The sequence below is a fragment of the Longimicrobium sp. genome (assembly GCF_036399255.1).
Taxonomy (GTDB): Bacteria; Gemmatimonadota; Gemmatimonadetes; order Longimicrobiales; family Longimicrobiaceae; genus Longimicrobium.
On the sequence record NZ_DASWNM010000153.1, the window covers coordinates 1 to 54,956 of the forward strand.

The following is a 54,956-nucleotide window of genomic DNA, read 5'->3' on the forward strand; positions in this document are numbered from 1 at the left end:
TCGCGGCTGGGAAAACGCGATGTCCGCCTTCGCGGACGAGTGTTTCGCGATCGTCTGCGCTGTTGAAGCCCCGCGCAGTTTGCGGGGCTTTCCGCGGTGGTTGCGGCGAGTTCACTCGCTCCCGCCGAGTCGCGGCGCGGAAAGGCGTGGAGCCGGAGCGCCGGCCGCCGGGCGAATGAATTCGCGGCTGGGAAAACGCGATATCCGCCTTCGCGGACGAGTGTTTCGCGATCATCTGCGCTGTTGAAGCCCCGCGCAGTCTGGCGGGGCTTTCCGTCGTTTTGCGGCGAATTCACAGGGCAATGTGCGGTGTGAATGCGGCGGCACCGGGCTTGCCCCGCGGCGCGGGGTTCAGTATCCGGATTCCGGCAACGATCGAGAGGCTCAATTGGAGATCGAGGTACTTCCGGGGCGGCGTTCCCCCCTGGGCGCAACGTGGGACGGCGAGGGGGTGAACTTCGCGGTGTTCAGCGAGAACGCCACGGACGTGGAGGTGTGCCTGTTCGACGCGGACAACCCCACCGTGGAGACGGCGCGGGCGCGGCTGCGCGAGGTGACGGCGCACGTGTGGCACGGCTATGTCCCCGGGCTGCAGCCGGGCCAGCTGTACGGCTACCGGCTGAACGGGCCGTACCAGCCGGCGCAGGGGCTGCGCTTCAACCCGTTCAAGCTGATGCTGGACCCGTACGCGCGCGCCGTGGCCGGCAAGGTGGACTGGAGCCAGCCCGTCTTCGCGTATCCGCTGGGCGGGCCGGCCGAAGACCTGGACATGGATGAGCGCGACAGCGCCGCGGGGATGCCCAAGGGCGTGGTCATCGACGGCACCTACGACTGGGAAGGCGACCGGCCGCTGCGCACGCCCTGGCACCGCACGGTGATCTACGAAGCGCACGTCAAGGGGCTCACCGCCCGGCACCCCGACGTGCCGCCGGAGCTGCGCGGCACCTACGCCGGCGTGGCGCACCCCGCCATCATCCAGCACCTGCAGTCCATCGGCGTGACGGCGCTGGAGCTGCTGCCGGTGCACGACTTCGTGGACGACAACCGCCTGCTGGAAATGGGGCTGAAGAACTACTGGGGATACAACACCCTCAACTTCTTCAGCCCCGACGCGCGCTACAGCGGCAGCGGCGACCGGGGCGGCCAGGTGCGCGAGTTTCGCGACATGGTGAAGGCGCTGCACCGGGCGGGGATCGAGGTGATCCTGGACGTGGTCTACAACCACACGGCCGAGGGCAACCACCTGGGGCCGTCGCTCTCGCTGAAGGGAATCGACAACCCCACCTACTACCGGCTGGTGGATGACGATCCCCGGTTCTACATGGACCATACGGGAACGGGGCACTCGCTGGATACGCGCCACCCCCAGGTGCTGAAGCTGGTGAACGACTCCCTGCGCTACTGGGTGCAGGAGATGCACGTGGACGGATTCCGCTTCGACCTGGCGGCCACGCTGGCGCGCGAGGAGCACGGGATGTCGCGGCTGTCGTCGTTCTTCGACGTCATTCACCAGGACCCGGTGCTCAGCGAGGTAAAGCTGATCGCCGAGCCGTGGGACATCGGCGAGTACCAGGTGGGCAACTTTCCCGTGCTGTGGACGGAGTGGAACGGCAAGTACCGCGACGACGTGCGCAGCTACTGGCGGGGCGACCCGGGGACGGTGAACGAGCTGGCCTACCGCCTTACCGGCAGCAGCGACCTGTACGGCGACGACGGGCGCAAGGCGTACGCGAGCATCAACTTCGTCACCGCGCACGACGGGTTCACGCTGAACGACCTGGCCACGTACAACGAAAAGCACAACGAGGCCAACGGCGAGAACAACAACGACGGCGAGTCGCACAACCGCTCGCACAACTTCGGCGTCGAAGGGCCCAGCGACGATCCCGGCATCACCTACCAGCGCGAGAAGCAGCGGCGCAACCTGCTGGCGACGCTGCTGCTTTCGCAGGGCGTGCCCATGGTCCTGGGCGGCGACGAGATGGGGCGCACGCAGCAGGGCAACAACAACGCGTACTGCCAGGACAACGAGATCTCGTGGTTCGATTGGGAGCTGGACGAGAGCCGCCAGGACCTGCTGGAGTTCACCCGTCAGGTGGCGGCGCTGCGCCGCGAGCACCCCATCTTCCGGCGCCGCAAGTTCTTTCAGGGGCAGAAGATCCGCGGATCGGAGCTGGAGGACATCCGCTGGGTGCGCCCCGACGGGGAGGAGATGGACGACGACGATTGGGAGACGAACTTCGTCCGCAGCTTCGGGATGCTGCTGGGCGGTGACGCCATGATGGAGTGGGACGACCACGGCAACCGCGTCTACGACGACACCTTCCTGCTGCTGTTCAACGGGGCGGACGACGCGGTGACGTTCACCCTCCCCGCCACGCCGCGCCCGGCGCACTGGGAGGCGGTGCTGGACACGGCGAAGCGCGCGTCGGAGCAGGAGGGCGGCATGCACGCGCCGGGCGCCGCGGTGGAGCTCGCCGGCCGCTCCATGCTGGTGCTGCGGCGCGTGGCGCAGGACGGCGAACGGCCGGAGGTGACGGGCGAATCGGCGGGCGCGGACAAGACGACGGCCGAGTCGTACTGAAGGGCAAACAGCGTCGCGCTTCGCGCGGACCCCTCACCCCCGGCCCCTCTCCCGCAAACTGCGCGGGAGAGGGGTGACGCGCCTGGACATCCCACGATGTTATTCCGAGGGAGCGCCGCACTTAACCTTCCGCGTGCGCCAAACCATTGCGCGACCGAGGAATCCAGCGTCGGCATCCTCGTAACTTGTCGCAACGCTTCAGGCCCGCGGCCACGAGTCCGCGCAGGCGGACTTTGCGCCTTTCCAGCGGCGAATTCATTCGCTCATGGAGGCGGGCTGCGCGCATCTACCGAGGAATCGCGCCGCAGGCAGGCCTTCCCTCGAGGATCCATGCTGGCGGGCGCTCCTTCTCTCGCGGATCAATGATGGAAGACGCGCATCCTCCTCGCGGAACACGACGCGCGCGAATCCTCCCCAACAACGCACGGACCGGATACGAAACACCCTCTCCACGATGTCGCGGAAGAGGGTGTTTCACATCAACGAGGCGATTGAGAGGTTTCTTCCTCAGCCTCAGTGCCGCGCGCGCTTGCGCTTGTGGCCGCCCTTCCGGCCTCCTCCACCGCCGCCACGTCCTCCGCCGCCGTCACGGCCTCCACGCCCCCCGCCGCGTCCGCCTTCGCCGCGTCCGCCTTCGCCGCGGGTGCCGCCGCGCGCGCCGCCCTTGCGCTGTCCGCTGCGGCGTCCGCGTCCGCCTTCGCCGCGCGGGGGGCGGCCTTCTTCCTGGTCGCGGGCGCGGTTGCGCGTGGCGGACGAGGTGTCGCGCACCAGCACGCGCGCCTCGGCCAGCGTCTCGGCGCGCACCGCCTCGTGCTTGCCGCGCGTGACCGTCCAGTGCAGCGGGCGGTCCAGCTCCGGCAGTTCGCCCTCGTCCACCTCGTTGAGCGTCTTGGCGGGGATGCGCGCCCGCACCACCGCCGTGTCGCCCTCCAGCACGTAGTCCAGCGGATACTGCCGGTCGCCGATCCAGATGGTGTCCGGCAGCGCCATCCACCGCGCCCGCTCGTCCGCCGGCACCAGCTCGTCCGGGTCCACGCGCAGCGGCGTCTCCATGAACTCGGCGTACGAGCGGATCTCCGCCAGCTTGCCCAGCAGGTGGTCCTTCAGGACCTTTTCATCCACCGGCGCCGTCGTCCCGGCGGAGCGGCGGAACACCTCGCGCAACTCCCGCAGCGTCTCGCGCACGCCGGGGATGTCGGGGTGGTACGCTTGGCCGGACGCCACCGCTTCGGCCAGCACGCGGCGGCACTCGTCCTCCATCCCCTCCGGAAAGCGGTTGATCCCCTCGTCCTCCGCCTCCAGCACGAAGCCGTGGAACTCCTTGGTGCGCCGCAGCCGCAGCGGCGCGCGGCGGTGCGCGGAATCGTACACGACCTCCGCCTCGCCGGGCCGGGAATACTCCCAGACCATCTCGTCGGGGATGCTGGTGCCGCTGATGGAGCCGCGCGCGCGCCCCATCTTGTCGGCGAAGTAGACGATCTCGCCCGCGACGGCGCCCCAGTTGTGGGCCACGCTGGTCTTGCTGACGCTGACGTGCTCGCCCCAGCTGGTCTCTTCGTCGATCACCAGGCTGAACGGCATCACCCGCGCGACCAGGGCGCGCCACTCGCGGTCCAGCTTGCCGTTCAGCCGCGGCAGGTGGGCCGGCAGCTCCAGCCCCAGCCCGCGGTAGATTGAGGCGATGGCAAGGGCGGCGTCCTCGATGGAGCGCATCATCACCCCGCGCGCCTCGCACCACGTTTCCAGCGCCTCGGCGTCGAACACGTGGCGCGGCAGGCCGTACACGCTCCCCAGGCGGCCCGTGGTCTGCAGCGCGTCCTGGTAGATGTTGTACGAGGTAAGGTTGTCGCTTCCCTTGACCACGTACTGGCCGATGTCGTTGTCCTGCTGGCGCAGCATGCGGTGCAGCGACTCGATGGACGCGCACACCGCCACGATGGGCACCAGGTGCGCATCGGCCTGCACCAGCAGCTCGCCCCAGGCGCGGTCCACCGGCAGCACTTCGACTTCCCGCCCGTACCGCGTCAGCCGGCCGTTGGCGATGATGCCGCGCGTGGTCAGCAGGTCCACCGAGCGGCGGTAGGCGATGCGATCCAGCGGCACGGGGAGGTCCAGCTCGTCGGCGCGGACGCCCATGTCGGCGCAGGTCATGGCCACGCGCTCGGGATCGCCCGCCAGCTGAAAGTGCGGCTCGGTGGGCTTCAGCGCGCCGAACTCGATGTCGCGCTCGGAAAGGATCCACACCTCGCCCCCGGCCACGCGGCCGTGCACGCGCCCCGCCATCTGCAGGATCTCGTTCGATCCCAGCGGCATGCGCGTGAGCACGCTCTTGCCCTTTTTGACCAGCGTGGTGAACTGCGCGTCCTCGATCACCACCGTGTCCAGCCCGCGGATGTTCAGCGCGCTCTGCCCCGCGGCCGTCATCGACAGCACGAACGGGTGCGGCGCGCCGTCCTCTTCCAGGAACGGGCGCAGCTTGGCCACCGGCTCGCCGCCGTGGTAGAACTCCGTCAGCACGTCGCGGTACCGCTCGTCCACCGCCTTGGCCACCTGCTCCGTCCCCGCGCGGGTGGGGACGAACACCGCCACGCCGCGCTTTTCCTTCTGCACGTGGCGCATGAAGCGCTCGGCCAGGAACGACACGGGGTCGGTGGTGTTGCTGACGCGCACCGTGGCCGCCTTGTCGGGATCGAACGCGGACGATTCGATGACGGCGGCGCTGTCCAGGTACTGCCGGTAGAACGAGGGATCGACGGTGGCGCTGAGCCAGATGAAGCGGCAGCCGGCGCGCTTGGCCAGCGCCAGGCACAGCTCCAGCTCGGCGCTGGTCTGGTGGATCTCGTCGACGATGACCACGTCCGACGCGTCGATCATGTCGTCCTGCAGCCACCGCCGCGCGATGCCCGTGGTGACGATGACCACGTTCCAGGTGGGCGTCTCGGGCGTGGCCTCGCGCTCGCGGTTCACGACGCCCACGCGCAGTTCCTGCGTACCCAGGATCTCCTGCGCGATGGGCCGGATCGCCAGCGTCTTGCCGGTGCCCGTGCCCGCCATGATGCCGAAGCCGCGGCCCGCCCGCGCCAGCTCGCGGATCTCTTCGCCGTGCTCGCGCTGGATGACGGTTTCCACGCCGGTAAGCTGCACGCCCAGCTCGATGGTCTCGCACGCCGCGCGCGTGGGGGCGATGACGACCACGCGCCCCTCGGGCGGGCGGCCGGGATAGCGTTCGCTGGGAGGTGTGCTGGGTACCTCGACCATGCGGCTCCGTTTCTGTGCTGGTGTGGCGTGTGGGCCCGGTTTCTCACGGCAGCAAACCGCCCGCCGCGCAATCTACGCGGCGGGCGGAAGGGCAGGAAGCAGGCCAAGGACTGAGGTGCTGCTGGCCAAGTAGAACTACATCTTGCCTATGATAAGGCTCTTGCGCTCAGATGGTCTCGGAGTCGGCACGACAACTCCCGGGCAGAGTTGGACGGCTTCGACGACGTCCGCACCGTTCATGGGGCTTAGTTCTGGATTAGCGCGACACGGCCGTTTCTGAAGGTCACCCAGGAGCTGTATCCGTAGAACCACGTTTCAGTTCTTCCGCTCGCGGTCGTTGTAGTTGAAACACGCGACGGCTCACCCCAAGACTCACGTACCATTGCTGGAGTCCACCCAATAGCGATCCGCTCCGCAATGATCATCTCCACCGTGGCCGAATTGTATCGGCCGAGAAGGCGCTGGCGGCGTTCGCGCCCGGCTCGCGCCTGCGCTGCCGCGGCCTCGCGCACTTCCTGCTGGCGCGTCCGTTCGGCGTTCTCTCTTGCGAGGCGCACAGAGTCCCGCTGGACAGCATCAATGCTGTCCCACTGACTGCCGGAGCGGACTGCCAAGTCGGGGACGCGGCGCATCAGTGCCGTGTACGTCCCGTCTGCGTCGCGGGCGCGAGCGAGGGTGTGTTCCGCATTCGCCCAGCTTGACCGGAGGATCATCCAGAACCCGTCCCGCTCGAGTAGCACCTCCGTAATTGGTCCAAAGCGCAAGCAACTGATCTCGTGGACTCGCACGGCCAGCGTGTCCGGTCGTGTGGGGGGGCGGATCGGAGTGACAGCGGGGAAAGGGTTTATGCCTTGGAAAACGACCCTCCAGATCTGGTCTGCGGGAGAAAATCGAGGCGCCACGAGCCAAAGCGAATCAGGGAACTCCTCAGCGACGCTGTCCGGGCAGATGATGGACGAATTGCGCGGGAATGTGGCCGACCCTACGGCTGCTCGTGGCTCCCCGACGCGTAAAAGCGCGGCCCACCCGCCGGGTTGTTGGCCGTGTGCAGGCCCACTGGCGATGGAGAGCCATGCCGTTCCGACGAGTACAACAAGGAGGATGCGAGATGTCATAGCCTGCTGAGTCGTCTTTGTTTTCCGGCGCGCCCCATTCCTATCCGCATCGGAAACCGTGAAGAGTGCACAGTGTGGCGCTTCGTTCTTCAGCCGGTGAGCTGCACGCCCAGCTCCATGGTCTCGCACGCCGCGCGGGTGGGGGCGATGACGACCACGCGCCCCGCGGGCGGGCGGCCGGGATAGCGTTCGCTGGGAGGTGTGCTGGGTACCTCGACCATGCGGCTCCGTTTCTGTGCTGGTGTGGCGTGTGGGACCCGGATGTGCGGACAACAAACCGCCCGCCGCGCAATCTACGCGGCGGGCGGAAGGGCAGGAAGCCAGGCCAAGAAAGGACGGCCTAGGAAGTTCTGGCTCACGGACGCGTGGCGTCCGGATTGGCTCCGAGTACCACCCACGATAACAAACTCGCAAGAATCTAGGTCGAGTGCTCCTCAAAAGAGTGGTAATTTTTCTGCCGCTTGGCCTTTTGATTCCGACCGAATTTAGTCTTGTCTATCCGATTTTGTAGGAAAGCCACAAGGCGTTCGAACGCATTCTGGTTGATGAACTGCCACTTGCACCCAAACTCACGACCAATCGCGTTATAGATCGCCATGTACTTGAAGTCACCCGTCTTTTCTCTATCAGCCTTCTGAAATTTTTGATACCGCTTGATTAGATAATCCACATACGCTGACATAGCGACATTCTGGCCAACGGAACCCTCAGGTGAGGAAATCATGACCTTCGGTTGCTTCGCAGATTTGAGAGTAAGGGAGTTTGCCTGGATAGCCCCAGGACTAGCAATCGCGATCTGTCCCGCATTGTTGTGAATGCGAACAGAGACGAGATTTTCGAGTAGCGATTTCGCAATTCGCTCCGTGTTGGGGCTAATGCTATCGACCGACCCTTGCTCGTGCTGTCTCTTAAACTGCTGGAGCAATGCCGGTGGATACAGGTCAGGTTCAGAATCAACAATCGTGTGATGCCTGCTGCACAAGAGAATGAGATTGTTGAATCCATGACGTTCCACTTCGCTCTGTAGTAGATCGAATCTGGGCCCCTGTGGACTGCCTCCATGTATATGGCATATCTCTCCAGTTACAGTCCCTGAGTCTTCCACCAGCGGCAGATCGCACCCGGGAAACGCACACTGGTTGCCCGATTGCGCGAAGAGTCGCTTGATAACAGGTAAGCTAGGCATGGCCATGGTGTGATCTGAACAAAAAGACAGACGAGTTGTCAAAGATGGATCTCTCATCCCCGTCCCGCATTCCTCTTCTGCGCCAAATCATTCGACGACAATGATCGGGGGATCCGAGGTGATGCGCTCATAAAGGGCTTGAATCTCACGCTGGTACCAACGACCATACTCCTCCGCGCGATCCGGAACGTACGTGTCAACGTATAATTTAAATAGCTTGAGAGTCATTCCAAGAGCTAGACTCATCAGCTGCTGCGCCTCGGCAGGATTTCGGAGACCAATCAGCTCAACTCCAGTAGGCCCGACGGTAACGTGCCCTCCGAACAAATCTGTCCCGTGAACCATCCCAGACCACTGCCGGTAGCACACCTCATAAAAATTTGTAAATCCAGTCTGAGCAGCTACTTGTTCGATCGTCGCCGGACCGCCAAAGAAGCTGTGCCATGACGGGTTTTTCTTACCAGCAGCACGAAGTCGTTGGTATTCGGCTTCGACCTCTTTATAGAGTGGCTTGTTCAACACAGACAATAGTGCTTGACGTCCCCCAAGTAGATCATGTCCATCAGGAAGATCCAGGCCAATTCTCTTCGCGAAGTCACTACCCTGCGGCAGGTCCTTGTCGAGTTTTTCTAGGACTTTATACCTATGGTGAATGTACCACGCCATAAAACTGAGTGCACGGCGATCCGTATCCGCCTGCAACATGTATGTTACGCCTAAGAGCACCTCCAGAAATGCCCGCAACAGCACCTTGCAAGGTTCAACGCTTGACTGGCGAATGAGGATCGAAACAGCGTCCAGAAGTTCAAGCGCATGACGCAGCGACAGAATGAGTGGGGCAACCTCGTCCGTTCTGCCCTTGACCGCATTGTTGCACCAGCTAAAGATGTGGGTACCTAAATTCACGATCTCGTCAAGCAAGTCTCCGAAACGATCTAAGATCGAAGCAAGCTCAGGGTTCTCGCCTCGAATGCGTCGCGGTAGGATTTCCGAAACGGCCTGCGTCGGCATTTCAATATCCCCGTTGCTCCATGTGTCGACGGAAGGGCAGCGGTTGCCGTGGAACGTCCGAGTTCAAATCACTTCCTCGGCCACAAAGTGAAATACAGACCGATGACGGAAGCAACACCTGCAAGAAACGCGAAGAGAACAAACGTCCAGTGCTCCTTAATTACCTCCCCAAGGGCGGCTGGAGAAACGCCGTACTTGTGGTACCATCGTGAATTAGTCTTCAGCGTACCATCCGCCGCGCGCTCTAGAATACTGGCTAGAACGTCAGCCTTCCGCAGTGTAGACTGGTGAAGGCGCACGTAGTCGCCTGAATCAAATGCATCTGCCTCCTCTTTACCCGGGAGGAAATTCAGTGTGGTGATCTTGTTCTTCTCAAGCAGGGACTCTAGTCGGGGATGTCCAATGTACTGGACTCCGTAACGTCCCACTAACAACCGGGATAGATCATACTTCCGAGAATCGTCGATAGACAAAGGATCGCCGCCAAGTACTCGGTACCGATGCTCAATCGCCAAAAATCCATAGTTGATGTCACGCATATTCCAGTGTACCCACTTGTAGCCTTGGTGGGTACGGACGAATTCGAAGTACTCGTCCAGCATAGCGCGCTCAAGACGATCATATTCCTGTGTGATCGCGCTCGAAGGCGTGCGTGACAGTTCAGCGACCTTGTGAATGGAGAAAGATTCGGTTTGTCCGTTCCCCATATTCCGAACCGCAATCGATGTCACTCTCGGAGTGCGCCCATCCTCACGATCGTAAAAACTTTCGCACGAATAGTGGATAATCAAGACATTATTCTGCTGTTCCATAAGCGACTCGAGAGTTTTCTTCGCCTCGCGTACGCGTCGGATCTTTGAAGTTGCGGGACCCACTGTAGCTCCGTTGGTCGGTGACTCTCAGCAGTGCGCTGCAAGAGCGTCTACTTGTTTGTAAGTTCCTCCTCAAGCCTCAACAACTCTCGCGCTCGCTCCCCTGCCAAGCGCGCCACGACTACTTCCCATCCTTGGGGTGGGCGGCGGTATGAGGGCGATGCCCTGTCCATCCGCGCCTGACGTATCAGCCCGTAGGAAGCGCCCAAGTCCCGGGCGACATCCGCAAGGCTCACGCCCTTCGTTAGCCTGTCCGTAGCCTCGACGAAATCCATTGTTCCGCTAACATCAGTGTTGACAGAACGGCTGCCGCTAACTACATTGTTAGCAGCAGGGAGAAAAAAAAGCAAGGTTGGCCGCTCCTCCGCCAAGAAGACACGGCCAGCCTCACACACGGAACGACCCGAAGGCCGCCCGCTCGCCAAAGCTACCCCTGCTGCGCGGCCAGGGTCAAGAGGATTGGAGATCGCCATGCGCACACCCCGCACATCCGCAGGCTCCGCTCCCACCCTCCACGCGCGGAAGGAGGCTCGCGCATGATGCTGACCAGCCATGCCGGCGTCCCCGCCTCGCCCATGCGGCTGCTGGAGATGCTGACGGACCGCTTCGGCATCTTCGAGGCGCTGGCACACTCCACCATCAAGCTCAACCGCTACACCAGCGCCGACGAGCTCTCGATGGACCCGCAGGTCGCCGAAGCCGTGCTGGAGTTTGCCGACGACCTGCGCACCGCCCGCGCCGCCTCCGGCGCCTGGGCCGAAACCAAGGGCTTGGTCCACCACCGGGAGTCGGCGGACAGCGAGGATGCCGCCTGAGAGCGAGCAGGGGGCGAGGAAGCAAACAGCCGCGGGCCAGAGTTGGCCGCGGCTGTCGTGTTTCCCCCCCGTGATCGCGTGTGCCTAGCCGCCTGCCGTCGCTTCGCGCGCGAGGTCGTGCGTCGGCTGAGCTTGATCAGCGCCTGCCCAAGAGCAGCAGCCGCCGACGAGATAGACCGCGACTGGCGTCGGTTGACTCGTCTTAGGGGAAGTAGCGGTAGATGTCCTTGCGCGGAAGAACGCGGACGAAAGTGACCACTTCATCACCGAGAAGTAATCCGATGCGGTGGTCACCCACACGGATTCGGTAGTACGCTCCGCCGCCACTCAATTTCTTCAGGTGGGGCACAGAACGCAGATCCGGCGCGGCTTCGACGACGAGGATGGCGTCGCGGACCTGCTCCCGGATGGCGTCATCCGAGAGCTTCCGCACGTCGCGAAGAAAGGAGTTGAGGAAGGTGGTCTTCACGTGCCTGCTTCAAGGGCGCGAAAGACCTCGTCCCGCGAAACCACTTCGCTGGGTTCACCCTCCTGGATCGCGCGTACGAGCGCCACGTCTTCCATCACTTCGGCGAGGACGTCGCGCAAAAGGTCGGAACGCTCTTCCAGCACCTCGATGAGCGCCGCCTTGAGCACATCCTTCAACTGCGTTTCACTGAGCGATGCTGCAACCATGCTTGCTCCCTTGGGATCGAGCGCGGGTAATGTAGCGCACGAAACATCGCCAGATCCGGCGATACGAGCAAGGCGAATCGCACCACTGGTTGTACGTGTGCGACTCCGCGTACCGAAGGAGGCTCGCGTATGATGCTGGCGACCCATGCCGGCGTCCCCGCCTCGCCCATGCGGCTGCTGGAGATGCTGACGGACCGCTTCGGCGTCTTCGAGGCGCTGGCACACTCCACCATCAAGCTCAACCGCTGCACCGGCGCCGATGAACTCGCGATGGACCCGCAGGTCGCCGAAGCCGTGCTGGAGTTTGCCGACGACCTGCGCACCGCCCGCGCCGCCTCCAGCGCCTGGGCCGAGATAAAGGGTTTGGTCCAGCACTGATATGAGAACCCGCAGACAGCAAAGATGCCGCCTGAACCGCGGGCAGGGAGTTGAGGAATCAAACAGCCGCGGGCCAGAGCTGGCCGCGACTGTCGTGATCACACGGGCGAGCGTGTAGATGATCGGGCGTGCCTGCTTATAACCTAGCAAGCACCGGCCGGGCAGGTTCCACCACACGAGAAGTACAATGTGTAGCATTCTTCACCGCACCACGTGTCGCCGGGCCGCGAACGGAAGTTCGCCTCCACCGTACCCCTCTCGTCGGGAACGTTCGCCGTCGGGAACGACTCCACCTCGATACGGTCCAGGTTCAGCCGGATCTTCGTCATGGGTTCTCCTGTGGAAGTCAGTGCGTCGCCGCACGGTAATCCGCCGATCTCACGCACAATAATTCTAAAAGCGCGATCCCGAAAGGAATTCATGCATCGTAGTCTGGATGTGTGTGAACGCACGCGCGCTCCGCCTTCCGATCTCATAGAGGGCCCGACTGCCCGTCTGCTCCCTGCTGTGCGCGGCCAAGGTCAACAGGGCTGGAGATCGCCATGCATGCACCCCGCACATCCCAGGCTCCGCTCCCACCCTCCGCCCGCGGAAGGAGGCTCGCGCATGATGCCGACGAGCCATGCCGGCGTCCCCGCCCCGCCCATGCGGCTGCTGGAGATGCTGACGGACCGCTTCGGCGTCTTCGAGGCGCTGGCCCACTCCACCATCAAGCTCAACCGCTGCACCAGCGCCGACGAGCTCTCGATGGATCCGCAGGTCGCCGAAGCCGTGCTGGAGTTTGCCGACGACCTGCGCACCGCCCGCGCCGCCTCCGGCGCCTGGGCCGAGACAAAGGGCCTGGTCCAGCACTGGAAACTCGCGGACAGCGAGGATGACGCCTGAGAGCGAGCCGGGAGCCAAAGATCAAACAGCCGCGGGCCAGAGTTGGCTGCGGCTGTCGTGTTTACAGGCGAGCGCGTGTGCCTGATCGTCTACCGCTGCGGCGCGCGTGCGAGGTGGTGCGCCGGCTAAGCCGGGTGCTGGCGTGAGGCGAGAACGGCAACCGCGGATGGGATGGTCGCGACTGCCGTTCCTCTTTCTTCACGCCGAACCGATCAGCAGGCGTAGCGGGGAATGCTGCAGTCCCCGCACGTGTCCTCAAAGCAGGTCATGCACCAAGTGTCACCCGGGTGTGACGCTATATGTGCATCGACACCGCCCTCCGTGTTGGCGCCCCTGGACGTTGCAAACGACTCCACTGTGATAGCGTCGATATCCAGACGAATCTTCTTCATGGCGATTCTCCCTGTGGAAGTCACTGCGCCTCGGCGGCAACCCGCTGAGTCACAAAATAGGGTAACCTATAACGAGCGCAACCGAAAGGGATTTCTATAGCAGAGGCTGGATGCTCCGAAAACCGCACGCCGCTCCCACCCTCCACGCACGGAAGGAGGCTCGCGCATGATGCTTACGAGCCATGCCGGCGTCCCCGCTTCGCCCATGCGGCTGCTGGAGATGCTGGCGGACCGCTTCGGCGTTTTCGAGGCGCTGGCCCACTCCACCATCAAGCTCAACCGCTGCACCAGCGCCGACGAGCTCTCGATGGACCCGCAGGTCGCCGAAGCCGTGCTGGAGTTTGCCGAGGACCTGCGCACCGCCCGCGCCGCCTCCGGCGCTTGGGCAGAGACCAACGACCTAGCCCACTATTGGGAGCCGGCGGACAGCGAGGATGACACCTGAGCGCGGGCAGGGAGCAGAGGAAGAACAGCCGCGGACCAGAGTGGCCGCGGCTGTAGTGTCACACAAACAGCGGTGAGTTGCATATCCAACTCGATCGTCTCACACGCCGCACTCACTCAGTCTGCAGGAGTTCCTCGGGATTTTGACCCTGCCAGTAGGCCTTATTGACCATATACCAATTCGCATGGGCTGATAGGCCGTCGAGGTCGGGAAACAAGGTTTCACGGTTTAGCCCGTAATGGGACAGCTCGAAAAGTAATTCACGCCGATATTCCGCACGAATAATGATCTTCTCCAACTGGTGATCCTTGCCAAGGTGTTCATCCAGAGCGGCGGAGGGGGGACCGTGTACTGTAAACAACCCGCCTTGTCTCGTGATTCTCTGGGCGATCCCCCGGGGGCGAAACCGAACCACGCCCTTAGTATTGAAAGGCTTTGTTTTACTCGGGTCAGTTGTGTGTGCATTATAGTATGCATATACGACTGCATCGCACTCCTGATCTGGCTCAACAGCAAAATAGGTCGCTACAAGCGGATTGTAGGACCAATCCAACAGGCGAGTTGCCAATCCATGATGCTGCGCTAGTGCTAGCCAGTCCCAATCGCTCGACAATGGTGTGTTCACATGCTCAATAGCACGGCGCTTCCACGCCTCAAAGAAACGTTCATCGTTTGATGCTGAATACGGCTCACGCCCAGCTTTGGGTTTCAACTCCCATTCAGAACTACTATGCCCCCGAAACCACCAGATGTTGTTCTTTCGGTAGCGGGAAAATGCGTTGTGTAGCTCAGTAAACGAGGAAATAGGGATCTCTAGCATATCACGGATCCGCAGAGAATGCTCTCAAGCAAGGAAATCCACCGCCCACGACGCACATTGCTTTTCATCTCGCAGACGCTGGTAAAACAAGGCTGGCCGCTCCTCCGCCAAGAAAGCACGGCCAGCCTCACACACGGACGACCAGAAGGCCGCCTGCTCGCCAAAGCTACCCCTGCTGCGCGGCCAGGGTCAAGAGGATTGGAGATCGCCATGCACGCAACCCGCACATCCGCAGGCTCCGCTCCCACCCTCCACGCGCGGAAGGAGGCTCGCGCATGATGCCGACGAGCCATGCCGGCCTCCCCGCCTCGCCCATGCGGCTGCTGGAGATGCTGACGGACCGCTTCGGCGTCTTCGAGGCGCTGGGCCACTCCACCATCAAGCTCAACCGCTGCACCAGCGCCGACGAGCTCTCGGATGACCCGCAGGTCGCCGAAGCCGTGCTGGAGTTTGCCGACGACCTGCGCACCGCCCGCGCCGCCTCCGGCGCCTGGGCCGAAGGCAAGGGCTTGGTCCAGCACTGGGAACTCGCGGACAGCGAGGACGACGCCTGAGAGCGAGCAGGGACCCCAAGAATAAAACAGCCGCGGGCCAGAGTTGGCTGCGGCTGTCGTGTTTACATCCTGATGCGCGGCTGAGCTTGGCCGCAGTTGCCGCTCTTATGCGGCTTGCGGCGCGAAGACAGCGACCTCCTCTTCCAGACGCGCACCCAACCGGTCCCGCTCCACCTCCAGATCATAGCGCGACTGCAGGTTGAGCCAGAACTGCTCGCTGGTCCCGAAATAGCGCGCCAGCCGCAGCGCCGTATCCGCCGTGATCGCGCGCTTGCCGTGGACGATCTCGTTGATGCGGCGCGGAGGAACGCTGAGGTCCTGCGCGAGCCGATACTGCGACAGGCCGAGCGGAACCAGGAAGTCCTCCATCAGGACCTCGCCCGGATGGATGGGCGCCATCTTGGCGTTTGTTGGCATGGCTGGTTCTCCCCGCGATTCAGTGATAATCGACAATCTCCACCTCGTACGCGTCTCCATCGTCCCACCGGAAGCAAACGCGCCACTGGTCATTGACGCGAATGCTGTGCTGGCCCTTTCGGTCGCGCTTCAGCGCCTCCAGACGGTTTCCCGGCGGGATGCGCAAATCGTCCAGGCGGTCGGCCGCGTCGAGTTGAAGAAGCTTACGCAGCATCACCCGGTGAAGCTCGGGCGGAAATCGCCGACCGGGCGTGCGGGCGAAGAGACGCTCTGTCTCACGGTCAGCAAAACTCCGGATCATGACCAACCATAACGCAACGCGTTATTAAACTCAAGTGCGTGGGATGCCGCTGGTGTGAGGTGCATAACGCACGGGCGAACTGGTGCTCCTGACCTGTCCACCGCCGCGGCGCGCGCGAGGTGGTGCGCCGGCTGAGCCTTGCCATGGGCGGGAGAGTGAACGCAGGGACGGCGGGAATGGAAAGCGCGACACTGCGTCTCCCCCGTTGGCTAAAGATCCAGGCGCATCGCGCAGCGCCGGGCGCTCGCCGGCATGCGCCTGCGCTCGTCGGCCAGCTTGGTGGCCAAGCCGGGCGACAACTCGGCTTCATCCAGGACACGGAAGCCGAGTCGCTCATACAGCGGGCGGTTCCACTCGATTATCTCGTCCGTCGTCAGGGTGACTCCCCGGTGCGTGACCGCCCGGGCGTGGGCGGTGGCCGCCTCGATCAGCCGGCGGCCGAGCCCACGACCCTGATCGTCGCGGCGAACCGACATCTCGCGAATGTACAGGGCATCATCAAGCGGACAGGCGAGCAGAAAGCCGGCGGGGGTACCGGCATCGTCGTCAGCGATCCAGAGTTCGCCGCGCGCGAGCGCCGTCCTGAACTCATCGAGGCCGGTCGGCGGTGCCTCGGCCGCCCAGTCCATGTGGGTGCCCCGAAAGCGTTCGCCAGCGGAACGCTCGATTGCCGCGACGTGCGACAGGTCCTCGGCTCTCGCGCGCCTGACTCCCATCAACTCGGCAGCGTCGTCGCGGGGTCGCGAATGGCAAGCGCCTGCGCATCGGCAACCGTGTTCGCGCGATTTTCCCCGCAGGCGATCACACCGGGGAGGTCCGGCACCTCAGCGATCCAGCGGCCGTCCGCTTCACGCTCGGCCTCAATGTTGACATGCATCAGCGGATCTCTCCGATACTTCGTCTGGGTGACTTCACGACCCCGAAAGCATCGTAAGAAGCGGCCGTGGGAGCAAGGCTATCAAGTGAAGCGCCGCTGCTGGAAGGTGCGCGACGCCGTGGGCGCGGATCGCTCGGGAAAGAGCTCACCAATCGAACAACTCCTCTTTTGCACGACCATTTCCGGATGTAACTTTCACTGAAACGCTCGCCGAATCGCTTACCATGAGCGGAGATGCCGATAATGAAGTGCAAGGCCGTACGCGCCGCCATCCTGGGATTCCTGCTGACCCTGGCCGCCGGGGTGCCGCTCGGCGCGCAGGCGGGCGTGGAGCCGGGGCTGGACTGGACGCGCGTCACGGAGCGCGACCTGAACGTTGCGTCCGTGTTCCTGACGGCGCGCGACCGGGGGCCGCGCGCGGCGCTGGACAGCCTGGAGCGGCTCGCCGCGCAGGACCCATGGATCCGCGCCAAGGGGCACCCGCTAGCGCACGCCATCGGCCGGTACACCATGGAGCAGCGAAAGGACCTGGGCGTGATCGGGGAGTGCACGCCGCGGTTCCAGTCGGGGTGCTTTCACGGCGTGCTGGAAGGATACTTTCTGCAGGGCGGAACCATCGACCGCGCGTCGGTGGGGAGCATCTGTGCGGGGCAGGTCCGCGGCTTCGAGCGGATGGAGTGCTGGCACGGCCTGGGACACGGCCTGATGGTGCACCACGCGGGCGACTTCCGACAGGCCCTCACCCTCTGCGATGCGCTGCAGGCGGACCAGCCCCGGCGCGAGTGCCAGGACGGCATCTTCATGGAGCGCGCCATCCGCGCCATCGGGGCAGAATCCATCAACGTGGGCGACGGGCCGGGCATCGGCGGCCACGCGCACGGGGCGGAGGGGCACGAGGGCCACGCCACCGCGCGCAGCCTGGCCGCGGGCGCGCGGGAGGGGGCCGCCGCGCGGGTCATGGCCAAGGTGGCCGCCCGCACGGAGCGCCAGCAGCTGTGCAGCGGGGTGGATTCGGGCCACCAGCGCTCGTGCTGGGCGTACCAGTCGATGGTGCTGATGTCGCTGAACTGGCCCCACTACCCCCGCGCGCTCCGCGGCTGCGACGCGGCACCCGCCCAGGCTGTGCGCGACTGCTACCAGGGGTTCGGAAAGCAGATGCTGGGCGTGAGCAGCGGCGACGTGCCACGCATGCTGGAGGCGTGCCGGCAGGGCGACCCCGCCCACGCCACGGACTGCCTGATGGGGGGCGTGGAGTACTTCACGGACCTGGACTGGCGCATCGAGCCGGGCATCGCCTTCTGCCGCCAGGTGCCGGGCGAGGCCAAGGCGCGCTGCTACGAGATGATCGGCGCGCGGCTCACGCTGGCCCACACGGATCCGGAGCCGGTGCGCGCCGCCTGCCGGCGGGTGGAGCCCGCCTACGTCCGCGCCTGCCTGGCCGGCGCGGGGATGCGGGAAAGCTGATACAGATCCGCAAAACCAAACATCGAGGGGTACAGAGGAACAGAGCACAACCAGAGGAACAGAGAACAGAAACGGGAACGATCTCTCTGTTCCTCTCTGTTCCTCTCTGTTCCTCTGTACTCCAACCGTTTTTCAGGATTGGCATGAGCGCCGGCCGTAGAATGGGTGCAAAACGAGCAGCCCCTCCGGGATGACGCCGGCGGGGCTCGAGCATTTGCATCCGGCCTGGATCAGGCGCCAGCCGCGGACGTGAATCGCCCGCGTTGGGTGCGCAGGTCACGCACCGCGGTGGCTGCGGCGCTCGACTTCCTCCGGCGTCGGGTCTTCGAGCGCGAAGGAGCCGTACGGGATGGCGCCGGCCGGCTGGTAGGTGGCGATGATCACGCCGGTCGTAGCGACGGTGGAGCTGACGAGCTTCAGGCCCCCCGGCGCGATGCCATCGCCAAAGAGCCGCTTGCCGCCGCCGAGCAGGACGGGGAATGTCCACACGCGCAGCTCGTCGATCAGCTGGTGCTTCAGCAGCGTCTGCAGCAGGTCGGCGCTCCCGTGCACCTGGATCTCCACGCCATCCCCAGCTTTGAGCTTCTCAACCTCGCCGGGCACGTCGCGGATCAGCGTCGCGGGACCCCAGGAAGTCTGCTGCAGCGAGCGGGATGCGACGTACTTGTGCGCGGCGTTCAGCGACGCAGCCGCAGGCTCTTCGGTGGAGTACGGCCAGTGCGCGGCGAATATCTGGTACGTCCTGCGGCCCAGCAGCAGGTCGTAGGGCGTCGCCATCGCCTCTTCCATCACCTGGCCCATCACGTCGTCCCAGTAATTGAAGGACCAGCCGCCGTGCGGGAATCCGCCGGTCGGGTCCTCCTGCGGATCGCCGGGTGCCTGCATCACGCCGTCCAGGCTGATGAAGGTGTTTACGACAAGCTTGCGCATGGGATCTCTCCGGGTCGATGTCGGGTTCGCGTGGGTTGGCCTTCTCATCCATGCGTCGGATGAGCACAGCGAAAATCGACACCGCCGAGGCGCTCGCTCATCCGGCATAATCGTGGTGAGCCACGACCGCGCACAGCGGCGCACGCCGCGCTTCGTAGCCATCCGCATCACACGCACCGTCATCCGGGTTTGACGGCGGTGGATGGCCGGGCGCAGAATACTCGCGCGTCGCCCCTCATCCAACGAACGCCGGATCAGACCCGATGACCGTCCTGCCCCGCTCCGCCGTCTTCATCAACGCCGCCGAAGTCGCGGTGTGCACCGGGCCCCCGCGCGCGTCGGAGGATGCCGATCCCGCGGGCGTGCTGCACGGCGCGGCCGTCGCGGTGGTGAACGGCGTGGTAGAGGCGCTGGGGCCGCAGGACGACGTGCTGGCCGAGCATCCGCACCTGGAGCGGGTGAACTGCGCGGGACGGGTGATCACGCCGGGGTTCGTGGACAGCCACACGCACGCCGTCTTTGGCCGCTACCGCGTGGAGGAGTACGCGCTGCGCTGCACCGGCGTGCCGTACATGGAGATCGCGCGGCGGGGCGGCGGCATCAACGCCAGCGTGCGCGACCTGCGCGCCCGCGGCGAGGACGAGCTGGTGGAGATGGCGCTGCCGCGGCTGGACGAGATGCTGCGCGGCGGCACCACGACGGCGGAGGTCAAGAGCGGATATGGCCTGTCGACGGAATCGGAGCTCAAGACGCTGCGCGCCATCCGCCGCCTGAACGACATGCAGCCCATCGAGCTGATCCCCACCTTCCTGGGCGGCCACGAGGTGCCGCCGGAGTACCGCGAAAACCGCGCGGCGTACGTAAACCTGCTGGTGGAGGAGATGATCCCCGCCGTGGCGGAAGCCGGGCTGGCGCGCTTCTGCGACGTGTTCATGGAGCCCGGCGTGTTCGGGCGCGACGAGACGGAGCGCATCCTGCGCGCGGGGCTGGCGCACGGGCTGCGCCCCAAGCTGCACGCCGACGAGCTGGAGGGGAGCGGCGGGGCGGAGCTGGCGGCGGAGCTGGGCGCCGCGTCCGCCGACCACCTGGGCGACATCAGCGAGGCCGGCATCGCCGCGCTGGCGGCGTCACGCACCGTGGCCACGCTGCTGCCGGCGACGCTCTTCTTTCTGGGCCGGCCGCGCTGGGCGCCCGGCCGCGCGCTGCTGGACGCCGGCGCCACCGTGGCGCTGGCCACGGACTTCAACCCCGGCAGCTCGCCCACTCCGTCCATGCACTTCATCCTGACGGCCGGCTGCAGCCGCATGGGAATGAGCCCCGCCGAGTCGCTGCGCGCCGCCACCGCCGGCGGCGCCGCCGCGCTGGAGCTGGCGGACGGCCGCGGCACCCTGGCCCCCGGCGCCCCCGGCGACCTGGTCCTCTGGCGCGCCTCCTCCGCCGCCGAGATCCCCTACCGCCTCGCCGCGCCCATCATCGAGGGCGTGTGGAAGGCGGGGGAGCGGGTGGTGTGAAGTGAGCATTTCGTTCGATCGGATCTTATAAATTCTGGAGAGGTGCCCGATGGACCACAAAGCCGCGATCCACAGTAACCTGAGGGAAATCGCTCACACGATGCTCGACTTCATCAAGCATTCTGGGCCCTTGTATCACGAGGGATGGGTTCCTGCGACTTACATCAAACGCGAGCTTAATCTCCAAGTGCTGTGTTATCCAAAAGACAACGAGAAACAACATGGGAAGCAGGGGTGGCTCTTTTCGATCCTAGCCCGGCTGCTTGAGGACGAAGGGCTACTTGAGTACCGTTTCGACGGGAAACACGCCTACTACCGCGCAGTTGAGATCTGAGCCTTCGTCCCCGCCTCGCCGATCATCGAGGGCGTGTGGAAGGCAAGCGAGCGGGTGGTCTGAACCGCGGGGAGAGGACGAGCAAGTGGCGGATCAGATCGTCAATACGTTGTTCACGATGTCGCCGTGTATCCCGGTAATCCCGACGGTGGAGCCGGTGATGTTGTCGATCATGACCTTTTGATCGATGTTGAAGGTGGTGTTGCTCGCCTTCTCCAGTTCGATGACCGCGTACAATTGCAGCGCGATTGCCTTCAGAAATCGTTCGTCGTTGTTCAGCACTGTGGTCGTACCGCCACTGTTCATGTGGATGGCAAGCGCGAAGTCGGCCGCGCTCCTCGACTTCCAGTTCAGGTAGATGAGGTAGCAGGCCGCCGCGATCAGGAGGATTCCCACGCCCGCACCGATCACCGTCAGCAGACACACAATCCCTGCCCCCAGCATGACCCAGACGTAAGTGGGTACCGGCTTGCGCAGATCCCAAAGGGAAACCCGGGAGATGTTGGAAATCGAGAAGATCGAATTGCCGATCACCAGCGTATTTTCCCGGATCCGGAGCAGCCCGTGGTCGTACTGGTTCTTCTCGGACTGCGACTCGGGTTGGGCGATCCGCTGTACGGCAGTGGCAAGGGTGCTCATGGAACGTCCTCCGGCATGATGCGTGGGCCTTCTCGATTCCGCTCGGCTACGGAGTTCCGCACCGCGCCGGCGGCCTGTTGAATCCAACACGGCCATTGGTCGGACGCGGCAGGAGAGAATTCTCATCACACCAATCCCGGCAAGCGATTCTCAGGCAGGGAGCGGGGTCGTTCTCTGCCCCCGCCGCCTGAGAACAGGTCTTTCCGGCATCTTCCATCGAGCACAAACGGCAGCCACGGGCGATGTCGCCCATGGCTGCCGTTCTCGTGCTTCGGAGTATCGCGCGGACAGTGCTTACGGGTTCTGCGAGCCCAGGTACTCCGGCGGGATCGGATTGGCGGCGGATTCCATGTCGAACACCGCGTTCGTAATCCACCAGCGCCCCTCGTGGCGCAGCATCTGGACGCTGTTGATGCCGCGTTGCGCCACGGCCCCGTCCGGCCCGGACCGGCGCGTCTCGTACGCGGAGAACACGTGGGCGATCGTCCCGAACTGATTCACCCGCTGGCCGATGTCGCGCTCCCAGAACCCGCCCTGGGTGCGGTACCCCGGCGACGCGGCCCGGATGAACTCGTCCACCGTCACGTTGATCAGCCGCGCCTGCCCCGACGGCGTCTCAAGGACAAAGGCGAGGCGTGCGTCCGGCAGAAAGAGGGTCCGATAGCGGTCCCAGTCGCGTTCCTGCGTGGCCGGACCGGAAATCACCTCGTAGATGGCGGCTACGACCGCTTGGGGCGAGGCAACGTCCCGCGGGTCCGCGGCACGAGAGGGCGCTGCGGGCGTGTCCGCGGGAGGGGAGAGCGGCGCGGGCGCGGCCGTCTGCTGCACCGCGGGCGCGCACGCCGCCAGCATCGCAAGCGCCGCCAGCCGGAGGGGGTAGAGCCACCTCTTCATCTTCATCTCCATGGGGATGGTCTGGAACGGGACGCGGCTTCCCTCTACCGCTCGTTTACGTACTCGGGCGGGATGGGGTTCTCGGGGCTCTCCGCGTCGAAGACCAGGTTGGTGATCCACCAGCGGTCCTGGTAGCGGATCAGCTGCACGCTGTTGATGCCACGGTCGTCCACGGGGCCGTCCGGCGCCGTAAGGCGCGTCTCGTACGCGGTGAACACGTGGGCGATGCTCCCGAACCGGTCAATGCGGTGTCCGATCTCGCGCTCCCAGAACCCGGCGCCCTGCTGATAGCCCGGCCCCGCGATGCGGATGAACTCTTCCACGTTGGCCGAAAAGAGCCGCGTCCCGCCCGCCCGCAGCGGCTGCACGAACGCCAGCCGCGCATCCGCCAGAAAGAGGGTCCGCATGCGGTTCCAGTCGCGCTGCTGGCTGGCGGGGCCGGTGATGACCTCGTACAGCGCCGTCACGATGGCCTCGGGCGAGGCCACGTCCGACGGGTTTGCGGCGGGGGCCGCCGCCGCCGCGGGAGCCGGGGGCGTGCCCGTCTGCTGCGCGGCGACGGGCGCGCATGCCACCGCAATCGCAAGCACGGCCAGCCGGCCCGTGTGGAGCCACGTGTGCATCACAAACCTCCGCTTGGGTCGAGAGTAGACGCGAAACGTACCTGCGCGAGCAAGGACTGAGCCGGTCGTTCGCGGCTCGCCCCACGCGCGGCGGTGTGCCAATCCCCTGCGATTTCGACCATCGGCCGAATCCAGCCAATCCCGGTAAATCGCGGATCGTCCGAGTGCCCCGCCCGCATCGAATCGCCAGGTTCCCACAGCATGACACGGCGACGCCCGCCGTGCAAGGAACACGTCGGGCTTGACGTATTCCCATATCGACATATATACTGTTTCCATGGCTCGCACACCGACGACATCCGATGCGTTCAACGCGGTCGCCGAGGCGAGCCGACGCGACCTTCTCGATGCGCTGGGCACCGGGGAGGCGACGGTCGGCGAGCTGGTGGACCGGCTGGGCCTTACGCAGCCGCAGGTGTCCAAGCACCTGGGCGTGCTGCGGGCGGTGGGCCTGGTGCTGGTTCGCGCGGACGGGCGGCACCGCTGGTACCGGGTAAACGGGCCGGCGCTCAAGCCCATCCACGACTGGGTGCGCACCTTCGAGCGCACCTGGAACGCACGGCTGGACCGGCTTGACGACCTGCTGGCCGAACTTCAAACCGAGGAGAACACGCCATGACCACCACCGCCCTGCGCAACCGCCACGGATCCGCCGTCATCACCCTGCCGTCGGACACGGAGTACCTCATCACGCGCGCCTTCGATGCCCCGGCCGCGCTGATCTTCAGGGCCCACACCACCCCGGAGCTGGTCAAGCGCTGGTGGGGCTTCGCGACGTCGGAGTGGATGGTGTGCGAGATCGACCTGCGCGTGGGCGGCCAGTGGCGCTACGTGATCCGCGAGCAGGGCGCGGAGGTGGGCTTTCACGGGGAGTACCGCGAGATCGAGGGGCCGCACCGGCTGGTGTACACGGAGATGTTCGAAGGCGTCCCCGATCCGGGCCCCGACGCGTATCCGCTCAACATCATGACCCTCGAGGAGTCCGGCGGCGTCACGACGATGAAGGTGCTGGTGCAGCACCCCAGCCAGGAGGTCCGCGACATGATCCTGGCCAGCGGGATGGAGAGCGGCATGCAGGTTTCCTACGACCGCCTGGAGGACCTGGTCCGGCAGGACGCGTAGGTCACGATCAAAGTCGGCGACGATGACGTCCATAGGCTGACTTCCTGAGCCTGATATGAGAGGGTGTTGCTAAACCCCCAAAATCACAAAGAAGCGCTGACTTCCTGAGGGAGCGCATCACGTCCAACCAGAAGTCACACCGCAGATTGCGCGCGACCGAAGGACCTCTTCTCGGCGGCGCAGGGCCAGCTCAGGGCACGGGACCCGCCCCGTCGTTCTGCTGGCGAGGTCCTTCAGTCGGCGCCAGGGTGCAGTGTACACGCGAGCTGCGGAGCGGCGCCTCCCTCAGGAAGTCAATCACGCTGGGAGGTTTGGCAACACCCTCTCAGGCGGAATCCGGGAAAGCACCCGTCATTCCCAGGAAGCGCCCACCTCGGGACGGCGGAAATCCGCGGAGCCAGTGGCGCGGCCGAAGAACCTTCCGCCCCTCGCGCGGAACCCCTTATCCGGGCAACGCCCGGGAACCCCGCGTGACGGAAAGGTCCCGCCCCCCAGGTGGAGGTTCTTCGGCCGGCGCCACGCTCCCGGGCCTACGGACCGCACCACGCGGCGCCTCACCCAGAATGACAGTTTGCCGGATGAGCGGGGCAGGATGATCCGCGTCACGATCCCAGCGCGCGGATCACGCGGCAGGGGTTGCCGGCGGCGAACACGTCCGCGGGCACGTCCCGCGTCACCACGCTCCCCGCGCCGATCACCGACCGCGCGCCGATCGTCACGCCGGGAAGGAGGATGGCGCCGCCGCCCACCCACACGTCCGAGCCGATGGTGACCGGCTTCGCGCTCTCCAGCCCCGCGCGGCGCACCTCGGCCTCCATGGGGTGCGTGGCCGTGTAGATCTGCACCGCCGGCCCGAACAGCACGTCGCTGCCGACGACGACCTCCGCGCAGTCCAGCACCACGCAGTTGAAGTTGAAGTACACCCGGTCGCCCAGGCGGATGTTGCCGCCGTAGTCGCAGAAGAAGGGTGGCTCGATCCACACCTCCTCGCCCATTCCCCCGAACAGCTCGCGGAGGATGGAGAGACGCAGTTCCTTCTCCGCGTCGCGCGTCTCGTTCAGCGCGTGCGTCAGGTCGCGCGCGCGCCGCCGCTCCTCCACCAGCCGCGGGTCCGTGGCATCGTACGGCTCGCCGGCCAGCATCTTTTCCTTCTCCGTCATCGCTCGAACCTGATCCCCGGAAACCGAGGCTACGCAGAGATGCGGAGCCGCAGAGGAATGGAGCCCTTCCTCTGCGGCTCTGCGTTTCTGCTGCTCTGCGTGCCCGTAGTTGCTGATGCTGCCGAATGGCTACCGGCCGTGGAAGCGCCGCAGGAAGGCGGCGGCGAAGGGTGAGCGCTCCACCTGCGCCGCGTCCAGCGGGTTGCTCCACCACGCGCCCTCGCTGTTGGCCAGCAGGATCAGCGTAAGCCCCTCGTCCGGCAGCTTCAGGTACAGCGCGGAGTACGCCTGCTCCCACCAGCCGGAGTGCCACACCGCCCGCCGCCCGTCCACCTGCTGCACGAACCAGCCGATCCCGTACGGCAGCACCGCCCCGGACGGAGAGCGCCCCGCGCGCCACATCTCCTCCTTCGACGCCTCCGAGATCAGCCGCCCCTCGTCCAGCGCGACGTCGAAGCGCGCCAGGTCCACCACCGTGCTGATCACCCCGCCCGCCGCGCCGTCGCCCTGCGGCCCCGGCCCCTCCGACCGGCGGAGCACGCCGGCGGAATCCACGTGGTACGGCAGGGCCATCGCCGCCTCCAGGTCGGCCCGCAGCGGCAGGTTGCGGTGCCTGCGCGCCGACTCCGTCATCCCCGCCGGCGCGAACACCTCTTCGGCCACCAGGTCGCTGAACGCGCGCCCCGTGATCTGCATGATGGGCCGCGACGCCCACGAAAAGGAGACGGGGTTGTAGTAGAAGCGCTCGCCCGCCGCCGTGCCGTTCATCTGCATCGACAGCACGTGGCGCAGCGTCACGCGCGGCGAGCAGTCGTAGTCCGCGAAAAAGATGCGCGGGCCGTCCGCGCGCGCCTCCGCGCAGAACTCCGCCCAGTCGGTGAAGCTGGACATCGGCCGGTCCAGATCTAGCACGCCGCGCTCCACCAGCCGCATCGCCAGCACGCCGGAGATGGGCTTGGTCACCGAGGCGATGGTATACGGCGTGTGCTCCGTGGCCGGGCGGCGCGCCTCCACGTCCGCCCAGCCAAAGCCGCGGGCCAGCACCACGCGCCCGTCGCGCACCACGGCCACGGAAAGCCCGGGGATGCGCAGCGCCTGCCGCAGCGAGTCCACCTCGGCCGCGAACGCCTGCACGTCCGCCTCCTGCGCGTTCACGGGTGAGCCGACGCCCGCCGCAACCGCGGCGATCACGAGCGTGGCACGACGGAGAGATGCGATGCATGTCATGGGCGTGCCGTACGCGGAAAACCGCACCGCGGTTTCCGCACGCCCGGTTTCGTTCGCACCACCGCGCCACCCGTCCACGTCCACGTCCATGTCCATGTCCACGTCCCGGGCTGAAGCCCGGGGCTAGAACGGCCATAAGCCCCGCCCTGGGCTCGCGGAGCTCGCCCGGCGGGGCTTCAACACCACGGGCGCTCCGCGCAAACGGCGGAATCGCGCAGGGCGTGGCCCACGCGAGCAGGTGAAGCCCCGTTTTGTGAGGAACGAGCAAAGACGGGGCTTATGGCATTTCTAGCCGCGGGCTTTAGCCTGTGGCGTCAACCCGTGGCGCACGGGATCGTGGCGCCGGGGGTCGTGGCGCCTTGGATCCCCCTCATTCGCCCGCCCCACACACGACAAAGCCCCCGCCCGGCGAACCGGGCGGGGGCTTTCGTTGCATCCGCAGGTGCGGAACGGCTTACGCCTGGCCGCCGGCGGCCGGGGCGCCGGTCGCCGCGCTGCCGCTGGCGCCGTCGGTCGCGCCGCCCGCCATCTCGGCCAGCGCCGCCTTGCGGGACAGGCGCAGGCGGCCCTTCTCGTCGATGGAGAGAAGCTTCACCTGCACCACGTCGCCCTTCTTGACCACGTCCTCCGTCTTTTCGACGCGGCCCGCCTGCAGCTCGGAGATGTGCAGCAGCCCCTCGGTGCCGGGCATGATCTCCACGAACGCGCCGAACGTCGTGGTGCTCTTCACCTGGCCCTCGTAGATCTTGCCCACCTCGGCCTCTTCGGTCATCCCCGCGATGATGCGGCGGGCGCGCTCGCCGCCCTCGCCGCTCACCGACGCGATGGTCACCGTGCCGTCGTCGTCGATGTTGATCGTGGCGCCCGTGGCCTCCTGGATGCCGCGGATCGTCTTGCCCTTGGGCCCGATGATCTCGCCGATCTTGGCCGGGTCCACCTTGATGGTGATGATGCGCGGCGCGTACACCGACAGCTCGGCGCGCGGGCCGGAGAGCGCCTTCTCCATCTCGCCCAGGATGTGCATCCGCGCGCGGTTGGCCTTCTGCAGCGCCTCACGCATCAGCTCCAGCGACAGCCCCTCGATCTTGATGTCCATCTGGATGGAGGTCACGCCCTCGCGGGTGCCCGCCACCTTGAAGTCCATGTCGCCCAGGGCGTCTTCGCTCCCCAGGATGTCGGTGAGCACCGCCACCCGGTCGCCTTCCTTGATGAGCCCCATCGCCACGCCGGCCACGGCCGCCCGCATGGGCACGCCCGCGTCCATCAGCGACAGCGACCCCGCGCACACCGTTGCCATCGACGACGAGCCGTTGCTCTCGAGCACGTCGCTGACGACGCGCACCGTGTACGGGAACTCGTCGAACGGCGGCAGCATGGCCTCGAGCGCCCGCTCGGCCAGCGCGCCGTGCCCGATCTCGCGGCGGCTGGTGCCGCGCATGGGCTTTACCTCGCCCGTGCTGAACGGGGGGAAGTTGTAGTGCAGCATGAACGACTTCTTCTGCTGCGTGGGAAAGTCGATGGTGTCGTACGCCTGCTCGTCGCCCTGCGTGCCCAGCGTGGTCACGCCCAGCGCCTGCGTCTGCCCGCGGGTGAACAGCGCCGAGCCGTGCGCGCGCGGCAGCACGCCCACGTCGATGCTGATGGGGCGCACCTCGTCGAGCCCGCGGCCGTCGGAGCGGGTGCCGGTGGACAGGATCATCTCGCGCGTCTCGCGCTTCTCCAGGTCCTTGACCACGCTTCCCACGTCCTTGTCGCTCTCCGGAAACTCCTCGGCCAGCGACGCGGCGATCTCGGTGCGGATGGCCTTCAGGGCGTCGGCGCGCTCGTGCTTGCCGGGCACCTTCAGCGCCTCGGACACGCGGCCGCCGGCGGCGCTCTCGACGCGCTCACGGATGGTGGCGTCCACCGCGCGCGGCGTCCACTCCATCTTGGCGGGCACGTCCAGCTGCGCCAGCATCTCCTTCTGCAGGCCGATGAGCTCCTTGATGCCCACGTGGGCCACCGTCAGCCCCTCGGCGATCTCTTCCTCCGGCACCTCCAGCGCGCCGCCCTCCACCATCATGATGGCGTCCTCGGAACCGGCCACGATGATGTCGAGGTCGCTGTACTCCAGCTGCTGGAAGGTGGGGTTCAGCACCCACTGCCCCTGGATGCGCCCGATGCGCACCGCCGCCACCGGCTCGGCAAAGGGAATGCGGCTCATGTTGAGCGCCAGCGAGGCGCCCGTGAGCGCCACCACGTCCGCGTCGTTCTCCTGGTCCGCCGAGATCACGTAGACGAAGACCTGCGTCTCGTTGTAGAACCCGTCGGGGAACAGCGGGCGCAGCGGGCGGTCGATGAGGCGCGCCGACAGGATCTCCTTGTCGCTGGGGCGCCCCTCGCGCTTGATGAAGCCGCCCGGGATCTTGCCGGCCGCGTAGGTGCGCTCGCGGTACTCGATGGTCAGGGGAAAGAACGGAAGGTGGGTCGGGTTGTCCTGGGCGACCGCGGTGCACAGCACCATCGTTTCGCCGAACTGCACCGTGCACGATCCGTCCGCCTGCCGGGCCATCTTCCCCGCCTCGAGAATCAGGGGGCGCCCCGCGAACTGTCTCTCCAGCTTTGCCATGTAGGTCTTTCCTTGTGATTGCTCGGGAGATGCCGCACTCCGGGCAGCGCTCCCCCGCAGGCGGAGCCCGGTCGCTTTGATGTCCACTTCGTCGCCGCTGTGCAAAAACGCACGCCGGCCGCAGGGTTCATCCCCGTGCGGCCGGCGTGTTTCCTTCTAGTCCTGCCCGCCGTTGCGGGGACGCGCGGCCCGGGGAAGGAGCCCAGTGGCCCGCGTCCCCGGTACTTCGCGCCCGCCCGACGGGGTGCCGATCAGTGGCGCAGCCCCAGGTCGGCGATGAGCGCGCGGTAGCCCTCGAGGTCGTTGCGGCGCAGGTAGTCCAGCAGGCTGCGGCGCTGACCCACCATCTTCAGCAGCCCGCGGCGGCTGTGATGGTCCTTCTTGTGCGCGCGAAAGTGCCCGGTCAGGTCGTTGATGCGCGCGGTGAGAAGCGCGATCTGCACCTTGGTGCTGCCGCGGTCGTTCTCGTGGATCTGGTACTTCTTGACGATGTCGTCGCGGTTTTCGGCCGTGAGCGCCATGATCGGAGCCTCCTGAAGAGTCTGTGCTGGTCGGGAAGTCAGCCGATCCAATCGAACAAAGATTTGCCGAGCGGATCAACAACAAGCCATAGAAGGTAATGCAGCATGCTCCTGCTGGCAACCCGGCGGCGGCGTTCCCAATCGCGGATACCGCGAGTCGACGGACAGGGGTTGCAGGGACTGGATCGATCAGGTTATCGTAATACGAACCCCGCATCGAGGAGAGCAGATGGAGAAAGCGACGATCTCACCCAAGTTCCAGGTCGTGATCCCACGGTCTGTGCGTGAAAGGCTGAACCTGAGGCCGGGGCAGCAGGTGCAGGTGATCCCCTACGACGGCCGCATCGAGTTCATCCCCCTCCGGCCACCGCAGGAAATGCGCGGGTTTCTGGCGGGCATGTCGACGGAGTTCGAGCGCGACCCGGACCGCGTGTGATTCACCCCGCCACCGCACCGGTGCGCAACGTGGTCGACACGTCCGGATGGCTGGAGTACATGACCAACGGGCCGAACTCGAACCTGTTCGCACCCGCAATCGAAGATACGGACACCCTGGTGGTACCCACCGTAAGCGTGCTGGAGGTCTTTCGCTGGGTACTGCGCGAGCGAGGGGAGAGTGACGCCCTGCAGGCGACCGCGATGATGCAGCAGGGCATCGTCGTCGATCTGGACGCGGCGCTCGCGCTGAAGGCGGCGAAGCTTGGCCATACCCACAAGCTCCCGCTGGCGGACAGCGTAATCTACGCTACCGCGCGAGAATATAATGCCGTGCTCTGGACCCAGGACGGGCACTTCGCAGGGTTGGCGGACGTGGAGTACCATCCGAAGCACCAGCCATCGTCGGGAACCACATAGCGCCGGCTGAATCCAAAACTCACCCCACCCCCAGCATCCGCCGGCCTTCGCGCTCGTCGCCGCGGATGGCTTCGATGAGGGCGTCGACGCTGGGGAAGGGGCGGATGTCGCGGATGCGGTCCACCACCTCCACGCGCACGTGGTCGCCGTAGATGTCGCCGCTCCAGTCCAGCAGGTGCAGCTCGATGGTGGGCGAAAAGCCGGGGAAGGTGGGGCGCGGCCCCAGGTGCAGCAGGCCGGGGATGCGCTCGCCGCGCACGCGGCCGTACGCCGCGTAGACGCCTTCCTTCGGCAGCATCTTCTCCGGGTCGCCTACCTCGATGTTGGCGGTGGGAAAGCCCAGCTCGCGCCCCTTCTGCTCCCCGCGCACCACCACGCCCTCCAGCCGGTACGGCCGCCCCAGCAGCCGCGCCGCGCCCGCCGCGTCGCCCTCGGAAAGCAGGCGGCGGATGCGGCTGGACGACACCGGCTCGCCCTCGGCGTGGAACGCCTCCACGACGTCCACGTCGAACCCCATCTCGCGCCCAACCTGCCGCAGCGTCTCCACGCTTCCCTCGCGGTCCTTGCCGAACCCGTGGTCGTAGCCGATCACCAGCTCGTCCATCCCGATGCGGCCGCGCAGGACCTCTTCCACGAAGCGCCGCGCGGGATAGTGCTGCAGCGTGCGCGTGAAGGGGAGGAAGACGACGTACTCCAGCCCCGACTCGGCCAGCACCTCGCGCTTTTCGGCCACCGTGGTGAGCAGGGGCGGCGCGTGCTCGGGGCGAACCACGCGCAGGGGATGGGGATGGAAGGTCACCAGGATGCTGCGGCCGCCGGTGGCGCGGGCGCGCCGGCAGATCTCCTGCAGCACCTCCCAGTGCCCGCGGTGCACCCCGTCGAAGGTGCCCACGGTGACGATGGACCGGCGCCCGTCGCGCGGGATGGCCGCCGGCAGCGCCGGGTCGACGGCGAACGGCGCCACCTCTTCGGACCGCGCCATCACGCGCCCCCCGCGAACACCTTGCGCGGCCGGACCGCTCCGTCCGCCGCCTCGCCCACCGCCAGCAGCTCGCCGCCGCCGGAGACGACCGCCACCGGCCCGTCCGCCGCGAAGCCCTCCGGCGCCTGCACCGCGCGCCCGTGCCGCAGGTCCGCCTCTCCCCGCTCGTCCGCCACCACGCGCGGCAGGTGCATGACGGCCTCCGCGGGCGCGAGCATCGCCGCGCGCACCAGGTCCTCCTCGCCCAGCCGGTCCATCGGCACGGCGCGGGCAACGTCGTGCGGGCCGATGCGCGTGCGCCGCAGCTCGCGCAGGTGGCCGCCCACCCCCAGCGCCTCGCCCGCGTCGCGCGCGATGGCGCGGATGTAGGTCCCGCTGGCGCACTCCACCTCGAACGCGACGTCGGGCAGCTCCATCGACAGCACGCGGATGGCGTGGATCGTTACCGTCACCGGCGTGCGCACCACCTCCCCGCCCCGCCGCGCCACGGCGTACATCCGCTCGCCATCCACCTTCTTGGCGGAGTACGCCGGCGGCAGCTGCTGGATGGTCCCCACCTGCGCCGCCAGCGCCGCCTCCACCTGCTCGCGCGTTACGTCTCGCCAGGCGTCGGAAGAGGCGATCGTCTCACCGGTGTGGTCGTCCGTGTCCGTCGCCTGGCCCAGGCGCATGGTGGCGGCGTAGGTCTTGGGCAGCGGCGCAAAGTACTCCGCCAGGCGCGTCGCGGGGCCCACGCAGACCAGGAGGAGGCCCGAGGCGAACGGGTCCAGCGTACCCGTGTGCCCCACCTGCCGCGTCTTCAGCGCGCGCCGCACCACCGCCACCGCGTCGTGCGACGTGGGGCCGACAGGCTTGTCCACCGGGAGGACGCCCAGGGGGAGCGGGGAGTTCGCGCTCACGGGCGGCCTTCCGGGTGGAAGTGCGTGAGTGCGTGAGTGCGTGAGTGCGTCAGTGGGCGTGCGTCCGAAGGAACCGCGCGCCGGCCGCCCCGGGGAGCGAATGAATTCGCCGCTGGAAAAACGCGAAGTCCGCCTGCGAGAGCGAATGAATTCGCCGCTGGGAAAACGCAAAGTCCGCCTTCGCGGACTGTGGCCGCGGGCATCCGGATGCTACGACGACTCACGAGGAGGCCGACAGTAGATTCCTCGGTCGCGCGCGGGGTTCGCGGCGAGGGCGAGGCTCCGGGGGTGCGCTCCCTCGGAATGACAGATTGGCCCGTGCGTATGACGGATTCGGGCGCGCGCCCGGGTGCGGACGCGCAGGTGCCCGGGACGCCGCACACGGCCGGGCCGCCGAGTCCGCGCAGGCGGACTTTGCGCATTTCCAGCGGCGAATTCATTCGCTCCTGGAGGCGGACTGCGACGGGCGATCCGTATCGTCATCGGAGTCCGCCGCATCATCGGCATCCTCCAGATCATCCGTCTCGTCCGGATCATCGGCGGCGTCCGGATCCTCCGCGTCGTCCAGATCATCGGCATCGGCCGAAGGGTCGGCCTCGTCCGCGTCGAGGGGCTGGTTGCGCAGCTCGGGGGGGAGCGCCTGGCGCAGCAGCTCCTCGATGCGGCTGGCCTCGGCCAGGACGCGGTCGGCTTCGAAGTGAAGCTCGGGGACGCGGCGCATGTGCAGGCGGCCGCTGAGCTGCTTGCGGATGAACGCCGCGGCGCTGCGCAGCCCCTCGATGATCCCCTCGCGCTCCTTTTCGTCGCCCAGCGACGTCACGTACACGCGCGCGTGGTCCAGCTCGGGCGAGGTGATCACCGCGGTGATGGTGGCCAGCCCCACGCGGGGATCACGCACCTCGTCGCGGACGATGAGGGAGATCTCCTGCTTGAGCTGCTCGTTGATGCGGTCGGTGCGTCGGAACCTGGGCATGTGCGTCTCGCCGGTGAAGGACAGGGGACAGGTTACAGGGGACAGGGGACAGCCGGCAACCACGCCGCCCGCCCCGCCCGTGCCGCATCCACCCGCCGTCGATCTCGTGAAGAAAAAACGAGGGGACAGGGAGCGAGGCCCGGCCCAGCCCACGCGGCAGACTGCCTCGCCGGCTGTAACCTGTCCCCTGTCCCCTGTCCCCTCGCCGCCCTAGTAGAACGTCGTGTACGAATCGATGATCCGCGCCCGGCCCTCTTCGGCCACCAGCCCGTCGGCGGACGAGAGCACCGACTGCGCGTGGCGCCGGTCCTCCGACACCACGCACACCGCGATCTCGGCCCGCTGCAGCAGGTCCTGATGCGCCGTCTCCGCCGCGGAGACGTTGAACCGGGCGTGCAGCCGGTCCCGGAGCCCCTTCACCACCGAGCGCTTCTCCTTGAGGGAGGCGCACCCGGGAATGTGAAGGTCCCACACCACCAGTCCCACCGTCATCGCGCGGCCCTCGCGTCAGGCGCTCGCCGCCCGCTCCTGCTCGGCGGCGATGCCGGCCAGTGTGCGGGCGATCTCCTCGACCCGGTAGCACTCCAGGACGTCGCCGATCTTGACGTCGTTGAAGTTCTTGATGTTCAGGCCGCACTCGAAGCCCTCGCGCACCTCGCGCGCATCGTCCTTGAAGCGCTTGAGGCTTTCGAGCTCGCCCTCGTACACCTGCACCGCGTCGCGCACCACGCGGATCTTGCCGCGCCGGTCCAGCACGCCGCTGGTGACCATGCAGCCGGCCACCGTCCCCACGCGCGGCACCTTGAACAGCTGGCGGACCTCCGCCGTGCCCAGCATGACCTCGCGCTCCTCGGGGGTGAGCAGGCCTTCCATCGCCGCCCGGACCTCGGCCACCGCCTCGTAGATGATGTTGTACAGGCGGATGTCCACGTCCTCGCGCTCGGCCACGCTCCGCGCCTCGCCCGTGGGGCGCACGTGGAAGCCCACCACGATGGCGCCCGAGGTGGACGCCAGCAGCACGTCGCTCTCGTTGATGGCGCCCACGCCGCGGTGAATGACCTGCACCCGCACCTCGGCCGTGGACAGCTGCTCCAGCGAGTCGGACAGCGCCTGCACCGAGCCGTCCACGTCGCCCTTGATGACCAGGTTGAGCTGCGCCTGCTCGCCCTTGGCCAGCATCCGCGACAGGTCCGTCAGCTTTACGCCGCGGCTCTTGATGCGCATGCGCTTTTCGCGCTCCAGCCGCTGGCGGGTCTGCGCGATGTCGGCCGCGCGGTCCGCCTCCATGGCGATCAGCTGGTCGCCCGCGCCGGGCACGCCCTGCAGACCCAGGATCTGTACCGGGTGGGCCGGGCCGGCCGAGGCGACCGGCCGGTTGCGCTCGTCGAGCATGGCGCGGATGCGGCCGCTGTACATGCCGCACACCACGTGGTCGCCCACGCGCAGGGTGCCGTTGGTCACCAGGACGGTGGCCACGGGACCCTTGCCCACGTCCAGCTGCGCCTCGATCACCGTCCCCACCGCCTCGCGGTCGGGGTTGGCCGTGAGCTCCTGGATGTCGGAGAGCAGGAGCACCTTCTCCAGCAGCTCGTCCATCCCCAGCCCCTTCTTGGCGCTGACCTCGGCGCTCATCACGTCGCCGCCGAAGTCCTCGAGCACCACCCCGTGCTGCAGAAGGTCCTGCTTGACCTTCATGGGGTTGGCGTCGGGAAGGTCCACCTTGTTCACCGCCACGATCAGCGGCACGCCGGCGTTGCGGGCGTGGCTGATGGCCTCGATGGTCTGCGGCATCACCGAGTCGTCGGCCGCGACGACCAGGATCACCACGTCCGTGACTTCGGCGCCGCGGGCGCGCATGGCGGTGAACGCGGCGTGGCCGGGGGTGTCCAGGAAGCTGATGGCGCGCCCGTCGGGCAGCTGCACGTGGTACGCGCCGATGTGCTGCGTAATGCCGCCGGCCTCGCCCGCGATGACGTTGGTCTTGCGGATGTAGTCCAGCAGCGAGGTCTTGCCGTGGTCCACGTGGCCCATGACGGTGACCACCGGGGGGCGCGCCTGCAGGTCCTCGGGCGCGTCCTCCTCCACCGCCTCCTCCATCTCGGCCCCGTACTCCTCTTCACGGACCGCCAGGAAGCCGAACTCGTCCAGCAGCAGCTCGATCTGGTCGAAGTCGAGCCGCTGGTTGATGGTGACCATCAGCCCCAGGTTCTTGAACGCGGAGCCGATGAGCTGGTTGGCCGGCACGTCGATGAGCTCGGCCAGCTCCGCCACCGTCAGGAACTCGTTGACGCGGACGGTGGTGGCCTCCTCGGTGCGCCGGCGCAGGATCTCCTCTTCGCGGCGCTCGGTCTGCGACGGGCCCTGGTCGCGCTGGCCGCGGCGCTTCTTGCGCCCGCCGCCCGACTCCATGGCCGCCATCGTCTTCTTGAAGTTGTCGTCCACGGCCGTCTGGTCGACGGTCCCGCGGCCCTTCTTTCCCTTCTTGCGGTCCTTCTTCTTGGCGCCGGCGCCGGCGGCGTTGTTGTTGCCACCGCCGCCGCCCGTGGGCGTGGTGCCCGCGGTGTCACCCGGGCGCCCGCCGAACGACTGGGTGCGCGCGGGCGGCATGGGCGGCGCCATGCTGCGCGCCGAGCGCGGGACGAACTCCGGGCGCGGCGGGGCGCCGGCACCGGCGCCGCTGGCCGGCTGTCCTTCGGGACGCGCCGGGCGGGGGCCCGACGGGCCGCCGGGACGCACCGAGGGCGGCGGGGACGGACGGCGGTCGCCGCCCGGGCCGCCGGGGCCCGCCGGACGGGGCGGGCCGCCCGCGGGACGCGGGGGCGCGCCGCCGGGCTGGCCGGGACGGACCGGCGTGGCTCCGCCCTGGGCCGGGCCGCCGGCCGGGTTGGGCCGCGCGGACGCGGCCGGACGCAGCTCTTCGCGGCGCGGGCCGGCCGGGGGCGGTGCCGCCGGACGCTCCGGGGCCGCGGGACGCTCGGGCACCGCCGGACGGGCGGGCTCGGGCGCCGCGGGACGCGCCGACAGGGGCGCCGCGGGGCGGGGCGAAACCGGCGCCGCGGGGCGCGCGGAGACGGGTGCCGCCGGAGCGGCCGGAGCGGCCGGCGCCGGGGGCGCGGCGGCCTCGTCGGGCGCCGCGGCCGGCTCCACGATCACCGCCACGTCCTTCGGCGGCTGTCCGCCGCGCGTGACCAGGTCGGCGCCGCGGTCGGCGGCGGCCATGGCGGCGTCGGCCTCGATGGCCTCCACCGCGTCGACGATCGGCGACGCCGTGGTGTCGGCTTCGGCGCGCGTCTGCTCCGGCGCGGGGCCGGCGGACACGTCGGTCTGCGCGGCGGCGACGGGCACGGCGGACTCCGCCACGGCCTCGGGGGCCTCGGCGGTCTCGGGCAGGTCCTCGCGCTTGCGCCGACGGCGGCGGCTGCCGGCGTCGGCGGCCTCGGCCGCGCTCGCGGCGGCCGCCGCGGCGGCAAGGTCGTGGCCGTGGCGGCGCTCGCGCTCCACCACGGTGCGCAGGCGCGCCACGTGCTCGTCGGCCAGGTCGCTCATGTGGCTGCGCACGGGCACGTCCATCTCCCGGAGGAGGTGCACCAAGGCCTCAGCCGGAACGTCCAGCTCCTTGGCGACTTCAAAGACTCGCATCAGTACGGCTCTCCTCCTCCACGGTCCTGCGGCAGTGACGGCACGGCGGCCAGCTCCATGGCGCGTCGCGCGAAACCAGGGTCTGTGATTCCGATGGCCGATACGGGGCCCTTGCCAACGGCGGCGCCCAGTTCGGCCTGATTGGAGCATACGGCAAAAGGGATCCCGCGGGCCTGGAGCAGCGGGACCAGCTTGCGGGCCTGCGTGGGCGACGCGTCGCCCGCCAGCACCGCGGCCGCGACCTTTCCGTCGCGCGCGGCGCCGCGCACCATGTCGGTGCCCATCGCAAGGGCGCGTGCGCGCGCCGCCAGCCCCAGCAGGGACAGCAGCGCGCGCTCCGGCGCGCCGGGACCGGACTCCTGGGGCGCGCGGCCTTCCATGCGGCTATTCCGAACCCGGCAAGTTCTCCGAATCGGACCCGGAAGTCAAGTCCGTACCGGCGTCTTCGCCCTCGCCGCCCCCCGCCGCGGGTGCTTCCCCGCCCTCGTCGCCGTCCCCGGCAGGGTCCTCGTCCCCGGCGCCGCCCTCACCCCGGGCGGCGGCGCCTTCTTCCTCCTCGTCCTCCACCGTCAGGCGCTCGATCTCGGACATCAGCCGGTCCGCCTCGTCCTCGCCCAGCCCCGGGATGCGCAGGAAGTCCTCGCGCTCCATGTCGATGACGTCGAAGAACGTGCTGTAGCCGGCGGCCTCGAGCGCGGCCAGCGTGGCCGGCGCCAGGTCCAGGTCGCGCAGCGAGAAGTCGGTGTTGTCGTACTCGCCCTCTTCGCTTCCGCCGCCGAACAGCGCCGCCTCGGCCCCGCGCTCCAGCCACTCGCGGCTGCCGAACAGGTCCAGCTGCCAGCCGATGAGCTGGCTGGCCAGGCGCACGTTCTGCCCGTTGCGGCCGATCGCCAGCGAAAGCTGGTCCTCGTCCACGATGGCGGTCATGGTGCGCGTCTCGTAGTTGCTGATCACCTTGGCCACGCGGGCCGGCGCCAGCGCGCGCTTGGCGTAGATCTCGGGGTCCGGATGCCAGGGCACGATGTCGATGCGCTCGCCGCCCAGCTCCTGCACCACCGCGCGGACGCGGCTTCCCTTGAGGCCCACGCAGGCGCCCACGGGATCGATGGATTCGTCGCGCGAGCTCACGGCGATCTTGCTGCGGAAGCCCACTTCGCGCGCCGCGCCGCGGATCTCCACGATCCCCTGCTGGATCTCGGGAACCTCGAGCTTGAACAGCGCGGCCACGAACAGCGGGTCGGCGCGGGACAGGATCAGGCGCGGGCCCTTGGGCGTCTCTTCGACCTTCTTGAGCACGGCCCGGATCGGCTCGCCCTGGCGAAAGCGCTCGCGCGGGTTCTGCTCCTTCCAGGGGATGATGGCGTCGGCGTCGCGGCTGCGGTTCAGCATCAGCACCAGCTTGCCGCGCTCCACCTGCTGCGTCTCGCCGCTCAGCAGCTCGCCCACGCGGTGCTCGTACTCGTCGCGGATCTTCTGGCGCTCGCCCTCGCGCACCCGCTGCAGGATGCGCTGCTTGGCGGCCATCACGGCGTTGCGCCCGAAGTGCGCGAACTCCACCGGCACCTCCAGGATGTCGCCCACCTCGAACTCGGGGTCGTCCCAGCGGGCTTCCTCGAGCAGGATCTGGCGCGACGGGTCCTCGACCTCGGCCACCACCTCCTTGAGCACGGTGATGCCGATCTTGCCGGTGTCCTCGTCGATCTCGATCTCGGCCTCGACGTTGGGGCCGTAGCGCTTGGCCAGGGCGGCCAGGATGCCGTCCTTGATCAGGTCGTACAGCTCGTCGCGCGAGATGGCCTTGTTGGCCGTCATCTCGCGGAACGCCGCGAGGATCTGGGTTGCGTTGCTCATGTTGGCCGTTCTTCCCGTGTCTGTCTCGTGGAGCCTGCGGGGAATTGCTTCAGCGGCCCTTCCCGCCGCGCTCCCAGCGGTACACCAGGTTGCCCCGGTCGATGTCCGCCAGCGGAACCTCCACCTCGTCGCCGTTGGGCAGGCGCAGCGCCACGCGCTGGGCCCCTTCGTCCCCGCGCAGCCCCAGCAGCGTGCCTTCGAGCCGCTTGGCCCGGTCGGCCAGCACCTGGCGGCCCTTGACCGCGACCTCGGCGCCGGCGAACCGCTCCCAGTCGCGGGTGCGCACCAGGGGCCGCTCCACGCCGGGGGACGAGACCTCGATGACGTAGCGGTCGCTGAGCCCTTCGTGGGCGTCGAGCCAGGGCTCGAGCGCGCGGCTGATGGCGCCGCAGTCGTCCAGCGAAACGCCGGGCTGTCCGGGCTGGCTGTCGGGCCGGTCCACGTACAGGCGCAGGATGGGGCGCGCCTTGCTCCCGGCCTGCTCCAGCTCCACCATCTCGAAGCCCAGCTCCGCCACGCGCCGCTCCATCTCGCGCGCCAGCGACTCGTCGTGCACCACGCCGCCTCCGGTCCGTCGCAGGGTGTGTTTGGGCAAATAAAAAAGCGGGGCCAACCGCACCCCACTTCGTCTCGCGAATTCGCCGCGGGGGCGTTCGCCAGCCATGGACACAGCCTCAATATAGGCTCCACGCGAGCCCCGCGCAATCCGCGCGCTCCGCCGGGTCCGTGTCGCGGAGGCCGTCCGGCTCCAATCGCGCACCCCAGAAGAGGGGGGGTACAGAGGAGCAGAGGTTGAAAAGAGAGGAGCAGAGGAAACCCTCGTTCGGCCTCTGCTCCTCTCTTTTGTACCTCTGTCCCTCTGTACCCCAACGCCGTTGCCACAGCCCGCCGACCGCTCCAAATCGATCGGGTCAGGACAGGGCGTCGCGGATGCCGAGAACCCCCATCTGCCGCGCCTTCGACCCAGCACGGTGTGAGAAGAAGTCGGATTCGCCGCAGCGGGTGCAGTGCGTGGAGACGCTGACGTGCTCCGCCGGCAGCCCCATCCCCAGCGCGCGCTCCGCGATGCCGGCGCGGACGTCGATGGGCGTGTTGGTGGAGGGAATGGGGCGGTCGGGGTGGATGGCGGCGTGCACCTCGGGCCCCACCTCGTAGCACGCGCCGCAGATGGCGGGCCCGCAGTGCAGCCAGAGCCGCTCCGGCGTGGCCTGCCAGCTTTCCACCAGGCGGTGGATGGCGCGCTCCACGATTCCCGCCGCCGTGCCGCGCCACCCGGCGTGCACCAGCGCCACCGCCCGCGTCTCGGGATCGACGACGGAGACGGGAACGCAGTCCGCCACCCCCACGCTCAGCAGCAGGCAGGGGCGGTCGGTGACGTGCCCGTCGAAGCCGTCCATCACCAGGATTCCCGGCGGACCGGCCTCGCGGTGAATCCAGATGTCGGCCGCGTGCACCTGCCGCGCGTGGGCGACCGCGTGCATCTCCGTCGCGGCGAGCAGCGCGCGCCAGCGGTCCAGCGCCGCGCCCACCGGCTGCGCGCCCGAAAGCCCCAGGTCGAACGGCGCGTCCCCGCCGCCGGAGCCCGTGGTCCCCTGCGCCAGCCAGGGAAAGCGCGACGCCCACTCCGGGTGCACCCACAGCGGAACGCCGCCGGGCAGCCGCTGCTCGGCGACGGTGCGAACCTCCACGCCGGTGGCCACCTACGGCATCCTTGCTTCCGTGGGCCCCTCCGGCGCCGGCGGCTCCGCGGTGGAACCGGAGGACGGCAGCGAGAGCAGCGTGTGCTCGTTCGCCGCCGCGCCCCCGCGCCCCTCCAGCGCGTCCAGCCGGCGCTGCAGCTCCTCCACCTCCAGCAGCAGCGCCTCGAACTCCCTGCGGGGGACGAAGTCCAGCCGGTCGCGCACGTCGCCCACCGTTTCCTGCGCACGGTGCAGCGCGCCGCCCAGGAAGTGCTTGGCGCGCTCCGGGCTCAGGTCGCCGCGCTCGCCGGCTTCCTGGATGGTTTCCTCGATGGCCTCCTTGAAGGCCGTCAGCATCCCGATCCCCGAGCGGATCCCCTCGCCGATGGAGGGAAGCTTCCGCCCCTGCGGGTCCTCGCTCATGAATCCGTCACCCGTTCACCCGTTCACCTTCAGTGCGACCGGCGGATGAACATCTGCCGCGTCGCGTCGTCCACCTCGGCCGCGTCCGCCCGGCTGTCCGCGCGGCGGATGTCGGCGCCCAGCGCCTGCAGCCGCTCGTCGATGCGCTCGTAGCCGCGCTCGATCTGCCCGATGTTGAAGATCTCGCTGCGCCCCTCGGCCCCCAGCGCCGCGATCAGCAGCGCCATGCCGGCGCGGATGTCCGGGCTCTCCACGATGGCGCCGTGCAGCTTCGACGGACCGATGACCAGCACGCGGTGCGGATCGCAGAGCACGAGGCGCGCGCCCATGCCGACGAGCTTGTCGGCAAAGAACATCCGCGACTCGAACATCTTTTCGTGCACCAGGATGTTGCCGCGGCACTGCGTGGCCGTCACCAGCGCGATGGAGGTGAGGTCGGCGGGGAACGCGGGCCAGGGGCCGTCGTCCACCTTGCTGATGTGGCCGCCCATGTCCAGGGTGACCTCCATCTCCTGCCCGCCGGGGATGTACAGGCTGTCGCCCTGGATCTCCACCTTCAGTCCCAGCCGGCCAAAGCCGATCAGGGTGCTGTCCATGTGCTGCACCGCCGCGTCCTCGATGGTCAGCTCGCCGCGCGTGACCGCCGCCAGGCCGATGAACGAGCCGATCTCGATGTGGTCGGCGGTGATGCGGGTGCGGCAGCCGGAAAGCCGCTGGCGCCCCTGGATGCGCAGCGTTCCCGTGCCGATGCCGTCGATCTCGCACCCCATCTTGATGAGCATGTGGCACAGGTCCTGGACGTGCGGCTCGGCGGCGGCGTTGCGGATCACCGTTTCGCCGTCGGCCAGCGCGGCCGCCATCACGGCGTTCTCCGTGGCCGTGACGCTGGGCTCGTCCAGGAACATGTTGGCGCCGCGCAGGCGGCCGTCCACCTTCAGGCGCCAGACGCCCTCTTCCTCCAGCACCTCGGCGCCCAGCTTCTTGAGCGCCAGGAAGTGCGTGTCCACCCGCCGCCGGCCGATCACGTCGCCGCCCGGCGGGGGCAGCGTCATCCCCCCGGTGCGGGCCAGCATGGGGCCGGCCAGCAGGATGGACGCGCGGATGCGGGCGGCGGCGCCGGCGTCCAGCTGCGTGCTTCCCACGTTGGCGGCGCGCACCCGCACCTCGTTGGGGCCGGTCCACTCCGTCTCGGCCCCCAGAACCTCCAGCAGGTTCATCAGGGTCAGGACGTCCTTGATCTTCGGGACGTTCTCCAGGAACACGTCCTCGTCGGTCAGGAGCGTGGCGGCCAGCATGGGCAGGGCGGCGTTCTTGTTGCCGTTGGGACGCACGGTCCCCTTGATGCGGTTGCCGCCGTGGACGATGAACTTGGGCACTCGGCCGTCTCCGACTGTGATACGGGAATAACGGGAACACGCATCCGGCTTCACGCGGAAGCCGGGGGCGCTGCTCGGGGGGGATCGCGCGAGGGGGCAGGCGCAAGAGTCGTGCGAGGCACGGAACGCGCTCCCGGCGCTCGCCCCGCTGTAACCGCGGCCCGTCCGCCCCCCGCGCCGATCGCGCCCAAACGCCGCGCCGCCGCTTGCTTGACACCGTTTCCGGGCGCGGCGTAAGATTGCCGGGAGACCTCCATCCACCCTTGCGCGAGGCCGGCCCGTGCAGCTGCTGATCGCCGTCATCAACCAGGAAGAGAAGATGGAGGAGATCCTCTCCGGCTTCCTGGAGATCGGCATCACGGGGGCCACCCTCATCAACAGCGAGGGGATGGGGCGGCTGCTGGCGGCCGAGATCCCCATCTTCGCCGGGCTGCAGGCGCTGGCGGGGCGCACCCGGCCGCGCAACCAGACGCTGTTCAGCGTCATCGACGGCGACGACAAGGTGGAGCGCGCGCTGGCGCTGCTGCAGGAGGTGTGCGGCAGCTTCGACACCCCCGCCACGGGAATCGCCATGACCATTCCCGTCACCCGGGTGCTGGGGCTGAAGCCCGAGATGGCCGGCGGATGACGGCGGGCTGGGGGGCGCGGGTGCGGCTGCGCATCGAGCAGTTTGCCCCCGCGCTGGGCCGCGTGGACGCCAACCTGACCCACGTGGTGCGCGCGCAGGCCGACGCCGCGGCCGAGGGTGTGGGCCTGCTGGTCACCCCCGAGCTGTCGATGACGGGCTACGACGTGCGCGACGCGGTGCACGCGCTGGCCGCCGCGGAGTCCGACGCGCCGTATCCCACGATGCTCCCGGGACCGGACGTGGTGCTGGGGACCATCGAGCGCGACGCGGCGTTCGTCCCCTACAACGCGGCGCTGCACCTGCGCGGCGGGCGCGTGCTGCACCGGCACCGCAAGGTGTACCTGCCCACGTACGGGATGTTCGACGAGGGGCGCTGGTTCGGCCGGGGCGACGGGGTGCGGGCGTACGACGCGGGCGGCGGCTGGCGCGTGGGGCTGCTGGTCTGCGAGGACCTGTGGCACCCCGCGCTCTCCTGGCTGCTGGCCGCGCAGGGCGCCAACCTCCTCGTCGTCCAGTCCGCCGCGGCGGGACGCGGGGTGGTGGCGGGCGGTGCCTCCGGCGGGCGGTTCGCGAGCTGGGGCGCGTGGGAGCACCTGGCGCGCGCGGCGGCCATCGCGTACGGCGCCTACGTCGCCCTGGCGAACCGCGTGGGGGTGGAGGGCCCGCTCTGCTTCGCGGGGGGATCGATGATCGTCGCGCCGGACGGAAGCGTGGTCGCCCGGGCGGACGACCTGAACCCGGACCGCATCGACGCGGAGCTGTCGCTGGAGGCGGTGGCCGCCGCGCGCCGCCCCTACGCCCATGCGCGGGACGACGACCCGCGGCTGGTGGCGCGCGAGCTGGCGCGGATGCTGGGGGAGGGATGACGGAGGGCGCGCGGCGGATCGCCGAGGTCGTGGGCGCGGTGGCGCGGCAGGCGCTGGCGGACCGCGGGCGCACCCGGATCGCCCTGCTGTACGACGCGGGCCCCGAGGCGCAGCTGGCCGGCGCCATCCTCCGCGGCCAACTGGGGGCGGAGCGGGTGGTCTTCGTGACGGCGGCGGACGTGGACGTAAAGCCGCTGGCGCGCGTGCTGGCGGCGGACGCGCGCCGGGTGGACGACGAGGTGCGGCGGATGCGGGCGCGGCTGATGGACGACGCGCTTCCCGCGCACCCCGGCAACAAGACGGCGCTGCTGCTGGGCGGAGAATTGCCTCCGGAGCCGCTGTTCCTGCTGGGCGACCTGTGGGCCACGGACGTGGCCCCGCTGGCCGGCGGCTGGTCCGCCCCGGCGGAGGTCGCCGCGCTGGCGGAGGAGGCCGGCGGCATCGAGGCGCTGGACGGCGTTCTCCGCCGGCTGATCGACGGGCGCGACGCGGCGGCGCTGGACGTGCTCCGGCCGGATCTCGCGGAGCGCGTGCGGGCGATGCTGGCGGCGGGGAGCGCGTCGCGCCGCCATCCCCGCGTCGTCCCCAAGCTGGGCGCGCGGACGCTCTGCGCGGACCTGTTCGAATGACTGGTATCCTGAACCCGATGGACGTCGTGAGCCACGCACCGCTGCTGTTGATCCAGGTCCCCGTCCAGAGCGGCTTCGAGCGCTGGGTGGACGTGATCGCCGACGTGGCCACCATCGTCATCGCCGTCGCGATCATCGTCGTGGGATTCGTCGCCATCTACGGCGCCCTGAAGGTGCGGGGGATGATCCGGCGCATCCGCGGCGACTTCGACCCCGCCCTCCGCAACCTGACGGCGGTGAGCGAGCAGGCCAAGGCCATCAGCGGCACGCTGCGCAAGAACGTGGAGGAGCTCAGCGGCACCGTCAGCCAGACCAACGACAAGGTTCGCCGCGCGACGGAAGCGGTGGAGGCGCGGCTGGCCGAGCTGAACGCGCTGGTGGGGGTGATGCAGGGCGAGGCCGAGGAGCTTTTCGTGCGCACCGCGTCCGCGGTCCGGGGCGTGCAGGTAGGGGCGGGTGCGCTGGCCGGCCGGCACCGGCGCGGCGCGGACGAGGACTACGACCGCGAGATGGACGGCCTGCTGGACGACGACGATACGATGGACGCGGGGTACGACGCCGTCTCCATCCGCGTGACGCCGCCGCGCCGCACCGGCCGCGACATCCTGGACGACTGACACACCGACGGGGGCACACCGATGGCCCGACAGGACACCAACGACTTTCTGGCCGCGTTCGCCATTGGCGCGGCGCTGGGGGTGGGCGCCACGCTGCTGCTGCGGCCCGAAAAGCCCAACCCCCGCAAGCAGCTGCAGAAGCGCCTGAAGCCGCACGTCCGCAAGCTGCGCAAGAGCGCCGCGCGCAGCCGCAAGGCCGGGCGCATCGCCCCCGCCCCCGCGATGGAGGGGATGGAGGACGACGCCATCCGCGCCGGCCGCGAGCTGCTGGCCGAGTTTCGCGGCGAGGTGCAGCGCATCCTGGACGAAGCCCGCGAGGAGCTGCGCGCGCTGAACGGCGCCCCCGCCCGGCCGCCCCTGGGCGACGGGCCCCAGGTGGACGCGTAGGGGCCCGCCGGTGCGCCTCGCCGTCCTGCTGGCCGTCGCCGCGGTCTTTCTGCTCCCCGACCGCGCGTGGGCGTGGGGCCCGGCCACGCACATCTACCTGGGCAGCGCGCTGCTGGACTCGCTGCACCTGGTCCCCGAGGCGGTGCGCGTGCTGGTGGCCGCCCACCCGTTCGACTTCCTGTACGGCAACCTGGCCGCCGACATCTCGCTGGCCAAGAAGTACGTGCCCGAGGGGCGCCACTGCCACCACTGGCACATCGGCGAGGAGATCCACGCCAGCGCGCCCAACGACCGGCTGAAGGCCATGTCGCTGGGCTACCTGTGCCACCTGGCGGCCGACACCATCGCGCACAACTACTTCGTCCCCCGGCAGCTGGTGCTCACCTCGTCGACCACGGGGCTGGGGCACTCGTACTGGGAGGCGCGCATGGACACGCACCTGGACGAGCGCTACCGCCGCCTGGCGCGGCACGTGGTGATGGAGCACGACCACAGCGAGGCCGACGCCCTGTTCGACCAGGTGCTCAGCGCCACGCTGTTCTCGTTTCGCACCAACCGGCGCATCTTCCGGGGGATGATCCGCATCCAGGACAACGACCGCTGGCAGACGGTGTTCGGCACCATGCTGTCGCGCTCGCGGTGGGACCTGTCGGGCGCGGCGGTCGAGGGGTACCTGGAGCGGTCGTTCGACTACGTGGTGGACTACCTGTCGCGCCGGGGCGAGGCCATCTGCGCGGGGCTGGACCCCATCGGCGACCGCAACCTGGCCATGAGCAAGCAGGTGCGGCGGATGGCCATGCTGGACGGCGCGGCGCAGAACCCCGCGCTGCTGCACGAGATGGCTGACAACTTCTTTCCGCTGCCGGAGGTCCCGTTCGGCCACCTGCGCGCCCTGCCGGCGGACTCGCGCCACCACCTGCGGACGACGGCGTAGCGGCCGTGTCCTGATCGGCACGGGCCGCGCGTTCTCCATTCGACCCCACCGGAGTGCCGGCACCGGTGGCGGGGGGTTTGCAGGCCGGACGATTCCAGATGCACCGCCGGACACCGCAGCAACAGGAGGACCCTGATGACGCTCCGCCGCTTTGCCGCCCCCGCCCTTGCCGTCCTGGTCGCGCTCGGCGCGTCGGGGTGCGCGGGGATGAACTTCAACACCGGGTGCGGGTTTGCCTCCGTGGACCCCATGTCCGACGGCGCCAGCCGCCTGAACCGCGGCTTTCAGATGCACCAGGCGCGCGCCCAGCAGCAGGCGTACCAGCAGAAGGCGATGATGGTGAGCGGCCAGTTCAGCCGCAACTACATCCGCAAGCCGGGCGCGGTGCCCATGGCGCGCTCGGGCACCTCGTCGGCCCCGCTCTGCCTCCGCTGACCCTCGGCGGATCGCGGGCGACACGAAAAGGCCGGCGGCTCATCGCGAGCCGCCGGCCTTTTTGCTGCAACCCACACCACTGTCCCCATCGAGACAGAAAATGGACGCGATTGACAACGCCGCGGGATTTCTTTACGATTGATCGAACCCGTTCTTCCGGAGTCCTGATGTCCATCTCCCTCAGTCCCGAACTCGAGCGCCAGATCGCTGAGAGGGTCGAGTCCGGCGAGTACGGCTCGGCCGACGACGTCGTGCGCCACGCACTTCAGTTGCTGTCCAGGGAGGATGAAGACTGTGCGGCGCGCCTGGAGGCGTTGCGTGGAGAGATCCAGAAGGGAATCGATGATCTCGACAATGGGCGGCATTCCCCGATCGACGAGGCGTTCGCGCGCTTGGAGGCGCGGCGCGGCCTGATCTCGTCATGAGAGCCATTCGTCTCTCACGTCAGGCAGAGCTGGACATTGCGGAGGCTGCGGACTATCTCGACCGGGAGTCAGGAAATCCGGATTTCGGTAACCGGCTGGTCGTAGACCTCCGACGCGTACTGCATCTGATCGCGGAGAATCCCTGGATGGGACGTTCGCGGTCCGATCTTCTGAAGGGCCTGCGAGGATTTCCGCACGGCTCCCACACGATCTTTTGGCGACTTCACGTCGACCACATAGAAGTCGTCAGGTTCCTTCACCAACGTCAGGATCTGGAACGGGAATTCGGAGTTCAACGCTGAGCGTCATTCGAGTGGTTATTTAGCTGACCCTTATATCCGGAAGCCCCTACCATGAAGATGAAAGGATATGAGGTATGAACGTATCGCTCACTCCAGAGCTCGAGCGTCTAGTAGCATCCAAAGTGGACTCCGGCGAGTACAACTCAGCCAGCGAAGTCGTCCGGCACGCACTCCCGCTGTTGTCCCGCGAGGATCAGGAGCATCAGGCCAAGCTCGTGGCGCTACGCAGCGAAATTGGCGTCGGCATGGCGGAGATCGAAGGCGGTGAAGCGATTTCAGGCCCAATCGCGGTAGAACACGCGCGGGCCGAGTTCCGCCGCCTGACGGGAAGAGCGCCCTGAACGCGTACAGCCTTTCACGACGCGTGTCACGCCGGCGTGGCCGATGGGGGCGAGAAGCGGCCGTCGCGGAGGAAGCAGCAGATCAGCCGGTGCACGTCCGCGCGGTTCATGATGAAGCTATGAAAGCTGGGGACCACGGCGTGGTCGCGGGCGCCGTCCAGGTGCGTCTCGGCCAGGCGCACCTTGCGGTCGCGCGCCCCGGCGATGATCCCCACCTCCACCTCGCCGGGAAGCGGCAGGGCGCGGGCGGGCGTGTCGGGCGCGGTGCGCAGCTCGTGGATGGGCGGCATGGCCCAGCCGATCCAGCGCGCCCAGCGGTCGGCGGCGGCCGAGCCCTGGTTGGGCGGCGCCAGCATCACCACCCGGCCGGCGCGGTCCGGCCGCGCGTGCGCCAGCATCCACCGCACGATGATGTTGCCCAGGCTGTGCCCCACGAAGTGCACCCGCGGCGCATCCCCCGCCTGCCGCGCCACCCGGCGGCCCAGCGCCTCGCCCAGGCCGCCCACCGTGCCGGTGGTGCTCAGGTAGCCGAAGTGCGCCACGCGGTACCCCGCGCGCTGCAGCCGCCGCCCCAGCAGCCACATGGAAAGCGGCGTGCGCCCCATCCCGTGCACCAGGAACACCAGCTCGCGCGCGTCCCCCGCCGCCGGCTCCGCGCCAGAGCGGAACGCCGCGGTGAGCCCGCGGCGCTGCTTCGCGCGAACGTCCGCGCGGCCGGCGGCCGTGTCCGGTGCCGCCACGCTACCGGGGCGCGGGCGGGTTCACGGGCTCGCCGGGCGCCTCCGTCTCGGAGAACCGGCCGGTGCGGAGAAACCGGAGGACCAGGCGGTGCACGTCGGGGCGGTTCATGAGAAAGGTGTGGAAGCCGGGAACCACCACGTGGTCGCGGGCACCCGCCAGGTACGTCTCGGCCACGCGCACCTTGTGGTCGCGCGCGCCCGCGATGATCCCCACCTCCGCGCCTTCGGGCAGCGCCAGCGTCCGGGCCGTGGACCCGGGGACCGTGCGCAGCTCCCGGATGGGCGGCATGGCCCAGCCGATCCACGGGGCCCAGCGGTCCGCGGCGGCCGAGCCCTGGTTGGGCGGGGCCAGCATCACCACGCGCCCGGTACGCTCCGGCGGCGCCTGGGCGATCATCGAACGGATGATGACGGTGCCCAGGCTGTGGCCGATGAAGTGCACCCGCGGCGCGTCGCCCGTGCGCTGCGCCGCCCGCCGGCCCAGCGCCGCGCCAAGCTCCGCCACGGACCCGCGGGTGCTGCGGTAGCCAAACCGGACCACCCGGTACCCGTCGCGCTCCAGCCGCCGGCCCAGCACGCCCATGGAAAGCGGCGTGCGTCCCATCCCGTGCACCAGGACCACCAGCTCGCGCGTGTCCCCCGCCCGCGGCGCGGCGGCCTCCACGACGTGGGCCGCGTCCGCTGCGCGGCCCCCGATCGCGGGTGCCGGCTGCGCGGTGGAGACGCCGGCCGCCAGCAGGGCGCCCAGCACGGCAACGCCGCCCGCGCGGGGCAGCCGGTTCAGCACGGTGCCCGCGAGGGAGCGGACGTTCCGCATCATTCCCACTCCGGCTCCAGGTTGGCGTACTTCAGCACCACCGTCTTGCGGCCCACGCTGTCGAACTCGATGGCCGCCTTGACGTCGGTGCCGTGGCCCGACAGCTCCATCACCGTCCCCGCGCCGAACGAGGGGTGCCGCACGCGCGATCCCTTGCGCAGCGACGGCATGTCGGAATCGTACCCATCCGCCGCACCGCCCTCGTCCGGATCGTACGACGACGGCTTGGCGGAGCTGGGCGGCGCCTTCCAGCTGGGCGTGCCGCCGAACAGCCGCTCGCGCCGCGTGGTGAACCCTGACGACGACTTCCACGGCTGCTGGTAGGCCGTGCGCTCCAGCACCCGCGCCGTCCGCCGCGTGTCCGTCAGCTCTTCGGGGACCGACTCCAGGAAGGGCGAGGGGGTGCTGTCCATCCACTGCGCCCCGCGCCGCCGCCGGCGGGCGTGCGTCAGGTACAGCTTGCGCTCGGCCCGCGTCACGCCCACGTAGAACAGGCGGCGCTCCTCCTCCAGGTCCGCCGGCTCGTCGTACGCGCGCTGCATCGGAAAGAGCCCGTCCTCCAGCCCCGCGATGAAGACGAAGGGGAACTCCAGCCCCTTGGCGTTGTGCAGCGTCATCATCGACACCGCGTCGGCCTGCGGGTCGTGCTGGTCGATGTCGGCCACCAGCGCCACGTGGCCCAGGAACACGTCCAGCGGCCGCGCCGTCTCCTCGTCCTCGCCCGTGGCCTCCAGCTCCAGCATCAGGTCCGGATCCTCCGCCTCCAGGCGCAGCTGCACCTCGGCCGCGCCGGTCACCAGCTCTTCCAGGTTGGCGATGCGGTCCTTCCCCTCGTCCCCCTCCGCCTTGAGCGCTTCGACCAGCCCCGACTCCATCACCAGCTCGCGGAGCAGGACGTCCAGCGCCATGGTTCCCGTGGACGCCAGCGCCGCGTACTTGCGGATGAGCGCCGCCAGCTCCGGCAGCGCCTTGGCCGCCCCGCCGCGAATGCCGTCCAGCGACCCCGCCTGCTCCGCCGCGGCCAGCAGGGGAACGCCGCGCGCCGCCGCGTGCTCGGCCAGCCGCGCCACCGTGGTGTCGCCGATGCCGCGCCGGGGCACGTTGACGATGCGCAGGAACGCCTCGTCCGCCGCCGGGTTGGCGACCAGGCGCAGGTACGCCAGCGCGTCCTTTACCTCGCGCCGCTCGTAGAAGCGCGTGCCGCCGATCACCCGGTACGCCATCCGCTCGCGCCGCAGCGCCTCTTCGACCGAGCGCGACTGCGAGTTGGTGCGATACAGGACGACGAAGCTGCGCAGGTTCAGCGTGGGGTTGTCCGCCAGCCGAAAGCGGATCTCCTCGGCGATCCACTGCGACTCGTCGGCCTCGTCCGCCGCCTCCACCAGGGTAATGTGCTCGCCGCCCACGTGGTCGGTGCGCAGCGTCTTGCCCTTGCGGTTCACGTTCTGCTCGATGACGCGGTTGGCCGCGTCCAGGATGATCTGCGTGGAGCGGTAGTTCTGCTCCAGCTTCACGATCTTCGAGTCAGGAAAGTCCTTTTCGAAGTCCAGGATGTTGCGGATGTCGGCGCCCCGCCAGCCGTAGATGGACTGGTCGTCGTCGCCCACCACGAACAGGTTGCGGTGCTCCTCGGCCAGCTGGCGAAGGAAGACGTACTGCGCGCGGTTGGTGTCCTGGTACTCGTCCACCAGCATGAAGCGAAAGCGGTCCTGGTACCGCGCCAGCACGTGCGGGCTGTCGCGGAACAGCTGCACCGGCTTCACCAGCAGGTCGTCGAAGTCGAAGGCGTTGGCGTCGCGCAGCGCCTTCTGGTACAGCGGGTAGACCTGCGCCACCACCTTCTCGAACGGGTCCAGCGCCCGGTCGGCGTACGTCTCGGGCCCCGTCAGCTCGTTCTTGGCGGCCGAGATGGCGTGGTGCACCGCGCGCGGCGTCCACTTTTTGATGTCCAGCTGCAGCGTGTCGCGGATGATGCGCTTGGTGAGCGTGTCCGCGTCGTCCGCGTCGTACACGCTGAAGCCGGGGCTCCACCCCAGCCGCTGCGCGTCGCGCCGCAGGATGCGCACGCCGATGGAGTGGAAGGTCCCCACCCACATTCCCGTGGGCTCGCGCCCCAGGATCTTGCGGATGCGGTCGCGCATCTCGCCCGCGGCCTTGTTGGTAAAGGTCAGGGCCAGGATGCTTCCCGGGTCCACGCCCATCTCCTCCACCATCCAGGCGATCCGCGTGGTGAGCACGCGGGTCTTCCCCGAGCCGGCGCCCGCGAGCACGAGAAGCGGCCCCTCGAAGTGCGAGGCCGCTTCGCGCTGCTCCGGGTTCAGGTGCGAAAGGTCGAACGCCATCTACGTAGAATTTCCTGCTCTGTCGTGATTCCGGATGCCTGCGGCGCGCTGGCCGGGCGCCCCCTCCGGGCTCGCATTACTCGCCCACCTCCCCAAAACTGCTGGGGGAGGTTGGTGTTGCCGATGGGGTGGAGACTCGGCGACGTGCATCGAGCTGGCGCCCGCGCGGGGCCCCTCCCCCGGCCCCTCCCCGCTCGTTCCTCACGGAGAGGGGGGAATTCGATCGCGCTCCGGACGGTCCGGGCTGCGTCCGCGGGCGCCCCCTCCGGGCTCGCATTACTCGCCCACCTCCCCCAAAACTGCTGGGGGAGGTTGGTGTTGCCGATGGGGTGGAGGCTCGACGACAGGTATCGAGCTGGTGCCGACGGAGGGCCCCTCCCCGCTCGTTCCTCGCGGAGAGGGGAGAATTCGATCCCGCTTCGGCGGGCTACCCGGTGGCGGCTTATCCCCGACCTGCGACGTGGCAGGCACTCGTCGCTCCTCCAGGGCTGCCTGTCCGCGAAGGCGGACTTCGTGTGGTTGTTGCAGCGAATTCATTCGCCCTGCCACGGGCGGAGCATAGCCGACACCCTTTATCGTCCCCATCGATCCACCGCATGCGTCTTGTCCCTCTCCCCGCGCTGACGGCCGCCCTGCTGGCCGCGACGACGGCGGCCGCGCAGGCGCCGTCCGCGGCCGCGCGCATGGTGGCGGAGGCGGAGCGGCTGGAGCACACGGACGCGCCGGCCACCTTTCGCCTGACGGAACGCGCGCTCCCTCTGCTGAACGCCCCCGCCGACGCGCCGCTGCGGCTGAAGGCGATGGTGCTGCGCTGCTGGGCCTCGGCCGAGGTGGCGCCGGACTCGCTGCCGGCGTACGCGCGGCGCGGCGTGGCCGAGGCGGAGCGCACGGGCGACGCGGAGGCGCTGGCGGCCCTGCGCGTGTGCCGCGGCTACGGGCACGAGATCGCGGGGCGCACCGCGGAGGCGGTGGCGGACTACGAGTTCGGCGTGCAGGAGGGGCGCCGGCTGGCCGCTCGCGACCTGCTGGGCGACGCGCTGGTGCTGCGGGGCGAGCAGCGCTACTACCGCGGCGAGTTCACCGGCGCCCTGCGCGACCTGGACGAGGCGTACCGGCTGTTCACCGCGTTGAAGAACCCTCAGCAGCAGCTGTACGCGCTGAACGCCATCGCCAACCTGTACGCCGACAGCCGGGTGGCGCAGTACGGCCGCGCGCTGGACTACTACCGCCAGGTGCTGGCCGCCAACCAGGCCGCCGGCAACGAGCGCGGCATCGCCACGGCGCACTTCAACCTGGGCGGCACGCTGGAGCGGGTAGGGCGGCTGGAGGAGGCGCTGGCCCAGTACCGCCGCGGGCTGGCGATGGACCGGCGCCGCGGCGACCCGGGCGAGGTGGCGGTGGACCAGCGGGCCATCGGCGCGGTGCTCAACAAGCTGGGGCGCCCGGCCGAGGGGCTGGTGGTGCTGGACAGCGCGCTGGCCCGCTTTCGCCAGGAGGGCGACGCGGAGCTGGTGGCGCAGGGGCGCCTGTCGCGCGCGGTGGCGCTGCGGATGCTGGGGCGCAACGCCGAGGCGCTGGCGGACCTTGAGGCGGCGCGCGCGGCGTTCGCGGCCACGGACAACCGCCGGTTCCTGGAAAAGGTGCACGAGGAGCGCGCCCTGGCGTACGCGGCGAGCGGCGCCTGGCGCGAGGCCTTCGATGCCCGCAGCGCCCAGCTGGAGCTGCAGCGCGGGCTGGGCGAGCAGGCGCGCGAGGAGCAGACGTCGCGGCTGCGGGTGCAGTTCGACGCGGAAAAGAAGGAGGCCGAGAACCGCGCCCTTACGCGCGAGAACGAGCTGCGCGGCCAGGCGCTGGCGGCGCGCGCCCGCGTGGGCCGGCTGCAGCTGGCGGTGCTGGTGCTGAGCGCCGCCGTCATCGCGGCGCTGGGGCTGCTGGTGTGGCGCCAGGTAAAGAACGCGCGCCGCCTGCGCATTACGGCGCTTACGGACGAGCTGACGCGCCTGCCCAACCGCCGCCACCTGCTGATGGTGGCGGACGAGCAGGTGCGGGCCGCCCGCGCGCGCGGCACCGGCTTCGGCGTGCTGGTGCTGGACGTGGACCACTTCAAGCGCATCAACGACGGCTTCGGGCACGAGGCGGGCGACGTGGTGCTGCGGCGCGTGGCCGACGTCTTTCGCGCCTCGCTGCGCGACGGCGACCAGGTGGGCCGCACCGGCGGCGAGGAGTTCGTGGCGGTGCTCCCGGGCGCGTCGGCGGCCGCCGCGGCGGAGGTGGCCGAGCGGCTGCGGCTGGCGGTGGAGCGCGCGGACTTCAGCGACGTGGACCCGGCGCTCTCGGTGACGGTCAGCGTGGGCGCGGCCGTCTGGCAGCCCCACGACGCCACCTTCGCCGCCACCTGCAAACGCGCCGACGACTCGCTGTACCGCGCCAAGGAAGCCGGCCGCAACCGCGTGGAGCTGGCCTCCGTGGGGTGATCCGGTTCTGTGCCTGACAAGGGTGTGCCGAACCACCCTGCGGGATGAAACCCGAGCTGTCATTCCGAGGCCCGGCCACGCCGCAACCGGACTATCACGCCCGCTGGTTGCAGGGCCGAGGAATCTACTCTCGGCTGGCGCGAGGCTGGACGCGGCAGCCCGCACCATCGCCGCGGCGGCGAAGCGGCCAGGCAGGGCCAGTGCGGGGGTATCGCGGCAGGCTACGAGGAGGCGGAAAGTAGATTCCTCGGTCGCGCACCGGGTTCCGTGGTCAGGCAAGGTGCGTGGTGTGCGCTCCCTCGGAATGACAGATTAGGGTGAGCAGGGGCTTTTCACGGCGGACCGCGACACGCGCAACCATTCCCCGTACAAGCACTTGCGCGACCGAAGGACCTGCTCTCCGCGTGTGAGGGGACAGGCCGCACGGCAGGGAACCAGCCCCCCCGGTTCTGCCAGTGGGGTCCTTCGGTCGGCGCCAGAGTGCATCGTACGAGCAGGTTGCGGAGCGGCGCCTCCCTCAGGAAGTCAATCATGGCAAGACGGTAGGTACCATCACTGATGGGCCGCACACCCGCGAACTGTCAATATCGTCCTCCATCCTTCCTCCCGACGGGCTCTCATGCGCGCATCGCTGCTGCTCATCCCGCTTCTGCTGGCTGGCCCGCGCGCCGCGCTGGCCCAGGTGAACGCGGAGGTCCACACCGGCGCCGCGCCGCGCGTCATC

Annotated in this window: 60 protein-coding genes (1 of these 60 running past the window's edge); 25 read left to right on the plus strand and 35 right to left on the minus strand. The window is 68.5% G+C overall.

Annotation, left to right across the window (positions count from 1 at the left end):
* Positions 1-388 precede the first annotated feature (388 nt).
* Positions 389-2,584, plus strand: a complete 2,196-nt coding sequence (gene glgX, locus VGC13_RS29400) for a glycogen debranching protein GlgX (protein ID WP_331128906.1) — start codon at positions 389-391, stop codon at positions 2,582-2,584.
* Between the two features lie 513 nt (positions 2,585-3,097).
* Here glgX and VGC13_RS29405 read toward each other — a convergent pair.
* From VGC13_RS29405 to VGC13_RS29425, 5 genes are all read right to left on the minus strand, one after another.
* A complete protein-coding gene (locus VGC13_RS29405; protein ID WP_331128907.1) occupies positions 3,098-5,842 on the minus strand; it encodes a hypothetical protein in 2,745 nt (914 codons plus the stop codon).
* A gap of 1,204 nt (positions 5,843-7,046) precedes the next feature.
* Entirely contained in the window at positions 7,047-7,178 is a 132-nt protein-coding gene (locus VGC13_RS29410) for a hypothetical protein (protein ID WP_331128908.1), read from the minus strand.
* 197 nt (positions 7,179-7,375) lie between these two features.
* The gene (locus tag VGC13_RS29415) at positions 7,376-8,149 is read right to left on the minus strand and encodes an HNH endonuclease signature motif containing protein (protein ID WP_331128909.1); all 774 of its coding nucleotides are present in this window, start codon (positions 8,147-8,149) and stop codon (positions 7,376-7,378) included.
* A gap of 81 nt (positions 8,150-8,230) precedes the next feature.
* Complete coding sequence (locus tag VGC13_RS29420) at positions 8,231-9,154, minus strand: DUF5677 domain-containing protein (RefSeq protein WP_331128910.1); 924 nt, start codon at positions 9,152-9,154, stop codon at positions 8,231-8,233.
* A 68-nt stretch (positions 9,155-9,222) separates the two neighbouring features.
* Complete coding sequence (locus tag VGC13_RS29425; protein ID WP_331128911.1) at positions 9,223-9,966, minus strand: hypothetical protein; 744 nt, start codon at positions 9,964-9,966, stop codon at positions 9,223-9,225.
* A 596-nt stretch (positions 9,967-10,562) separates the two neighbouring features.
* Between VGC13_RS29425 and VGC13_RS29430 the strand changes: the two genes are divergently transcribed.
* Positions 10,563-10,841 carry a hypothetical protein gene (locus VGC13_RS29430; protein WP_331128912.1) on the plus strand — a complete coding sequence of 93 codons (279 nt, stop codon included), beginning with the start codon at positions 10,563-10,565 and terminating at the stop codon, positions 10,839-10,841.
* Positions 10,842-11,043: 202 nt separating this feature from the next.
* On the opposite strand, the gene VGC13_RS29435 is transcribed toward VGC13_RS29430, so the two are convergent.
* A complete protein-coding gene (locus VGC13_RS29435; protein WP_331128913.1) occupies positions 11,044-11,310 on the minus strand; it encodes a type II toxin-antitoxin system RelE family toxin in 267 nt (88 codons plus the stop codon).
* Positions 11,307-11,516 carry a hypothetical protein gene (locus VGC13_RS29440; RefSeq protein ID WP_331128914.1) on the minus strand — a complete coding sequence of 70 codons (210 nt, stop codon included), beginning with the start codon at positions 11,514-11,516 and terminating at the stop codon, positions 11,307-11,309. The genes VGC13_RS29435 and VGC13_RS29440 overlap by 4 nt, the downstream gene beginning before the upstream one ends.
* Before the next feature lie 132 nt (positions 11,517-11,648).
* On the opposite strand from VGC13_RS29440, the gene VGC13_RS29445 reads away from it, so the two are divergent.
* On the plus strand, positions 11,649-11,894 hold the full coding sequence (locus VGC13_RS29445; protein ID WP_331128915.1) for a hypothetical protein: 246 nt from the start codon (positions 11,649-11,651) through the stop codon (positions 11,892-11,894).
* Positions 11,895-12,037: 143 nt separating this feature from the next.
* Here VGC13_RS29445 and VGC13_RS29450 read toward each other — a convergent pair whose 3' ends face one another.
* Positions 12,038-12,223, minus strand: coding sequence for a hypothetical protein (locus tag VGC13_RS29450; protein ID WP_331128916.1), 186 nt, complete (start codon positions 12,221-12,223; stop codon positions 12,038-12,040).
* Between the two features lie 277 nt (positions 12,224-12,500).
* On the opposite strand from VGC13_RS29450, the gene VGC13_RS29455 reads away from it, so the two are divergent.
* Both VGC13_RS29455 and VGC13_RS29460 read left to right on the plus strand, forming a co-directional pair.
* Complete coding sequence (locus tag VGC13_RS29455) at positions 12,501-12,779, plus strand: hypothetical protein (protein ID WP_331128917.1); 279 nt, start codon at positions 12,501-12,503, stop codon at positions 12,777-12,779.
* A gap of 558 nt (positions 12,780-13,337) precedes the next feature.
* Positions 13,338-13,616, plus strand: a complete 279-nt coding sequence (locus VGC13_RS29460) for a hypothetical protein (RefSeq protein ID WP_331128918.1) — start codon at positions 13,338-13,340, stop codon at positions 13,614-13,616.
* A gap of 112 nt (positions 13,617-13,728) precedes the next feature.
* Here the strand turns inward: VGC13_RS29460 and VGC13_RS29465 are convergent, their stop codons facing one another.
* Positions 13,729-14,436, minus strand: a complete 708-nt coding sequence (locus VGC13_RS29465) for an FRG domain-containing protein (protein WP_331128919.1) — start codon at positions 14,434-14,436, stop codon at positions 13,729-13,731.
* Positions 14,437-14,711: 275 nt separating this feature from the next.
* On the opposite strand from VGC13_RS29465, the gene VGC13_RS29470 reads away from it, so the two are divergent.
* Positions 14,712-14,990, plus strand: coding sequence for a hypothetical protein (locus VGC13_RS29470; protein WP_331128920.1), 279 nt, complete (start codon positions 14,712-14,714; stop codon positions 14,988-14,990).
* A 105-nt stretch (positions 14,991-15,095) separates the two neighbouring features.
* On the opposite strand, the gene VGC13_RS29475 is transcribed toward VGC13_RS29470, so the two are convergent.
* The 4 genes from VGC13_RS29475 to VGC13_RS29490 form a co-directional block, all read right to left on the minus strand.
* On the minus strand, positions 15,096-15,407 hold the full coding sequence (locus VGC13_RS29475; protein WP_331128921.1) for a HigA family addiction module antitoxin: 312 nt from the start codon (positions 15,405-15,407) through the stop codon (positions 15,096-15,098).
* A gap of 19 nt (positions 15,408-15,426) precedes the next feature.
* Positions 15,427-15,708: a type II toxin-antitoxin system RelE/ParE family toxin gene (locus VGC13_RS29480; RefSeq protein WP_331128922.1), complete on the minus strand. Its 282-nt coding sequence runs from the start codon at positions 15,706-15,708 to the stop codon at positions 15,427-15,429.
* Positions 15,709-15,917: 209 nt separating this feature from the next.
* Positions 15,918-16,424, minus strand: a complete 507-nt coding sequence (locus tag VGC13_RS29485; protein WP_331128923.1) for a GNAT family N-acetyltransferase — start codon at positions 16,422-16,424, stop codon at positions 15,918-15,920.
* On the minus strand, positions 16,424-16,585 hold the full coding sequence (locus VGC13_RS29490; RefSeq protein WP_331128924.1) for a hypothetical protein: 162 nt from the start codon (positions 16,583-16,585) through the stop codon (positions 16,424-16,426). The genes VGC13_RS29485 and VGC13_RS29490 overlap by 1 nt, the downstream gene beginning before the upstream one ends.
* A gap of 243 nt (positions 16,586-16,828) precedes the next feature.
* Here VGC13_RS29490 and VGC13_RS29495 point away from each other — a divergent pair, with 243 nt between their 5' ends.
* Positions 16,829-18,049, plus strand: a complete 1,221-nt coding sequence (locus VGC13_RS29495) for a hypothetical protein (RefSeq protein ID WP_331128925.1) — start codon at positions 16,829-16,831, stop codon at positions 18,047-18,049.
* 276 nt (positions 18,050-18,325) lie between these two features.
* On the opposite strand, the gene VGC13_RS29500 is transcribed toward VGC13_RS29495, so the two are convergent.
* Positions 18,326-18,979 carry a dihydrofolate reductase family protein gene (locus VGC13_RS29500; protein WP_331128926.1) on the minus strand — a complete coding sequence of 218 codons (654 nt, stop codon included), beginning with the start codon at positions 18,977-18,979 and terminating at the stop codon, positions 18,326-18,328.
* Positions 18,980-19,242: 263 nt separating this feature from the next.
* Here VGC13_RS29500 and hutI point away from each other — a divergent pair, with 263 nt between their 5' ends.
* Positions 19,243-20,490, plus strand: a complete 1,248-nt coding sequence (gene hutI / locus VGC13_RS29505; RefSeq protein ID WP_331128927.1) for an imidazolonepropionase — start codon at positions 19,243-19,245, stop codon at positions 20,488-20,490.
* 49 nt (positions 20,491-20,539) lie between these two features.
* Positions 20,540-20,824 carry a hypothetical protein gene (locus VGC13_RS29510; RefSeq protein ID WP_331128928.1) on the plus strand — a complete coding sequence of 95 codons (285 nt, stop codon included), beginning with the start codon at positions 20,540-20,542 and terminating at the stop codon, positions 20,822-20,824.
* 93 nt (positions 20,825-20,917) lie between these two features.
* On the opposite strand, the gene VGC13_RS29515 is transcribed toward VGC13_RS29510, so the two are convergent.
* The 3 genes from VGC13_RS29515 to VGC13_RS29525 form a co-directional block, all read right to left on the minus strand.
* Entirely contained in the window at positions 20,918-21,463 is a 546-nt protein-coding gene (locus VGC13_RS29515; protein ID WP_331128929.1) for a DUF6232 family protein, read from the minus strand.
* A gap of 294 nt (positions 21,464-21,757) precedes the next feature.
* Positions 21,758-22,357: a hypothetical protein gene (locus tag VGC13_RS29520; RefSeq protein ID WP_331128930.1), complete on the minus strand. Its 600-nt coding sequence runs from the start codon at positions 22,355-22,357 to the stop codon at positions 21,758-21,760.
* A 44-nt stretch (positions 22,358-22,401) separates the two neighbouring features.
* Positions 22,402-22,980, minus strand: coding sequence for a hypothetical protein (locus tag VGC13_RS29525; protein ID WP_331128931.1), 579 nt, complete (start codon positions 22,978-22,980; stop codon positions 22,402-22,404).
* A 277-nt stretch (positions 22,981-23,257) separates the two neighbouring features.
* Between VGC13_RS29525 and VGC13_RS29530 the strand changes: the two genes are divergently transcribed.
* Both VGC13_RS29530 and VGC13_RS29535 read left to right on the plus strand, forming a co-directional pair.
* Positions 23,258-23,599: a metalloregulator ArsR/SmtB family transcription factor gene (locus VGC13_RS29530; protein WP_331128932.1), complete on the plus strand. Its 342-nt coding sequence runs from the start codon at positions 23,258-23,260 to the stop codon at positions 23,597-23,599.
* Positions 23,600-23,610: 11 nt separating this feature from the next.
* Positions 23,611-24,102 carry an SRPBCC family protein gene (locus VGC13_RS29535; RefSeq protein ID WP_349264265.1) on the plus strand — a complete coding sequence of 164 codons (492 nt, stop codon included), beginning with the start codon at positions 23,611-23,613 and terminating at the stop codon, positions 24,100-24,102.
* Between the two features lie 602 nt (positions 24,103-24,704).
* Here VGC13_RS29535 and VGC13_RS29540 read toward each other — a convergent pair.
* The 4 genes from VGC13_RS29540 to rpsO all read right to left on the minus strand — a co-directional run bounded on the left by VGC13_RS29540 (position 24,705) and on the right by rpsO (position 29,618).
* The gene (locus tag VGC13_RS29540) at positions 24,705-25,262 is read right to left on the minus strand and encodes a sugar O-acetyltransferase (RefSeq protein WP_331128934.1); all 558 of its coding nucleotides are present in this window, start codon (positions 25,260-25,262) and stop codon (positions 24,705-24,707) included.
* Between the two features lie 129 nt (positions 25,263-25,391).
* Positions 25,392-26,453, minus strand: a complete 1,062-nt coding sequence (locus VGC13_RS29545) for a serine hydrolase domain-containing protein (RefSeq protein WP_331128935.1) — start codon at positions 26,451-26,453, stop codon at positions 25,392-25,394.
* Between the two features lie 490 nt (positions 26,454-26,943).
* Positions 26,944-29,097 (minus strand): polyribonucleotide nucleotidyltransferase, encoded by a 2,154-nt coding sequence (locus tag VGC13_RS29550; protein WP_331128936.1) that lies wholly within the window; start codon positions 29,095-29,097, stop codon positions 26,944-26,946.
* A gap of 251 nt (positions 29,098-29,348) precedes the next feature.
* Complete coding sequence (rpsO, locus tag VGC13_RS29555) at positions 29,349-29,618, minus strand: 30S ribosomal protein S15 (RefSeq protein ID WP_331128937.1); 270 nt, start codon at positions 29,616-29,618, stop codon at positions 29,349-29,351.
* Between the two features lie 229 nt (positions 29,619-29,847).
* Here rpsO and VGC13_RS29560 point away from each other — a divergent pair, with 229 nt between their 5' ends.
* Positions 29,848-30,054: an AbrB/MazE/SpoVT family DNA-binding domain-containing protein gene (locus VGC13_RS29560; RefSeq protein WP_331128938.1), complete on the plus strand. Its 207-nt coding sequence runs from the start codon at positions 29,848-29,850 to the stop codon at positions 30,052-30,054.
* Between the two features lie 20 nt (positions 30,055-30,074).
* Positions 30,075-30,473, plus strand: a complete 399-nt coding sequence (locus VGC13_RS29565) for a type II toxin-antitoxin system VapC family toxin (RefSeq protein ID WP_331128939.1) — start codon at positions 30,075-30,077, stop codon at positions 30,471-30,473.
* 19 nt (positions 30,474-30,492) lie between these two features.
* Here VGC13_RS29565 and VGC13_RS29570 read toward each other — a convergent pair whose 3' ends face one another.
* The 11 genes from VGC13_RS29570 to murA form a co-directional block, all read right to left on the minus strand.
* Positions 30,493-31,455, minus strand: a complete 963-nt coding sequence (locus tag VGC13_RS29570; RefSeq protein ID WP_331128940.1) for a bifunctional riboflavin kinase/FAD synthetase — start codon at positions 31,453-31,455, stop codon at positions 30,493-30,495.
* The gene (gene truB, locus VGC13_RS29575; RefSeq protein ID WP_331128941.1) at positions 31,455-32,354 is read right to left on the minus strand and encodes a tRNA pseudouridine(55) synthase TruB; all 900 of its coding nucleotides are present in this window, start codon (positions 32,352-32,354) and stop codon (positions 31,455-31,457) included. Before truB ends, VGC13_RS29570 begins: the two co-directional genes overlap by 1 nt.
* 436 nt (positions 32,355-32,790) lie before the next feature.
* Positions 32,791-33,327 carry a 30S ribosome-binding factor RbfA gene (rbfA, locus tag VGC13_RS29580; RefSeq protein WP_331128942.1) on the minus strand — a complete coding sequence of 179 codons (537 nt, stop codon included), beginning with the start codon at positions 33,325-33,327 and terminating at the stop codon, positions 32,791-32,793.
* 210 nt (positions 33,328-33,537) lie between these two features.
* Positions 33,538-33,819, minus strand: coding sequence for a DUF503 domain-containing protein (locus VGC13_RS29585; RefSeq protein WP_331128943.1), 282 nt, complete (start codon positions 33,817-33,819; stop codon positions 33,538-33,540).
* Between the two features lie 15 nt (positions 33,820-33,834).
* A complete protein-coding gene (gene infB / locus VGC13_RS29590) occupies positions 33,835-36,966 on the minus strand; it encodes a translation initiation factor IF-2 (protein ID WP_331128944.1) in 3,132 nt (1,043 codons plus the stop codon).
* Positions 36,966-37,346, minus strand: coding sequence for a ribosomal L7Ae/L30e/S12e/Gadd45 family protein (locus tag VGC13_RS29595; protein WP_331128945.1), 381 nt, complete (start codon positions 37,344-37,346; stop codon positions 36,966-36,968). Before VGC13_RS29595 ends, infB begins: the two co-directional genes overlap by 1 nt.
* Before the next feature lie 4 nt (positions 37,347-37,350).
* On the minus strand, positions 37,351-38,817 hold the full coding sequence (gene nusA / locus VGC13_RS29600) for a transcription termination factor NusA (RefSeq protein ID WP_331128946.1): 1,467 nt from the start codon (positions 38,815-38,817) through the stop codon (positions 37,351-37,353).
* Between the two features lie 49 nt (positions 38,818-38,866).
* Positions 38,867-39,376 (minus strand): ribosome maturation factor RimP, encoded by a 510-nt coding sequence (gene rimP / locus VGC13_RS29605; RefSeq protein ID WP_331128947.1) that lies wholly within the window; start codon positions 39,374-39,376, stop codon positions 38,867-38,869.
* Positions 39,377-39,728: 352 nt separating this feature from the next.
* Complete coding sequence (locus VGC13_RS29610; protein WP_331128948.1) at positions 39,729-40,517, minus strand: polyphenol oxidase family protein; 789 nt, start codon at positions 40,515-40,517, stop codon at positions 39,729-39,731.
* Positions 40,518-40,919, minus strand: a complete 402-nt coding sequence (locus VGC13_RS29615) for a hypothetical protein (RefSeq protein WP_331128949.1) — start codon at positions 40,917-40,919, stop codon at positions 40,518-40,520. It abuts the gene before it with no gap.
* 29 nt (positions 40,920-40,948) lie between these two features.
* Positions 40,949-42,295, minus strand: a complete 1,347-nt coding sequence (gene murA / locus VGC13_RS29620; RefSeq protein ID WP_331128950.1) for a UDP-N-acetylglucosamine 1-carboxyvinyltransferase — start codon at positions 42,293-42,295, stop codon at positions 40,949-40,951.
* Positions 42,296-42,575: 280 nt separating this feature from the next.
* Between murA and VGC13_RS29625 the strand changes: the two genes are divergently transcribed.
* The 10 genes from VGC13_RS29625 to VGC13_RS29665 all read left to right on the plus strand — a co-directional run bounded on the left by VGC13_RS29625 (position 42,576) and on the right by VGC13_RS29665 (position 47,859).
* Complete coding sequence (locus tag VGC13_RS29625) at positions 42,576-42,923, plus strand: hypothetical protein (protein ID WP_331128951.1); 348 nt, start codon at positions 42,576-42,578, stop codon at positions 42,921-42,923.
* Positions 42,920-43,789 (plus strand): nitrilase-related carbon-nitrogen hydrolase, encoded by an 870-nt coding sequence (locus VGC13_RS29630; protein WP_331128952.1) that lies wholly within the window; start codon positions 42,920-42,922, stop codon positions 43,787-43,789. Before VGC13_RS29625 ends, VGC13_RS29630 begins: the two co-directional genes overlap by 4 nt.
* Entirely contained in the window at positions 43,786-44,418 is a 633-nt protein-coding gene (locus tag VGC13_RS29635) for a hypothetical protein (protein WP_331128953.1), read from the plus strand. Before VGC13_RS29630 ends, VGC13_RS29635 begins: the two co-directional genes overlap by 4 nt.
* Positions 44,415-45,035: a hypothetical protein gene (locus VGC13_RS29640; RefSeq protein ID WP_331128954.1), complete on the plus strand. Its 621-nt coding sequence runs from the start codon at positions 44,415-44,417 to the stop codon at positions 45,033-45,035. The genes VGC13_RS29635 and VGC13_RS29640 overlap by 4 nt, the downstream gene beginning before the upstream one ends.
* Before the next feature lie 21 nt (positions 45,036-45,056).
* Complete coding sequence (locus VGC13_RS29645) at positions 45,057-45,422, plus strand: hypothetical protein (RefSeq protein ID WP_331128955.1); 366 nt, start codon at positions 45,057-45,059, stop codon at positions 45,420-45,422.
* 10 nt (positions 45,423-45,432) lie between these two features.
* Positions 45,433-46,356 (plus strand): zinc dependent phospholipase C family protein, encoded by a 924-nt coding sequence (locus VGC13_RS29650; protein WP_331128956.1) that lies wholly within the window; start codon positions 45,433-45,435, stop codon positions 46,354-46,356.
* 135 nt (positions 46,357-46,491) lie between these two features.
* The gene (locus VGC13_RS29655) at positions 46,492-46,791 is read left to right on the plus strand and encodes a hypothetical protein (protein WP_331128957.1); all 300 of its coding nucleotides are present in this window, start codon (positions 46,492-46,494) and stop codon (positions 46,789-46,791) included.
* Between the two features lie 167 nt (positions 46,792-46,958).
* Entirely contained in the window at positions 46,959-47,216 is a 258-nt protein-coding gene (locus VGC13_RS29660; protein WP_331128958.1) for a type II toxin-antitoxin system ParD family antitoxin, read from the plus strand.
* Positions 47,213-47,518, plus strand: coding sequence for a type II toxin-antitoxin system RelE/ParE family toxin (locus VGC13_RS33740; protein WP_414683021.1), 306 nt, complete (start codon positions 47,213-47,215; stop codon positions 47,516-47,518). Before VGC13_RS29660 ends, VGC13_RS33740 begins: the two co-directional genes overlap by 4 nt.
* A gap of 74 nt (positions 47,519-47,592) precedes the next feature.
* On the plus strand, positions 47,593-47,859 hold the full coding sequence (locus VGC13_RS29665) for a type II toxin-antitoxin system ParD family antitoxin (RefSeq protein WP_331128959.1): 267 nt from the start codon (positions 47,593-47,595) through the stop codon (positions 47,857-47,859).
* Between the two features lie 26 nt (positions 47,860-47,885).
* On the opposite strand, the gene VGC13_RS29670 is transcribed toward VGC13_RS29665, so the two are convergent.
* From VGC13_RS29670 to VGC13_RS29680, 3 genes are read right to left on the minus strand one after another with little or no spacing between them, the layout of a single operon-like run.
* Entirely contained in the window at positions 47,886-48,599 is a 714-nt protein-coding gene (locus VGC13_RS29670; RefSeq protein WP_331128960.1) for a hypothetical protein, read from the minus strand.
* A gap of 1 nt (position 48,600) precedes the next feature.
* Positions 48,601-49,419 carry an alpha/beta fold hydrolase gene (locus tag VGC13_RS29675; protein WP_331128961.1) on the minus strand — a complete coding sequence of 273 codons (819 nt, stop codon included), beginning with the start codon at positions 49,417-49,419 and terminating at the stop codon, positions 48,601-48,603.
* The gene (locus tag VGC13_RS29680) at positions 49,416-51,758 is read right to left on the minus strand and encodes an ATP-dependent helicase (RefSeq protein ID WP_331128962.1); all 2,343 of its coding nucleotides are present in this window, start codon (positions 51,756-51,758) and stop codon (positions 49,416-49,418) included. Before VGC13_RS29680 ends, VGC13_RS29675 begins: the two co-directional genes overlap by 4 nt.
* Before the next feature lie 596 nt (positions 51,759-52,354).
* On the opposite strand from VGC13_RS29680, the gene VGC13_RS29685 reads away from it, so the two are divergent.
* Positions 52,355-54,232 (plus strand): GGDEF domain-containing protein, encoded by a 1,878-nt coding sequence (locus tag VGC13_RS29685; RefSeq protein WP_331128963.1) that lies wholly within the window; start codon positions 52,355-52,357, stop codon positions 54,230-54,232.
* 619 nt (positions 54,233-54,851) lie between these two features.
* Positions 54,852-54,956 carry the beginning of a cupin domain-containing protein gene (locus VGC13_RS29690; RefSeq protein ID WP_331128964.1) on the plus strand. It continues 441 nt past the right edge of the window, so only the first 105 of its 546 coding nucleotides appear in the window; its start codon is at positions 54,852-54,854; its stop codon lies off the right edge, out of view.

Bases quoted from the DNA above. Each gene is read 5' to 3' on its own strand.
- VGC13_RS29405 (WP_331128907.1), bottom strand. From the start codon at position 5,842: ATGGTCGAGGTACCCAGCACACCTCCCAGCGAACGCTATCCCGGCCGC.
- VGC13_RS29410 (WP_331128908.1), bottom strand. From the start codon at position 7,178: ATGGTCGAGGTACCCAGCACACCTCCCAGCGAACGCTATCCCGGCCGC.
- VGC13_RS29415 (WP_331128909.1), bottom strand. From the start codon at position 8,149: ATGGCCATGCCTAGCTTACCTGTTATCAAGCGACTCTTCGCGCAATCG.
- VGC13_RS29420 (WP_331128910.1), bottom strand. From the start codon at position 9,154: ATGCCGACGCAGGCCGTTTCGGAAATCCTACCGCGACGCATTCGAGGC.
- VGC13_RS29425 (WP_331128911.1), bottom strand. From the start codon at position 9,966: ATGGAACAGCAGAATAATGTCTTGATTATCCACTATTCGTGCGAAAGT.
- VGC13_RS29430 (WP_331128912.1), top strand. From the start codon at position 10,563: ATGATGCTGACCAGCCATGCCGGCGTCCCCGCCTCGCCCATGCGGCTG.
- VGC13_RS29440 (WP_331128914.1), bottom strand. From the start codon at position 11,516: ATGGTTGCAGCATCGCTCAGTGAAACGCAGTTGAAGGATGTGCTCAAG.
- VGC13_RS29445 (WP_331128915.1), top strand. From the start codon at position 11,649: ATGCTGGCGACCCATGCCGGCGTCCCCGCCTCGCCCATGCGGCTGCTG.
- VGC13_RS29450 (WP_331128916.1), bottom strand. From the start codon at position 12,223: ATGACGAAGATCCGGCTGAACCTGGACCGTATCGAGGTGGAGTCGTTC.
- VGC13_RS29455 (WP_331128917.1), top strand. From the start codon at position 12,501: ATGATGCCGACGAGCCATGCCGGCGTCCCCGCCCCGCCCATGCGGCTG.
- VGC13_RS29460 (WP_331128918.1), top strand. From the start codon at position 13,338: ATGATGCTTACGAGCCATGCCGGCGTCCCCGCTTCGCCCATGCGGCTG.
- VGC13_RS29465 (WP_331128919.1), bottom strand. From the start codon at position 14,436: ATGCTAGAGATCCCTATTTCCTCGTTTACTGAGCTACACAACGCATTT.
- VGC13_RS29470 (WP_331128920.1), top strand. From the start codon at position 14,712: ATGATGCCGACGAGCCATGCCGGCCTCCCCGCCTCGCCCATGCGGCTG.
- VGC13_RS29475 (WP_331128921.1), bottom strand. From the start codon at position 15,407: ATGCCAACAAACGCCAAGATGGCGCCCATCCATCCGGGCGAGGTCCTG.
- VGC13_RS29480 (WP_331128922.1), bottom strand. From the start codon at position 15,708: ATGATCCGGAGTTTTGCTGACCGTGAGACAGAGCGTCTCTTCGCCCGC.
- VGC13_RS29485 (WP_331128923.1), bottom strand. From the start codon at position 16,424: ATGGGAGTCAGGCGCGCGAGAGCCGAGGACCTGTCGCACGTCGCGGCA.
- VGC13_RS29490 (WP_331128924.1), bottom strand. From the start codon at position 16,585: ATGCATGTCAACATTGAGGCCGAGCGTGAAGCGGACGGCCGCTGGATC.
- VGC13_RS29495 (WP_331128925.1), top strand. From the start codon at position 16,829: ATGAAGTGCAAGGCCGTACGCGCCGCCATCCTGGGATTCCTGCTGACC.
- VGC13_RS29500 (WP_331128926.1), bottom strand. From the start codon at position 18,979: ATGCGCAAGCTTGTCGTAAACACCTTCATCAGCCTGGACGGCGTGATG.
- hutI (WP_331128927.1), top strand. From the start codon at position 19,243: ATGACCGTCCTGCCCCGCTCCGCCGTCTTCATCAACGCCGCCGAAGTC.
- VGC13_RS29510 (WP_331128928.1), top strand. From the start codon at position 20,540: ATGGACCACAAAGCCGCGATCCACAGTAACCTGAGGGAAATCGCTCAC.
- VGC13_RS29515 (WP_331128929.1), bottom strand. From the start codon at position 21,463: ATGAGCACCCTTGCCACTGCCGTACAGCGGATCGCCCAACCCGAGTCG.
- VGC13_RS29520 (WP_331128930.1), bottom strand. From the start codon at position 22,357: ATGAAGAGGTGGCTCTACCCCCTCCGGCTGGCGGCGCTTGCGATGCTG.
- VGC13_RS29525 (WP_331128931.1), bottom strand. From the start codon at position 22,980: ATGCACACGTGGCTCCACACGGGCCGGCTGGCCGTGCTTGCGATTGCG.
- VGC13_RS29530 (WP_331128932.1), top strand. From the start codon at position 23,258: ATGGCTCGCACACCGACGACATCCGATGCGTTCAACGCGGTCGCCGAG.
- VGC13_RS29540 (WP_331128934.1), bottom strand. From the start codon at position 25,262: ATGACGGAGAAGGAAAAGATGCTGGCCGGCGAGCCGTACGATGCCACG.
- VGC13_RS29550 (WP_331128936.1), bottom strand. From the start codon at position 29,097: ATGGCAAAGCTGGAGAGACAGTTCGCGGGGCGCCCCCTGATTCTCGAG.
- rpsO (WP_331128937.1), bottom strand. From the start codon at position 29,618: ATGGCGCTCACGGCCGAAAACCGCGACGACATCGTCAAGAAGTACCAG.
- VGC13_RS29560 (WP_331128938.1), top strand. From the start codon at position 29,848: ATGGAGAAAGCGACGATCTCACCCAAGTTCCAGGTCGTGATCCCACGG.
- VGC13_RS29570 (WP_331128940.1), bottom strand. From the start codon at position 31,455: ATGGCGCGGTCCGAAGAGGTGGCGCCGTTCGCCGTCGACCCGGCGCTG.
- rbfA (WP_331128942.1), bottom strand. From the start codon at position 33,327: ATGCCCAGGTTCCGACGCACCGACCGCATCAACGAGCAGCTCAAGCAG.
- VGC13_RS29585 (WP_331128943.1), bottom strand. From the start codon at position 33,819: ATGACGGTGGGACTGGTGGTGTGGGACCTTCACATTCCCGGGTGCGCC.
- infB (WP_331128944.1), bottom strand. From the start codon at position 36,966: ATGCGAGTCTTTGAAGTCGCCAAGGAGCTGGACGTTCCGGCTGAGGCC.
- VGC13_RS29595 (WP_331128945.1), bottom strand. From the start codon at position 37,346: ATGGAAGGCCGCGCGCCCCAGGAGTCCGGTCCCGGCGCGCCGGAGCGC.
- nusA (WP_331128946.1), bottom strand. From the start codon at position 38,817: ATGAGCAACGCAACCCAGATCCTCGCGGCGTTCCGCGAGATGACGGCC.
- VGC13_RS29615 (WP_331128949.1), bottom strand. From the start codon at position 40,919: ATGAGCGAGGACCCGCAGGGGCGGAAGCTTCCCTCCATCGGCGAGGGG.
- VGC13_RS29630 (WP_331128952.1), top strand. From the start codon at position 42,920: ATGACGGCGGGCTGGGGGGCGCGGGTGCGGCTGCGCATCGAGCAGTTT.
- VGC13_RS29635 (WP_331128953.1), top strand. From the start codon at position 43,786: ATGACGGAGGGCGCGCGGCGGATCGCCGAGGTCGTGGGCGCGGTGGCG.
- VGC13_RS29640 (WP_331128954.1), top strand. From the start codon at position 44,415: ATGACTGGTATCCTGAACCCGATGGACGTCGTGAGCCACGCACCGCTG.
- VGC13_RS29645 (WP_331128955.1), top strand. From the start codon at position 45,057: ATGGCCCGACAGGACACCAACGACTTTCTGGCCGCGTTCGCCATTGGC.
- VGC13_RS29655 (WP_331128957.1), top strand. From the start codon at position 46,492: ATGACGCTCCGCCGCTTTGCCGCCCCCGCCCTTGCCGTCCTGGTCGCG.
- VGC13_RS29660 (WP_331128958.1), top strand. From the start codon at position 46,959: ATGTCCATCTCCCTCAGTCCCGAACTCGAGCGCCAGATCGCTGAGAGG.
- VGC13_RS33740 (WP_414683021.1), top strand. From the start codon at position 47,213: ATGAGAGCCATTCGTCTCTCACGTCAGGCAGAGCTGGACATTGCGGAG.
- VGC13_RS29665 (WP_331128959.1), top strand. From the start codon at position 47,593: ATGAACGTATCGCTCACTCCAGAGCTCGAGCGTCTAGTAGCATCCAAA.
- VGC13_RS29675 (WP_331128961.1), bottom strand. From the start codon at position 49,419: ATGATGCGGAACGTCCGCTCCCTCGCGGGCACCGTGCTGAACCGGCTG.
- VGC13_RS29680 (WP_331128962.1), bottom strand. From the start codon at position 51,758: ATGGCGTTCGACCTTTCGCACCTGAACCCGGAGCAGCGCGAAGCGGCC.
- VGC13_RS29685 (WP_331128963.1), top strand. From the start codon at position 52,355: ATGCGTCTTGTCCCTCTCCCCGCGCTGACGGCCGCCCTGCTGGCCGCG.